Raw genomic sequence first — 57,315 nt, 5'->3', positions numbered from 1 at the left:
CAGGTTCGTGCCCGGGTCGCCGGTGCCCTGGCGGGTGACGGCGTTGCTGTTGGGCGACTCGTTGCCCGCGGCGTCCTTGGCTCTGACCACGTAAGTGACGGTGGCGTTGGTCGGCTGGGTGTCGGTGTAGGTCAGGACGTTGCCCGCCACGCTCGCCCTGAACTGGTCGTTGGCGTAGACGTCGTAGCCGGTCACGCCGACGTTGTCGCTCGAAGCCGTCCAGGTCAGCCTGATCTGCCCAGCGGCCGGCTGGGTGAAGGCGAGGTTGCCGGGAGCGGTCGGGTCCTGGGTGTCGCCGCCGCCGGAGGCGCCGTAGATCTCGAACTCCGAGATCTGCCCGGCGGGCCATCCGGCGTTGGCGGTGATGTGGGCCCGCCAGTAGCGGTAGGTGGCGGCCGGGAAGTCGATCGTCACCCGGTTGCCGGTCGCGGGGTTGAAGGTGTAGCCCGCGGAGGCCACGACGGTGGTGAAGGTGCCGCCGTCGTTGCTGCCCTGGATGCTGAGCGTCTGGGTGCGGGTCTGCCACGCGGCGGGGGCGGGAACCTTCAGCACGATCTGGTCCACGCTCGTGGGGGTGCCGAGGTCGACCCGCGCCCACTGCGGGAAGGTGTTGTTGGCGCTCTCCCAGTAACTGGCCTGGTCGCCGTCGTTGATGGCCGACACCGGGTATCCGGAGACGGCGCTGCTCGCCTGGGTCGCCTTGCCCGGCGACAGGTTGGGCCCGCCCGCGGCCGAGGCCGGCACGCCCCAGCCGAAGGTGAGCAGGGCTGCGGCGAGCACGGTCGCCACCAGCCGTAAGGGCTTTCTCATGCGCTTCTTCTCTCGTCGGAGCACGACAGGGGGGTGGATGGCAGGTGCACAGATGGAGAGTTGCGAGGTGATGCCGCCTAATCAACAAGTTCTTGTTGATTTTTTGCGTACCGCTGGCCGAATGTTACAAGCGGGCTACAGGGGCGTCAACGACGGGAAAATCACCGCGAAACGCCCAGCTCCTACGCAAAACGTTAAGAAGCCCTTGCAGCGACTGTATTGACAGCTTCCGTGAGGGTGGGTAAACACGGCACTACATGGCATCGCGCGCCTTGCCTGACACACCCCCCAGGTCAGGAAGGAAGCTCATGTGGTCCAGGCTGCTCGCCGCGGCGTCGCTGGTGTTATCCGGCGTCGCCGCGGCGGACATTCCCTCCGCTGACTACCAACAGGTCCAGCTGGCCGCCGGCCCGGCCGAGCTGGGCGAGCCCATCGGCATGGCCGTCCTGCCCGACCGGTCGGTGCTGCACACCGCCCGGGACGGCACGCTGCGCCACACCGACGCCGCCGGCAACACCAAGGTCGCCGGCAAGCTCGACGTCTACACCCACGACGAGGAAGGGCTGCAGGGCGTGGCCGCCGATCCGGGCTTCGCCACCAACCGCTTCGTCTACCTGTACTACTCGCCCAAGCTCAGCACCCCGGCAGGAGACGCGCCCGCCACCGGAACCGACTGGACGGCGTGGAAAGGCCACCTCAACCTCTCGCGCTTCACCCTCAAGGCCGACAACACCCTCGACCCGGCCACCGAGAAGGTCGTGCTGCAGGTGGCCAACGACCGCGGCCAGTGCTGCCACGTGGGCGGCGACATCGACTTCGACGCCCAGGGCAACCTCTACCTGACCACCGGCGACGACACCAACCCCTTCGAGTCGGCCGGCTACACCCCCATCGACGAGCGCACCGACCGCAACCCGCAGTTCGACGCCCAGCGTTCCTCGGGCAACACCAACGACCTGCGCGGCAAGCTCCTGCGCATCAAGGTCCAGCCCGACGGCACCTACACGATCCCCAGCGGCAACCTGTTCCCGCAGGGAACGCCGAACACCAGGCCCGAGATCTACGCGATGGGCTTCCGCAACCCCTTCCGCATGTCGGTCGACAGACCCACGGGCATCGTCTACCTCGGCGACTACGGCCCCGACGCGGGCGTGACCGATCCCGGCCGGGGTCCCAGCGGGCAGGTGGAGTTCAACCGCATCACCGCGCCGGGCAACTACGGCTGGCCGTACTGCACCGGGACCAACACCGCCACCGAGACCTACAACGAGTATACCTTCCCCGGCGGGCCCTCCGCCGCCAAGTACAACTGCGCGGCGGGACCGGCCAACAACTCCTTCCGCAACACCGGCCAGGCCACCCTGCCCCCGGCCAAGCCCGCCTGGATCCGCTACGCCGGCGACGCGGGCTCGCCTCCGGAGTTCGGCAGCGGCTCGGAATCGCCCATGGGCGGCGAGGTCTACCGCTACAACGCCGCGCTCAACTCGCCGGTCAAGTTCCCGCAGTCGCTCGACGGCCGCTACTTCGCCACCGAGTTCGGCCGCAAGTGGATCAAGGCGGTCGAGGTCAGGTCCGACGGCGGCTACGGCGTCATCGACACCTTCCCGTGGACCGGCACCCAGATCATCGACTCGGGCTTCGGCCCCGACGGCGCGCTCTACGTGCTCGACTACGGCACCGGCGGCGGCAACCAGGCGCTGTGGCGCATCGAGTACATCGGCGGCGGCAACCGCAGCCCGGTCGCGAAGGTCGCGGCCACCCCGACGTCGGGAGCGGCGCCCCTGTCCGTCGCGTTCTCCTCCGCGGGCAGCGCCGACCCCGAGGGCGGGCCGCTGACCTACTCCTGGGCCTTCGGCGACGGCTCCACCTCCACCCAGGCCAATCCCAGCCACACCTACACCGCCAGCGGCACCTTCACCCCGACCCTGACCGTGCGCGACTCCGAGGGCCTGACCGGCACCGCCAGCCTGGTGGTGACCGTCGGAAACACCGCTCCCACGGTGACGCTCGCCGCTCCCCCCAACGGCCAGCTGTTCGCGTACGGCGACGCCGTGCCCTTCCAGGTCACCGTCAGCGACCCCGAGGACGGCGCCATCGACTGCACCAAGGTCAAGGTCACCTACCTCGTCGGGCACGACAGCCACACCCACGCCATCACCTCCAAGACCGGCTGCTCGGGCTCGATCACCGTCCCGGCCGACGGCGAGCACGACGCCGCGGCCAACCTGTACGGGGTCTTCGACGCCGAGTACACCGACAAGGGCGGGCTGACCACGCACAGCGTGCGCACCCTGCAACCGGTGCACCGCCAGGCCGAGCACCACGGCGCCATGCAGGGCATCCAGCTCGCCGACCACGGCGGCGCGGAAGGCGGCAAGACGGTCGGCTTCACCGACAACGGCGACTGGATCTCCTTCGAGCCGTACGTGCTGGCCGGAGCGTCGTCCATCACCGCGCGCGTCTCCTCCGGCGGCACCGGCGGCACCATCGAGGTGCGCGCGGGCTCGGCCACCGGCACCCTGCTCGGCACGGTGACCGTCCCGGTGACCGGCGGCTGGGACACCTTCGCCGACGTCACCGCGCCGCTGTCGGGCGCGCCCGCCGGCACCACCAGGCTCTTCCTCGTCTTCAAGGGCCCGACCGGCCAGGGCAACCTGTTCGACGTCGACGCCTTCACCTTCGGCCGATCGGCCGCCCCGACCACGGCCGAGGGCGAGTCGTACACCTCCACCGGCGGCGTCCAGGTCGCCGGCCACGCGCCCGCCAGCGGCGGCAAGACCGCCGGCTACATCGAGAACGGCGACTGGGCCGGATACTCGCAGGTCAGTACGGCGGGCGCGAAGGGGTTCAGCGCCCGCGTGTCATCGGCCGGCTCCGGCGGGACGATCCAGATCCGCTCCGGCTCGCAGACCGGGACCCTGCTCGGCTCCGTCGCCGTCCCCGTGACGGGCGGCTGGGAGAGCTTCCAGACCGTCACCACGACCCTGACCTCCGGTTCCGGGCCCCTGTTCCTGACCTTCACCGGCGGTGGGGGCTTCCTTTTCGACGTCGACACCTTCACGATCACGCGGTAGGCGGGCCATGCTGAACAAGATCCTTCCCCTGGCACTCTTAGCAGGATTCATGACCATCGCTCCAGATCCCGCCTACCAGGTCCTGGTCTTCTCGAAGACGGCCGGGTTCCGTCACGACTCCATCCCCGCGGGCATCCAGGCCATCCGCGACCTCGGCGCGGCCAACAACTTCACCGTCACCGCGACCGAGGACGCCTCGGTCTTCTCCAACCTCTCCCCCTACAAGGCCGTCGTCTTCCTCAGCACCACCGGCGACGTGCTCAACGACAGCCAGCAGGCCGCCTTCCAGTCCTACGTCGACGGCGGGGGCGGCTACGTGGGCGTGCACGCCGCCGCCGACACCGAGTACGGCTGGCCGTACTACGAGAAACTGGCCGGCGCCTACTTCAAGAGCCATCCCCACATCCAGCAGGCCACCGTCAGGAGCGAGGACCGCGCCCACGCGGCCACCGCCCACCTGGGCCAGGCCTGGAGCCGCACCGACGAGTGGTACAACTACCGCACCAACCCGCGGCCCGGCGTGAAGGTGCTGCAGACGCTCGACGAGTCGAGCTACAGCGGCGGCGACATGGGCGACCACCCGATCACCTGGTGCCATCCGCAGGGCAACGGGCGCTCGTTCTACACCGGGCTCGGCCACACCATCGAGTCCTACGCCGACCAGAACTTCCGCCGCCTGCTGCTGGGCGGCATCCGCTACGCGGCGGGCTTCGCCAAGGCCGACTGCCGTCCCGAGACCGGCTACACCACGCTCTACAACGGCTCGACCACCGGCTGGTCGCAGGCGGGCCCCGGCTCGTTCGCCAACGCCGACGCCACCCTCACCTCGCAGGGCGGCATGGGCCTGCTGTGGTATCAGGCCCGCGAGTTCGCCTCCTACTCGCTCAAGCTCGACTGGAAGGTCACCGGCGACGGCAACTCCGGCGTCTTCGTCGGCTTCCCGCCCTCCGGCGACCCCAACTCGGCGGTCGGCAACGGCTACGAGGTCCAGATCGACGCCTCCGACACCCCCGACCGCACCACCGGCTCCATCTACGGCTTCAAGGCCGCCGACCAGGCCGCCCGCGACGCCGCGCTCAACCCGCCCGGCGAGTGGAACACCTACGAGCTGCTCGTGGAGGGCGAGCGGCTGCAGGTCTTCCTGAACGGCAGGAAGATCAACGACTTCACCAACACCGACCCCGCCCGCTCCCTGCGCCAGGGACACGTCGGCATCCAGAACCACAGCGCCTCCGACCAGGTCGCCTTCCGCAACATCCGCATCAAGGAACTGTCGACGGGCGGCACCACGACCGTCGAGGGCGAGGCCTACACCTCGACCGGAGGCGTCCAGGTCGCCAACCACGCGCCCGCCAGCGGCGGCAGGACCGCCGGCTACATCGACAACGGGGACTGGGCCGGATACTCCCAGGTCAACGTGTCGGGAGCGACCCGCTTCAGCGCCCGCATCTCCTCGGGCGGCGCGGGCGGCACCATCCAGATCCGCTCGGGCTCGCAGACCGGGCCCGTGCTCGGCTCCGTCGCGGTGCCGCAGACGGGCGGCTGGGAGAACTTCCAGACCGTCACCACCTCGCTGACCTCCGGTTCCGGGCCGCTCTTCCTCACCTTCACCGGCGGTGGCGGCTCACTGTTCGACGTCGACACCCTGACGCTCGACACCGCCCCCGTCACCGCTCCGGTCTCGGCCAAGACGCACATCTTCTACTACCCCTGGTACGACACGAACCCGTGGCGGCACTGGCAGCAGGGCGGCCAGAACCCTCCCGACAGCGTCGGCGCCGACTTCTACCCGGCGCTCGGCGCCTACGACTCCGGTGACTTCGCCGGCGCCGTGACCCAGCACATGAAGTGGATCAGGCAGTCCGGCGCGGGAGTGCTGGTCTACAGCTGGTGGGGGCGCGGCGGCTACGAGGACGGCCTGGCGCGCGGCGTCATGGACGCCGCCGCCGCGCAGGGACTCAAGGTCGCCTGGCACCTGGAGCCGTACGCCGGCCGTACGGCTGCCTCGACCGTCGACGACATCCGCTACATCAACCAGACGTACGGCACGCATCCGGCCTTCAGCAACGCCTTCTACGTCTTCGAGAGCCTGCGCATCACCGACTGGTCGGCGCTGTCGCAGGTCAACCAGAGCAACGTGATCCTGGCCCAGACCACCGACACCTCCAAGATCGCTCACTTCGGCGGCATGTACACCTACGACGCCATCGCCGGCGCCACCGCGCCCGGCTGGCAGCAGGCCGCCGACTACGCCCGCGCCAACGGCCTGGTCTGGGCGCCCTCGGTCGGCCCCGGCTACATCGACGACCGCGCGGTGCCCGGCAACACCACCCCGACGCTCGGCCGCGACAACGGCGCCACCTACGACAGGGAGTGGACCAACGCGCTGAACACCCGGCCCACCTGGGTCTCCATCACCTCGTTCAACGAGTGGCACGAGGGCAGCATCATCGAACCCGCCGTGCCGCGCTCGGGCTACCAGAGCTTCGAGGGCGCCTACGGCAGGACCGGCGCCGCCGCCCAGACCGCCTACCTCGACCGGACCAGGCACTGGGTGACCCAGTTCGAGGCCCAGTCGTGAGACTCCTGATGTCCGCCGTGCTGCTGGCCGCCACCCTCGTGGCGGCCGGCGGCACCGGCCCCGCCGCGCGGGCGGCAGCCGTACCCGACAACCAGACCCTCTGGTACGAGCAGCCCGCCACCGACTGGGAGACCCAGTCCCTGCCCATCGGCAACGGCGCCCTGGGCGCGACCGTGTTCGGCGGCGTCGCCACCGAACAGCTGCAGGTCAACGAGAAGACCCTGTGGACCGGCGGGCCAGGCTCGCCCGGCTACGACTTCGGCAACTGGAGGAGCCCCAGGCCCGGCGCCATCGGCGACGTCAAGGCGCAGATCGACCGCGACACCCGCATGACCCCGGAAGCCGTCGCGGCCAGGCTCGGCCAGGGCAAGACGGGTTTCGGCAGCTACCAGACCTTCGGCGACGTGTGGCTCGACACCGGGCACGGGGGCGCCACCGGCTACCGGCGCGAGCTGTCGCTGAGCGAGGCGATCGCCCGCGTGCGCTACACCTCGGGCGGCGTCGATTACACCCGCGAGTACTTCGCGAGCTTCCCCGGCAACGTGATCGTCGGCAGGCTGACCGCCTCGCAGCCCGGCCGCGTCTCCTTCACGCTGCGCACCACCTCGCCGCGCAACGACCGGCAGGTCAGCGTGTCGAACGGCAGGCTGCGCATCCGGGGCGCGCTCGCCGACAACGGCATGCGCTTCGAGGGGCAGATCCAGGTGCTGACGAGCGGCGGCAGCCGTTCCGACGGCGGCGACCGCGTCACCGTCAGCGGCGCCGACAGCGCGATGTTCGTCATGTCGATGGGCACCGACTACGCCGACACCTACCCCTCCTACCGGGGCGCCGATCCGCAGGCCAGGGTCACCGCCGCGGTCGACCAGGCTGCGGCGCGCGGCTTCGACGCGCTGCGGCAGGCACACCTGGCCGACTACCGCGCGCTGAACGACCGGGTCAGGCTCGACCTCGGGCAGGGCACCCCGCAGGTGCCGACCGACCGGCTGCGCTCGGCCTACACCGGCGGGTCGAGCAGCGACGACCGGGCACTGGAGGCGCTGTTCTTCGCCTACGGGCGGTACCTGCTCGTCAGCTCCTCCCGCTCCGGCTCGCTGCCGGCCAACCTGCAGGGCGTGTGGAACAACTCCACCAGCCCGCCCTGGTCGGCCGACTACCACGTCAACATCAACCTCCAGATGAACTACTGGCCGGCCGAGCAGACCGCCCTGCCCGAGACGGTGGCGCCGCTGACACGCTACGTGCAGCAGCTGGCGGCGCCCGGCCGCAGGACCGCGCAGGAGATGTTCGGCTCGCGCGGCTGGGTGGTGCACAACGAGACGAACCCGTTCGGCTTCACCGGCGTGCACAACTGGGCGACCTCCTTCTGGTTCCCCGAGGCCGCCGCCTGGTTGTGCCGCCACCTGTACGAGCGTTACCGGTTCAGCGGCGACCGCGCGTTGCTGCAGTCGGTCTATCCGGCGATGCGGGAGGCCGCCCTGTTCTGGGTCGACAACCTGCACACCGACCCGCGTGACGGCAGGAAGGTCGTCTCGCCCAGCTACTCACCCGAGCACGGCGACTTCTCCGCCGGGGCGGCCATGTCCCAGCAGATCGTCGCCGACCTGTTCGGCAACGTGCTGGCCGCCGCCGCCGTCCTCGGCACCGACGAACCCGAGGTACGGCAGGCGCTGGCGGCACTCGATCGCGGCCTGCGAGTCGGGTCGTGGGGTCAGCTGCAGGAGTGGAAGGCCGACTGGGACTCGCGCACCGACGACCACCGGCACGTCTCCCACCTGTACGCCCTGCATCCCGGCGACGCCATCCAGCCGGGCACGGCCTTCGCCCAGGCGGCCAAGGTCTCCCTGACGGCGCGAGGCGACGGGGGCACCGGCTGGTCGAAGGCCTGGAAGATCAACTTCTGGGCGCGGCTGCTCGACGGCGACCACGCGCACAAGATGCTCTCCGAGCAGCTGCGCACCTCGACGCTGGCCAACCTGTGGGACACCCATCCGCCGTTCCAGATCGACGGCAACTTCGGAGCGACCTCGGGTGTGGCCGAGATGCTGCTGCAGTCGCAGCACGGCGTCATCCATCCGGCGCCCGCCGTACCCGCCGCCTGGCCCGCGGGATCCGTGACCGGGCTGCGTGCGCGGGGGAACGTCGCCGTCGACGTCGCCTGGCGCGGCCGGGCGGCGGAACGGGTCACGCTGCGGCCCGGCGGGCCGGGCACACTGCGGGTGCGCACCCCGCTCAGCGTGCTGAAAGACGACACCGGCGCCGCCGTGCCGTACACGCGTGACGGCGACACCCTCACCTTCACCGCCCAGGCGGGCAGGACCTACACCCTCACCGGCTCGCCGGGACCGTGCGCCACCGCGCCCGCCGACCGGCCCGTCGTCGCGTGGGACCCGGTCTCGGGCACCACGGTGACCGACTCCTCCGGCAACGGGCGCACCGCCACGATCGTCGGCTCCGGCGGCTACTCGGCCGGGGCGCTGCTGCTCAACGGCTCCACCTACCTCACCACCGCGCCCACCACGCTGGGGCTGCTGCCCGAGGCGACGTTCGCCGCGCAGGTCCGCATCGCCGGATCCGGCTACCGGCGGCTGTTCGACTCCCAGCCCTCCGGCAACCCCGGCGACGACGGGATCATCGTCGACGTCACGCCCTCCGGCCATCTGCGCTTCATCGGGGCCGGACGCAACATCACCACCGACGCGGCGCTGCCCACCGGGCGGCTCATCGAACTCGTGGTCACGCTCGGCCGCACCGGCGTGATCACCGTCTACGTCGACGGCGCCCGCGCGGGCGGCGGGCAGACCGGCGCGGGCGGGATCATGGGCTGCGCCACCCGGCCGCTGCGCTTCGCCGCCGACCAGGACGGCCGGCAGCGGCTCTCCGGCGCGGTCGACCGCATGGCCGTCCTGGCACGAGCCCTGCCCGCGGCGGACGTGCCCCGGTGGAAGGAGATCGCTTTCCCGTGACTAGATGGGCGCCAGGCGGAGGAACAGCAGCCCGATGATGGCGACGGACAGGAGCGGGGCGAGGATCTTCTGCTCGAACCTCTTGCCGGTCTTGATCCCGATCTTCCACGGCAGCACGAACCTGGCGCCCATCGGCCACAACACCGGGCAGCCCCGCTCCGTCATGCAGTCGCCCACCACGTGGATCAGGCACCCGAGCCCGATCGCCAGGCCCAGCCACGCGTAACCCACGCCCAACGACATGAAGACGACGTAGATGCCCGCCGTGAGGCCGATGTTGACCATCATCGAGCCCCACTTGTTGCCGGGGACGCCGATGCCGATCGCCCGCAACGCCAGGCCGACCATCAGGATGACCAGGATGTCGCGGCCGATCGGATAGGCGTCGGCCAGCCAGTGCGCACCGAACCCCATCAGGACGGCGAAGACCAGCGAATGCGTCATGCCCCGATGGCCGCCGGTCAGCCACGCCACGACCTTGCTCAGCGCCCACGTGATGGGGCCGAAGGTCTGGGCGATGGTGGCGCTGGGGTGGTCGAGATCGGGCAGCATCGCTGCGCCCGCGCAGACGAGCGCACCGGCGATGAGCTCGGTGGGCGTCAGGGCGGTGGCCATGATGCCGGTCTCGAAGTACTTCGACTCCTCGGCGAGCAGCGGAAGCGCCGCCAGCGCCGGTGCCAGGCCTAACCAGGCGATGGCGCCGGTCATGGCGTGCGAGTGGCCCATCATGATCACAGGGTACCCAGTCGTGGCGGGCTTCCGCGTGCCTCCGGCCCGCGTGTCCCGGCGTGTTGCCCGTGTGTCCCGGCGTGTTGCCCGCATGTCCCTGCGTGTTGCCCGTGGCCCCCGGCCTGTTGCCGGTGGCCCCGCGGGTCCTCGCGTGGGCCCGCCGGGCACTTCCCTTGCGCAAACCCGGGCACTCGCCTCGCGCAAAACAAAGACGAGGTCGTTACCGCAGCGACAGCACCCCCCAGCCCTGCCGACGCGGAACGACCTCGTCTGAACTATCCAACGGCCTCCACGGGAGATGTGTTCCCGAATTCCGCGACTTTTTCGTGATCTGGCTCACTCTGGGAATGCCCGATTGCCAACGACATGTTCTCGATATATCGTAGAAGCATCACGAACGATCGAAGGAGTATCACCATGAGTTACACACATGCAGCCGGCGGGCAGTGGCCCGACGCACGCGAACTGAAGAAGGCCCTGCGCGAAGGCGCCCGCCACCTCGCCGAAGCCTGGGAGCGCGTCGAACACCACGGAGGCGGCCGCCCCCATCGCCCCGGAGGCCCGGAAGGCGGGCCACACGAGCACCGCCACCGCGGCCGCCGAGGCCCTGGACCGTTCCCCTTCGACTTCGGCCGCGGCCCCTGGGGGGGACCCGGCGGACCGTTCGGTCCCCGCCACGGCGGCTGGGGCGGGCGAGGCCGCAAGGCCAAGCGCGGCGACGTCCGCGCCGCCATCCTGGCCCTGCTGGCCGAGGAACCCCGCAACGGGTACCAGATCATCCAGGAGATCGCCGAGCGCAGCGAAGGCGGCTGGAAGCCCAGCCCCGGCGCCGTCTACCCGGCGCTCCAGCAACTCACGGACGAAGGCCTGATCATCTCCGAGGAGGCCGACGGCCGCAAGACCTTCCGCCTCACCGAGTCCGGCCGCGCCTACATCGACTCGCACACCGACGAGGTGCGCGCCCCCTGGGAGGAGATGCGCCCCGACGTCGACGACACCACCGCCGACCTCTGGGACGTCGCCCGCCAGTCGGCCTTCGCGATGATGCAGATCGCGCAGACCGGCTCCCCGTCGCAGGTCCGCGAGGCTCGCAAGATCCTCAACGAGACGCGGCGCAAGCTCTACCAGATCCTGGCCGACGGCGACACCGACGCCGACTCCGACGAGGAGTGACCCTGACATGAGCGGTGAGCTGCGCATCGGCGACGCCGAGCGCGACCGGGCGATGGCCGTCCTGCGCGAACACTTCGCGCAGGGCCGCCTGAGCCGCGAGGAGCTCGACGAGCGTCTCGACCTGGCCCTCGCGGCCAGGACCGCTCGCGACCTGACGGCCGTCACCGCCGACCTCCCGGTCGACGAGTACGGCCACGCCGCCGGCCCTGACTCCCTCGAGCCGGGGTACGGCACGGCGCACACCCCACGCCGCACCCGCCGAGGCCACCACCACCCGTGGGGCCACGGCGGCTGGGGCCACCACCCCTCCAGCCCGGGCCCCGGCCCTCGGTTTGGTCCCGGCCTGGGTCCCGGCAGGGGGCTTGGCATGGGCCCCGGCATGAGTCCCGGCATGGGCCCCGACGCCCGGTTCGACCCGGACACGGACCCCGGCTCAACGTTCGGCCCGGACACGGACCCCGGCTCGCCCCCCGGCCCCCTGTTCGACCCGGACACGGACGCCCGCTCGCGCCCCGGCCCCCCGTTCGACCCGGACATGGGCCCGAGCTCAAGCCCCAGCCCCCAAATCGGCCGTGGCATCGGCTCCGGGCCTGGACCGTGGCTCGCAGGATGGCAGGCCGAGGCCGAGCGGCGAGGACTGCGCTGGCCCGATCACGACCCCGCCGCCTGGCACGCCGCCATGCGCGCCCATCGCCGCGAGATGCACCGCATCCGCCACGACATGCGCCGGCACATGCGGCACTCCCCTCACCCGTGGGCCCACCGCCACGGCCCCGGGCCGTTCGTGCCGATCCTCCTCCTGGCCGCGGTCATCGGCCTCATCGTGGGCGGATTCGGCTTCTTCAAGGTCGTCCTCGCCCTGTGGATCGGTGCCACGGCCTTCCACGTGATCCGCAGGATCGCCCACGGACGCCGCTTCACAGGTCCCGGTCGAGCCGGACTCTGAGCTGCCCCAGCGCCTTGTCCGCCGCCTGCCGTACCGAGGCCTCCCGATCGTCGAGCGCGCCCCTGACCACGGGGGCGTGCTCGCCCTCCCCCGTCACGCCGAGCGCCCGCAGCGCCGCCGCCCGCACCCGGGGCACCTCGTCACCGACGAGCCCGGCCAGCACATCGGCCGCCTCCCCCAGCTCCCGCAGCCGTGCGACCTTCGCGCACATCTCGCGCACCCGCCACGACGTGTCCTCCAGCCCCCGCACCACGGCGGGCGCTGCGGCAGGGGTCCACGCGTAGAGCAGCCCCCTGGCTCCCCAGACCCGTGGCCAGTGCTCCTTCCACCCCACGCCGAGCCCGTCAACGGCAGGGGCGCCGCCGATCCACACCAGCGGCGGCTCACCGGGGTCGTCGTAGCCCACGGCCAGCACGAGCAGGTCAGCACACCAGGCGGCCACCCTGGCCTCGCCGTACACCCGGCACGCCTGCTCGACCAGGACTCTCGGATGAGCGCCCGCGTCCTCGGGCCATTCGCCACGCACCGCCACGATCCGCGCCCCTTTCGGCCCGCCGACGGCCCCCGCCGACGGCCCGCTGACGGCCCTCCGCGCGCCACCGGTCGCGGCATGGCCGACCTGGCCACTATCCGCGGGATCGCCGACCACACCACCATCCGCGGTATGACCGACCACACCGCTCTCCATGGCATGGCCGACCTCGCCACCATCCGCGGGATCGCCGACCACCCCACCACCATCCGGGGCATGGCCGACCTCACCACCGTCATGTCCCCCGCGCTCCACGTCGCGCCCGTCTCCCGACAAGGCACCTAACGCCGCCGCGGGACCACCCGCGACTCGCACGCTCTCCGCAGCCTCACTCACCGCCTACTCGCCTCCCCCGGTCTCCTCGCCCGACCGCGGTGGCAGGTCCAGCGCGGACCGTAGCTGGGCGAGCTGGGCGGCGATGCCGTCGAGCGACCAGTGCGCGTTGAGGCCGCTCGGGTTCGGCAGCGCCCATACCCGCGCCCCTGCGACCAGGTCGTCCTGCGGGCCGATGACCGCCTTGGGACGTGCGAAGCCAGTGCGATACGCGGAGATGCCGAGCACCGCCAGCGCCTTGGGCCGGGTGCGCTCGACCAGCTCCGCGAGCCGTACCGCACCGTCTCTCAACTCCTGCGGGGTGAGCTCGGCCGCCGTGGCGCTGGGGCGAGCGACGATGTTGGTGATGCCCAGGCCGTACAGCGGCAGGAGGTGTTGCTCGTCGGGCGTCAGCCGGCGCGGCGTGAAGCCCGACAGGTGGAGGGCGGGCCAGAACCGGTTGCCGGGGCGGGCGAAGTGCCGGCCCTTGGCCTCCGACATGAGGCCAGGGTTGATGCCGCAGAACAGAACGTCGAGATCAGGGCCCAGGACGTCGTCGATCACACCCCGGAGACTACGCCCGGGCGGCGACAGTTTCGCCGCGGCGCTCAGCCCATGTCCTCCAGCCGCCGCCCCTTGGTCTCCTTGACGAACCGGGCGACGAACAGGAACGACAGCGCGGCGAAGAACGCGTAGCCGAGGTAGGTGAGCGGCAGGTTCCACTCGGAAAGGCGCGGGAACGACACGGTGATCGCCCAGTTGGCGACCCACTGGGCGGAGGCCGCGACCGAGAGGGCGGCGGCGCGGATCCTGTTGGGGAACATCTCGCCCAGCAGCACCCAGACCACGACACCCCAGGACAGGGCGAAGAAGAGCACGAACGTGTTGGCCGCGATGAGCGCGATGGTGCCCTGCGGATCGGGCAGGGTCACGTCGGCGCCCGAGCCGCTCGCGGAGCTGAACGCCCACGCGGCGGTCGCCAGCGAGATCGCCATGCCCGCCGAGCCGACGAGCAGGAGCGGCTTGCGTCCCACCCGGTCCACCAGGGCGATGGCGATGAACGTGCCCAGGATGTTGATGACGGCGCTGATGACGCTGATGAGCAGCGACTGGCTCTGGTCGATGCCGACCGACTGCCACAGCGACGACGAGTAGTAGAAGATCACGTTGATGCCGACGAACTGCTGGAAGACCGAGAGCGCGATGCCGATCCACACGATCGGCAGCAGGCCCATCGCCGAGCCGCGCAGGTCGCGCAGGGTCGGCGTGTGCTCGCTGCGCAGCACGGTCTTGATCTCGGCGACGCGGGCGTCGAGGTCGACGTCGTCGCCCTCGACCTCGGACAGCACCTTCCTGGCCTGCTCGATCTTGCCGACGGAGATCAGGAAACGCGGCGATTCGGGGATGACCGAGGCGAACAGCAGGTAGGCGACGGCCGGCACGACGCACGCGCCCAGCATCCACTGCCAGGCCTCCAGACCCCACAGCTCGTTGTTCACGTCACCGCCCGCGAGCTGGCCGATGCCGTAGTTGACCAGCTGCGACACGGCGATGCCCAGCACGATCGCCAGCTGCTGGAACGACCCCAGCCTGCCCCGGTAGGCGGGCGGCGCCACCTCGGCGATGTAGGCAGGGCCGAGCACCGACGCCATGCCGATCGCGACGCCCGCCAGCGCGCGCCAGAAGGCCAGGTCCCAGATCGCGAACGGCAGCATCTGCCCGATCGAGCTGACCGCGAAGATCAGCGCGGCGGCCTGCATGCTCCTGGTGCGCCCCCACCTGTCGGCCAGCCTGCCGGCGAACCAGGCGCCCACCGCCGAACCCAGCAGCGCGATCGCCACCACGAAGCCGGTCTCCACCGTGCCGACCTCGAAGTACTTCTGGATACCGGTGACCGCGCCATTGATCACCGAGCTGTCGTATCCGAACAGGAAGCCGCCGATCGCCGCCGCCGCCGTGATGAACACGACGTGGCCGAGGTGCTCCTGATGGTTCGCCTGCGTTGCCATGGTCCCCCCTCGCCGGGGGCGTACCCTCATGTCACTCTATGTACAGGCTTGATCACCTAAACTTTGTCTCCAGCAGGCGCTCGTACGCGGGTTGCCAAAAGCCGCAGCTCTCCTGCCCAGGGCCGTGTGCATGACGGGGAGCTTGGGGTGCCACGCGGTCAGGGTCAAGGGGGCAGTGGCCGGGGCGGTGGCCGGGGCGGTGGCCGGGGCGGCGGGCGCGACGTGCGCCGTCATCCGCCGCGCACGCCAGGCGCACCGCCCCGCGCACCCCGCCCCGCGCACCCCGCCCCGCGCACCCTGCGCAGCGCAGTCCACGCCGTGCAGCACGGTCCACACCGTGCAGCACGGTCCACACCGTGCAGCACGGTCCACACCGTGCAGCACGGTCCACACCGTGCAGCACGGTCCACACCGTGCGCTGAACGGGCGGCGGTGATCGTCAGAGGCGGGGGTCGACCGGCTCCGACTCGAGGGCGAGGACGCCGAACACCGGCTCGTGGACGCGCCAGAGCGCCTCCCCGTCGGCCAGCCGCGACAGCGCCTCCAGGCCGAGCGCGTGCTCGCGCAGGGCGAGTGAGCGCTTCTTGCCGAGGAAGCGACGCCGCAGCAGGTCGAGCGATTCGGTGTAGTCGGGTCCGTAGATGATGCGCAGGTATTCACGCCCGCGCACCTTGACGCCCGGCTGGATCCGGCCCGGGGTGTGCTCGGCGGGCTTGACCACCATGCCCTCCCCGCCCGCGGCCGTCATCGTCTCCCACCACGCGGTGGCCTCGTCGCGCGACTCCTGGGAGTCGAGCGAGACGAACAGGTGCCGGGTCTGAGCGATGAGCGGGTGGTCGAGCGTGCCCAGGGTGGACAGGTGCCAGGCGTGCGGCTCCAGCGCCGTGGCGCGTCCCTCGCAGGCCAGGATCTGGAACGGCGCGAGCCGTACACCCTCGAGCCCGTCGACCGGCCAGCAGTAGCGTGCATAGGCGGCGCGGAACAGGGCAGCGTTGGAGTCTCGGCGTCGGGTGCGGTCTACCAGCTCGCCCACATCCAGGCCGCGCCCGGCCGCCGCGGTGAGGGCCGACAGCGCCGCCGGCAGGGCGGTGCGCGAGGCGGCGCCCACGGAGGCGTACTGGGTGCGGATCAGCTCCATCGCCTTGGCCGACCACGGCAGCAGCTCGCAGTCGAGCATCACCCAGTCGGAGTCGAGCGTCTTCCACAGCGGCTCGCACGCCTCGCGCAGGCGGTCGACGAGGGGGGCGAGGTCGCCGAAGAACGGCCTGCCCGTGCGGGTGTACACCGAGCCGGTCGAGCCGTCGGTGATCCCGAAACGGGCGGCGGCCGCTTCCGGGGTCCTGGCCAGTACGGCGATGGCGCGCGAGCCCATGTGCTTCTCCTCGCACACGACCTGCGTCACCCCTGCCGCGGCGAACTCCTCGAACGCCTCGTGCGGGTGCTCGAGGTAGCCGTCGAGCCTGGACGTCTCGGGCGGGGCCATGGTGGGCGGGAGGTAGAGCAGCCAGCGAGGGTCGACGGCGAAGCGGCTCATGACCTCCAGGGCCGAGGCGGCGTTCTCCTCGGGGATCTTGACCCTGCTGAGGAAGCGGGTCTCGATGTGCCGGGTGCCCTGGACGTCGCCGATGTCGAGCGTGCCCGGGTCTCGGTAGCCGGGAGCGTTCAGAGGCTTGACCGATTCGTACCAGACCTGCTCGGCGGGGACGGAGACCAGCTGCTTCTCCGGGTAGCGCAGGGCGGTGAGGCTGCCGCCGAACACGGCGCCCGTGTCGAGGCAGATGGTGTTGTTGATCCACGTCGGCTCGATCGTGGGGGTGTGGCCGTAGACGACCATCGCCCTGCCGCGGTACTCCTCCGCCCAGGGGTAGCGGACCGGCAGGCCGTACTCGTCGGTCTCGCCGGTCGTGTCGCCGTAGAGGGCGAAGCTGCGCACGCGGCCGGAGGCGCGGCCGTGGTAGGCCTCCTTGAGGCCCGCGTGCGCGACGACCAGGTTGCCGCCGTCGAGCTGGTAGTGGCTGAGCAGGCCGTCCATGAAGGTGCGGGCGCGCGCGACGAAGGACTCGTCGGCGGCGGCGAGCTGGTCGAGGGACTCCTGCAGGCCGTGGGCGACCCGGACCTTGCGGCCGTTGAGTGCTCGCACGAGTTTCTGCTCGTGGTTGCCTGCGACGCAGATGGCGCGGCCGGCTTCGACCATGGACATGACGAGGCGCAGGACGCCGGGGGTGTCGGGGCCGCGGTCGACGAGGTCTCCGACGAAGACGGCGGTGCGGCCGTCGGGGTGACGGGCGTCGACCCAGTGGACCTCGGGGCGAGGGTCTGCGGAAGGCGCGGCGGGGCCGGCACCCGCCGAGCCGGCGCCGGCCGAGGTGAGGGCGACCGCGGTGGCGTCGGCCGGGGGCGTAGCCCTCGCCGAAGTCGCGGGGTGGGTCCCCGTGAGGGCAGCCGCGGGGGCGTCGGCAGAGGTGGGGGCGACCGCGGTGGCGTCGGCCGAGGGCATGGCAGCCGACGCCGGAGTCGCCGGAGGGGTCCCAGTGAGGGCGTCCGCCGCAGCGGGGTGCCAGGTGCCGTTGATCTCGGTGCCCGGCTCCCAGCGGCCGTCGATCTCCCTGCCCGGCTGCCAGCCGAGGGCCGACAGCAGCGTCTGCAGCTCGGAGCGGCAGCCGTGGATGTCGCCGACGATGTCGAACGGCCCGGTCAGGTGCTTCTTGTTCGACCACGCCAGGTCATGACCGATCGTGGCCGACTCGATCTCGTCCAGGCCGTGCAGGACGTGGACCTTGCGGAAGCCGTCGCGGTTGATCTTGCTGAGGGAGCGTCGCAGGTCCTTGCGCTGGCGGATGACCACACCGGCGCCGAAGTCGCGGTCGGGGCGGGATTCGTTGCGGGCGATCGCCACCTCCTCCGGGACGTCGAGGACGATGGCGTCGACCAGCACGTCGTGCCGTTTGGCCAGGTCGATGAGGCTCTTGCGGGCGGCGTACTGCACGTTGGTGGCGTCGACGACGGTGAGCAGGCCTCGGCTGAGGCGGATGCCGACGATGTGGTGCAGCAGGTCGAAGGCCGCCGGGGTGGCCGCCTGGTCGTTCTCGTCGTCGGCGACCAGGCCGCGGCAGTAGTCGGAGGAGATGACCTGGGTCGGCTTGAAGTGCTTGGCGGCGAAGGTGGACTTGCCGCTGCCGGACACGCCGACCAGGACGACGAGCGAGAGCTCGGGGACACGTACTTCAGTCATCGGAGCCCTCCTTCGCCGGGCCAAGGGTGAAGATCGCCATCTGGGTGGGTGGACCCAGGTCGGGGTCGGGTTCGCCTACCGGGGCGTAGCGCACGCTGTAGCCGTACTGGGTGGCGGTCTGCTCGGCCCACGCGGCGAACTCCTGTCTGGTCCACTCGAAACGGTGGTCGTTGTGGCGCAGGCCGGTGAGGAACTCGTAGCGCACGTTGTACTCGATGTTGGGGGTGGTGACGATGACGTGCTGGGGTTTGGCGTGGCCGAACACCACGCGCTCCAGCGCCGTCAGACGGGGAGGGTCGACGTGTTCGACGACCTCCATGAGCACGGCCGCGTCGTAGCCGGCGAACCTCTTGTCGGTGTAGGTGAGGGCCGACTGGAAGAGGGTGAGCCTGGCGCTCTTGGCGTCGGGCATGCGGTCGAGCTTCAGTTTGCGGGCGGCGATGGTCAGGGCGAGGGGGGAGACGTCGGTGCCTGCCACCCGTGTGAAGCGAGGGCGGGAGAGCAGGGCGCCGACCAGTTCGCCGCCGCCGCAGCCGAGGTCGATGACGCTGGTGGCGCCGAGGTCGGCCAGGGTGGAGAGGACGGCCTCGCGGCGGAGGGTGTTGAGGGGCGCGGGCTTGCCGGTGGGCGCCTCGGCCGCCGCGAGACGATCCTCCGGCTCGGCGGCCACGGGCACAGAGGACGCAGGCGCAGAGGACACAGGCACGGCCGCGGAGGTCGCAGACGCCGGATCGCCGGCCGAGGGCGCGGCGTCGGCGTCGGCTGATGCCCACGTCTCGCTCGCCAGCACCTCGTCCAGGGCCGTCTCCCCCGCGACCGCCTCCTCGGCGACCGCCGGCTCCAGCGCCTCCTCCACCTCGTCGCCGAGCTCGGCGAGCCGCGCCAGCGCGGTCCTGGCGAGCGACGAGCGCCGCCCCAGGTAGCGCCGCGTGATCAGCGCCCGCTCCGGGTGCCCGGCCAGCCACCCCTCCCCCGCACGCACGAGCTTGTCGACCTCGTCGGGGGCGATCCAGTAGTGCTTGGAGTCGTCAAGCACAGGCAGCAGCACATACAGATGGTTCAGCGCGTCGGCCAGCCGCAGGGAGCCGCGCAGCGTGAGCGTCACGTAGCGGGAGTCGCCCCACGAGGCGAAGGCGTCGTCGAGCGGCACGGCAGCGGCCTCGACCTCCCACCCCAGCGGCTCGAAGAGCCGGTGGGCCAGCTCGGGCCCGCCGCGGCACGGCAGCGCGGGCAGGGCGATCTCCAGGGGAAGCGGCCGGGCGGCCAGCTCCGGGCGGGCGTTGCAGCGCCCGGCCCGTGCGGTGCGGAAGACGTCGCCGAGCGCCACCGCCAGCAGCGAGGAGGCGGCGTAGGGCCGGTCGTTGACGTACTGCGACAGGCTGAAGTCGGGTGAGCCGTGGCTGCGCGTGCGGACCAGCCTGACCGGGTCGATCTCGAGCATCAGCGCCGCGGTGCAGCGTTGCTCGGAGGCCTCCGGGTAGAACACCGTGGCCGTGCCGAACGCGTGGCTGAACTCCTGCACCCGATCGGGATGCTTGTGCAGGAGAAAGCCCAGGTCGGTGGCAGGGGTCAGGGTGGTCGTGATCGTCAGCAACACGGGGAACAGTCTGCCCGACCGGCGCGGATGCGAGCCACCGCGTTTCTCCGGCTGTGGATAACCGGCTCCCCAGAGGGAGCCGTGGCACAGCCGGAGAGGCCCGGCCTCACACCCGCGGAAGCACCTCCGCCGCGATGAGCTCCAGGTGCTCCAGATCTCCCAGGTCGAGCACCTGCAGATACACCCGGGAGGCTCCCAGCTCCCCGAGCCGCCCGATCTTGTCGAGCACCTCCTCGGGGGTTCCCGCCAGCCCGTCGCGCCGCAGGGCCTCGGCCGTGTAGCCGGTGGCCGCCGCCCGCCGTTCGACCTCGGCCTCGTCGCGCCCGACCGCCACGGTCTGCGCCGCCGAGTAGACGAGCGACCGCCCGGCCGCCGCCTGCCGTACCCGCTCGAACGCCTCTCCGGTCACCTCGAGCGGCCTGAACGGCACGTTGTACTCGTCGGCGTGGGCCGCGGCCAGGCGCGGGGTGCGCGTGGAGCCGACGCCGCCGATGATGATCGGCGGTCCTGGCCGCTGCGCCGGCTTGGGCAGCGCGGGCGAGTCGACGAGCCGGTAGTGCACGCCGTCGTAGGAGAAGGGCTTGTCGGCCGCCCACAGCCCCCTGATGATCTCCAGCTGCTCCTCGAACTTCGAGAAACGCTCGCCCAGCGGCGGGAACGGGATGCCGTAGGCGGCGTGCTCGTCGTCGAACCAGCCGGTGCCGAGGCCCAGTTCCACGCGGCCGCCGCTCATCTGGTCGACCCCGGCGACGCTGATGGCCAGCGGCCCGGGCAGCCGGAAGGTGGCGGGGGTGACGAGGGTGCCGAGCCTGATGGTGGAGGTCTCGCGGGCGAGGCCCGCCAGGGTGATCCACGCGTCGGTGGAGCCGGGTCCCGGGTCTCCGGCGCCGATGCGCTGGTAGTGGTCGGAGCGGAAGAAGGCGTCGAATCCCAGCCGCTCCGAGGCCTGGGCGACTGTGAGCAGGTCGTCGTACGACGCGCCCTGCTGGGGCTCGGTGAAGATCCTCAACTTCATGTTTTCACATTATCCGGGCGCATTGCGGCGATCACTTGCTAGGGTTCACCATCCATGCTCTCCGTAATCAATCCACCACGGGGGGTGGCGCATGTCGGAGCATCGTAGAGCGCCGGGCACCCTGCCCCGCTCCGTCTCCATCCTGTCCGCGCTGGCGCTGGCGGCGGCCACGGGAACAGCCGTCTGGCTGCTGCCGACCACGGCGGCTCCGGAGCGCGAGCCCGTGGACTCGGCGCGGGCCGGCCGGCAGCCGGTCGCGGTCACCGCGACACCCACGCCGTCGCGGCGCAGGGATCCGACCACGTTCGTCTCGTATGTGAACACCGCGCGCACGCCCGAGCTGAACCTGCCCGACGACGCGCAGCGCACCGGGGTGCGCTGGTACCTGCTGGGCCACATCGTCGCCGCCCCCGACGGCTGCACGCCGAAGTGGAGCGGGCAGCTCGACCCGGCGGGCAATCCGGTCGCCAACCGCCTGACGCGGCTGCGTTCCGAGGGCGGCGACGCGCTGCTGGCCTTCGGCGGCCCGGGCGGGCGCGACCTGGCCTCGACCTGCCGGAAGCCGCTCCAGCTCGCCCAGGCCTATCGCAACGCCCTCGACGGCGTCGGGGCGGCGCACGCCGACTTCGAGGCCGATGACGGCGACCCGGCCACGACCGCGCGCCGCGCCAGGGCGATCCGGCTCCTGCAGCAGCAGCGCCCCCTGCACGTGACCTTCAGCCTGCCTCTCGACAAGGCGGCAGCCGTCCTGAAGGCCACCCACGACGCGGGCGCGGTGGTCGACACGGTCAACCTCCTGGCGCCGATCGAGCCGCAGACGGCCCCCGCGGGGCGCATGCAGCGGCTGGCCCAGGCCCTGCGTACGGCGCAGCGCCAGATCGCCGTGTCGCAGCGCCTCACGGATCCGGCGTCGGCCTGGCGCCGTATGGCGGTGACCGCGGTGCTGGTCGCCCCCGGCGACATGAGCAGGCTCGACGCGCGCAAACTCACGACGTTCGCCGCGCGTCACGGGCTGGCGTGGTTGTCGTTGCGCGGAGCCGTACCGGCGTCGACCGTGACCGGGATTCTGCGGCGGACCCGCAGTTGACGGGTAGGATAAGTCCGACAACAGGCGGACTTGGGAGGGCATGAGGTGGCAGCACGCCCGCACGTGGCGCGCAGGATCCTCGTGTACTGGATGGACGCGGTGATCGTCTTCATCGCGATCGCCTCCATCATCAGCCTCTTCGGCCTTCTGGCGCTGAAGGAGATCACCCCCGGCCAGGCGCTGATCGCGGGCCTGCTCCAGCTGTTCGTCTACGCGGGCTTCCCCTGGACTCTCAGGGTCGCCTTCGACAACAAGCCCGCGCCCGTCACCTTGCTCGCCCTGATGACCGTGGCGTCCCTGGCCGTGACACTGGGGTTCCCCGCCGGCGGGTACGGCGCGGCGTCCTGGGACATCCTGCCGTGGTTCATGCTCAGCGCCGTCGGGCTGTTCCTGCGGCTGCGCGTGACGCTGGCGGTCGGGGCCGTGTCGGTCGTCCTGTTCACCGTCGTCATGCACCTGCGCACCGGCGAGGCCTGGTGGTGGCTGCTGACGCTCAGCACGATCATGGCCGTCGTGATGGTCGGCGCGATGTGGTTGTGGTTGTGGTTGTGGCGCACCATCCGCGAGGCCTACGAGAGCAAGGAGGCCAAGGCCAGTCTGGCCGTGGCCGAGGAACGTCTGCGCTTTTCGCGGGACCTGCACGACCTGCTCGGGCGCAGCCTCGTCCTGCTGTCGCTGCGCAGCGAGCTGGCCGCCAAGCTCGGCTCGACCGAGGAGATGCTCCAGGTGCACCGGCTGGCCGGCGAGGCGCTCAGCCAGCTGCACGTCACCGCGGCCGGCCTGAGCGCGCTGGACCTGGAGGAGGAGCTGGCCCAGGCCCGCGCCGCGCTGGCGGGAATGGGCGCCGACTGCCTGGTCCAAGCCCGTACGGCGGAGCTGCCCGCGGCCTCGCGCGCCCTGCTCGCCTGGGTGGTGCGCGAGGGCACCACCAACATCCTCAAGCACAGCACCGCCACCCGCTGCCACATCCGGCTCGACGCCGGGCGCCTGGAGATCCGCAACGACGGAGTACGGCACGCGTCCCAGGCGGGCGGCAGCGGGCTGCACGGCCTGGCCGAGCGCATCTCCGTGGCCGGCGGCTCCCTGGACGCGCATCACGTGGGACGCGACGAGTTCGTGCTGACGGCGACGGTGCCCGCATGACCCGCCGCAAGGCCACCCGCCTCGACAAGATCCGCTGGCTGATGGCCTACTCCTACGACTTCATCATGCTCGCCGCTTTCCTGGGCATCGCACAGCTGGTCGTCATGGCGGGCGAGGGCTACCCCCTCGCACTCTCGGTGGCGGGCTCGGTGCTCTGCGTGATCCTTTTCGTGCTGGGCACGCGCCCCTTCCGCATCATGATGGCGGGAGGGCGGCGCCCCACGCTCCTGCTGACGATCGCGGGTGTGATCGCTCTGGCGCTGTCGGCGACGGCCGTGTTCGTGGCCGCCCCGATGTGGCTGGCGATGCTGACGCCCTTCGTCCGCAAACGAACCGCCATCCTCGCCTCCGCCGGCGTCGTGGCGGCGTCGGGCGTGGCGATGGCGCTGCTCGCGCCCGACTTCGCGCTCCAGGCCATGCTGGTCATGCTCATGCTCGTGGTGTTCTTCGTCGGCGCCGTGATCGCCAACCAGGCACTGTGGAAGGTCGCCCTCGAGGCCCACGACGGCGAGGAGGCCAAGGCCAGGCTGGCCGTGTCGGAGGAGCGGCTGCGGCTGGCCAAGGACCTGAACGCCCTGCTCGGCCAGAGCCTGGCCGAGATCTCGGCGACCAGCCTCGTCGCCGCCGAGAACCCCGACAGGGAGGCGGCCAGGCAGGAGATGTTCGCGGTGCGCGACCGGGCCAGGAGCTCGCTCAAGCAGGTGCGCGAGGCGGTGCAGAACTACCGCGCCCTGGACCTGGACGAGACCCTGTCGAGCGTGCGTGCCGTCCTGGAGGCCGCGGACGTGGTGTGCATCGTGCGCGCCTCGACGGCGGATCTGTCGCCGCAGAGCCGTACGCTGCTGGCCACGGCCGTGCGCGAGGGCGCCACGACCATCCTGCAGCAGGGCACCGTGAAGAGGTGCGTCATCACGATCGAAGGTGGAGTCCTGGAGATGTCGAACGACGGCAGCACCTGGCAGGGCCTCGAAGCGCTCGCCGCCCGGGTGAACGCGGCCGGCGGCACCGTCAGCGCCGAGCCCGGGCTGTTCAGAGCGACGGTGCCGGCATGATCCGGGTCCTGCTCGCCGACGACGAGCACCTCATCCGCGGCGCCATCGCCGCCCTGCTCGACCTCGAGGACGGCATCAAGGTGGTCGCCCAGGTGGGCCGGGGCGACGAGGTCGTCGCGGCGGTCGCCCAGCACACGCCCGACGTGGCGGTGCTCGACATCGAGATGCCCGGCATGGACGGCCTGACCGCCGCCGAACGCATCAGCGGCCAGGCCAAGATCGTGATCCTGACCAGCCTGGGCCGCCCCGGCTACCTGCGCCGCGCCATGGCCGCCGGCGTCAGCGGCTTCCTCGGCAAGGACGCCTCGGCCGAGGAGCTGGCCATGGCCATCCGCAAGGTGCACGGCGGCGGGCGCTACCTCGACGCCGACCTGGCCGCCGCCGCCATGACGGCGGGCGACAGCCCTCTGACCGACCGCGAGACCGACGCGCTGCGCATGGCCGGCGACGGCGCGGCGATCGCCAAGATCGCCACGGAACTGCACCTGACCGAGGGCACGGTGCGCAACTACCTGTCGAGCGCGATGACCAAGCTCAACGCTCAGAACCGGCTCGAGGCCATCCGTACGGCACAGCGGATGGGCTGGCTCTGAGGCGGACTGACCGACGACATACCCCGGCGTCTATCACCATGATCGCCGCGAACTCCACGTGATGCCCGCCGGTCCGTGTCCGTCTCCAGCCGACCGGCGGCGCCGACCGTCGCCGGCGCCGCCCACACGCTAGTTCCAAATGACGTCGCGCGTCATCGTCGCCTCCCCTCACAGGCGTTGGCGGGTGCGGCACTCACTCCCGTCCGGTGCCGCACTGGTCAGGTCAGCTCCAGTCGTAGATGGGCCCGCTGTGCCACTGCCAGTCACGCGGCTTCCACGTCCACTCGCGCATCCCGTCCTCCTCTCCACAGAGACGGCTCCAGCCTGTCGAGGGCCGCTGGACAGACGCTGGACTCGAAGGAGAGAAGGCATGAGCCTGGCAGGGGCCACACCGCACGTGCTTGACCGAGGGTCGTTGCGCGAGCCTCACGGTCGTTCACGCCGAAGAAGTCCTGGAACTCCGGCCAGAGTCTCGCCCTAGCCCGCGACCAGCAGTGCCACGCACTCCACGTGATGCGTCATCGATATGGACCCCATCGCCGTCGACCTCGCCAAGTCCGCGTGCTGGCTGGAGATCGACGGCGCCCTGCCGATCACGTTCATGGACCGCAACATCATCGTCGGCAGCGTCCTGGCCGGCGACCTGCCGCCCCGGCATGCCGAGGTGTTCCCCAATTCGCCTCTGGAGGTGCCCGCGTGACGTCCGAGCAGCCGCAGCGAAGACAGGCCCTGCCCCGGAAGGAGTGACCGAGACCGCCCCTTTAGCTCGAAGGACGGCAAGCAGCACCATGACGTGGTTCAAGGTTGACGACTCGTTTCACTCCCACCCGAAGGTCCTGGCGAGCCGACCGGCGGCCTGGGCCTGTGGGTGGTCGCAGGCTCCTGGTCGAGCGCGAACCTCACTGGTGGGTTCGTGTCAGCCCAGGTGCTCCCGCGGCTACTCCCGGGCGCGGCCAAGCTGGCGCGCGAGCTGGTGGACGTAGGGCTGTGGACGCGCACGAAAAGCGGCTACCTCTTCCACGACTGGGCTGACTTCCAGCCAACGAAGGAAGAAGCCGCCGCCGCGCGCCAGAAGAAATCGGTCGGCGCGAACCTTGGCAACCATCGCCGATGGCACGCCGACCGAGGCATCCGAGACCCCGAATGCCCCTTCTGCCTGGACGAACGCGGCAAGCCTGGATCAGATAAGCGATCGGACTCCGATCAGTTCACTGCCAAGGAAGCGAATCGGAGTCCGATTCCCCCGTCCCGTCCCCAAAGGGGGCAGGGACGGATACAGGTAGTCGTCTATCGTCCCGCCGTAACGGGCGCGCGCGCCAGGACGAAGACGACGACTCGATCGATCGCGCCATCATTCAGCTGCTCCACGACCTCGCCGACGCGCTGAACACCGAGCGCCACCACGCCCACGAGCGGCTCGCCAGCGCCGCGAACGCCTACGAGCAGCTGCGCCGCTACGAGCCCGCCGGCGACGACACCGAGAGCGCCCGGCAGGCGTGGGGACTGGCAATGCGCGAGCGGAGCCAGCTCGTCCTCGACCACGCCGCTGCCGTCGACCGGCTGCGCGCCGCCCGCCGCGACGCCGGCCTGCCCGACGACTCCCCGCCCGCCGCGGCCCGTGGGGGTGGCCGATGAACCCCGGCATGTGCTCTGAGTGCCGCGCCGCCGCCCGCCGAGGGCCCGGCCCCGGCGCGGAGATCCACCGGGCCACCGCCGAGCTCGTCGTGCTCGCCGCCGCCGTACGGCCCGACTGGGCCGAGGCCGACGTGCGAGCCGCCCTGGCCCACGCCGCCAGCGTCGGCATGACCTGGGAGCAGGCGCTCGTCGGCATGGGCCGGCTCATGGTCGACGGCCACGCCCACCCCCGAGAGCTGGTACCCGACGCGCGTGACCCGCTCCACCCGGCCCGCCCGGCTGCCGCCGACGTCGCCCATCGCGGCGCCCAGCTCGCCCGCCACCTGCTGCCCGGACCCGACCGGGAACCGTCGTGATCCCCACCAATCGGGAGCTCAGCCGATGCGGCGCCTGCGGCAAGCCGATCCTGTGGACCCTCACCGAGGCCGCCGCCCGGATGGCCGTCGACCCCAAGCCGGACGAGCGTGGCAACCAGGCGTGCCACCGCGTCGGCCCAAGGACCTGGCGGTCACGCTCGCTCGACGGCGCAGACGCGCTCCCGGCCGCGCCGTACGAGCACCAATACGTCCCCCACGTCGCCACCTGCACGCCGCCCAAGGCGAAGCCCCCGGCCGAGCTGCCGCCCAACGTCGTGCGCCTGGACCCACGCCGACGCCGCCGAACGAGACTGCCATGACCCAGCCGCCCCTCTGGCCCGAACCCGAGCCGCCCCGGCCGCGCAAGCGCTGGGCACCGCGGTGCGACGACTGCGGTCGCCGCATCTGGGCCACGCAAGCCCTGCGCCGGCGGTTCGGCCGGCTGCTCGGCGACACATGCCACAGACGGCGGGTCCGCGCTGCTCGCCGCCTGGTCCTCTCTGTCCGCATCCCCGTCAGGCCGCCGGGTGGCATCCCCGGCCAGCTCACGATTCGGCTCCCTGAAGGAACCAATCCATGATCAAGTACTGCGGCGACACCCGCCAAGGCACCATCGAGCCAGGCAACGCAGAGATGACCAGCCGATGAAGTCCCCCGAGATCTTGATGGCCATCGTCGGATTGGTGATCGGCCATGCATTCACCTACTTCGCCCTGAACACCGGTAACGGCCGAGTCCTGATCGTCGAGGTGGTCTACCTGACAGTGATCATCGTTACGCTCCCGCTCGTCAGCAGACGGAAGAGCCGCCGATGATCCACTGGCACCACCGCTGGCTGACCATCGAGCAGTACGGCCGAGTGCGCGTCCAGCGGTGCGCCACCTGCCCCAAGACTCGCATCAAAGATTGCGTAGGCGATGGCGTCGACAGCTGCGGAAGCCTGGAGCGCCTGGCCTCAGTGCCCCAGGCGACCAACTGCTACGAGCGAAGATTGCAACTCAGCCCATCACTCGGAGTAGCCATGCGCCTTCAGGCGGCCAATGAGTTCGTCCATTGTCTTGGCCTCGTACCAGCCAGCCCCTCCTGTGGCGAGAGGCTCTCGGCCTCCGACCAAGGCGGTTTGGTTGGCCGCACGCTGCTTCGCCAGCGTCGGGTCCTCGAGGACAAGTCCCTGCGGTGGCACCGTCATGAGGCGGGCTCCACGTGGAAGTCTGTCGCCAGTGATTCGGGTGGCGCCAGCCAGGGCGTCCTGCGGCATTTCGCGAGGATATGCCAGGATCCGTGTCCCTGTTGGCATCGCCTTCTCGAAATCAGCGACGCTCTTTTCTGGGATCCACTCATCGGCAGGTTCGCTATCGTTCTGCGTAACCGCGCCCTGGTCCAATGCAATGTACGCGACACCAGGAGCGAGTGAACGCGTGCCCTTTACGCCCTTGAGGGGCTCTGTGATTCGAATGCGGAGGATCACACGGTAGCCGAGGGGGCCGTTTGTGTAGGTTTCTGTTGCGGGTCCTTGCTGCCATCCATCGATTACACCAGCGAGAACAATCGGCCTATCGGCAGCAAGGGCCTCGGGAGTCTTGTAGGCCGAAAAATCGGCTTCCGACAGCCGCAGCAGCGAAACGTCCAAACGTCCGGCTCTCTCGATAAATGCAGATCGATCAACCGTAGCCGGGCTGTTTTTCTGGCCATTACTGCACGCAGTTAACGATGCGGCGGCTATAAGCATCGCGGCGACGAGATGCTTTTTCATGGGATTCTCCTCTCGTCCGCTGTTACCACCAGGAATTGATGTGATCGATGTGATGTTGGTTGTAGGTCCAAATCCAACTGGCGGGCGGGTTGTACTTAGCGACGATCAGGGTGACGTCGCCGCTGGCCTGGCAATCGTGCGGTTGACCGGGCGCTCCGGGCACCTCAGGGAAGGGGTCGATGAGCGGGTTGTAGTGTGCGAGGCCAGCCGTATGCCCGAGCTCGTGGCAGACCGTCTTGATGAACTGGTTGTGGGGATTTGCCGTGGCATTGATGCTGCTGCTATTGATCTTCCCGAAGAACTGATCGCAGACTGTGCTGTCGGAAGCAGTCTTGATCTTACATGGCGCCTCACCATAAGCACCGTCGATCCAGATGCTAAACCAGGCGACATCGGCAGCCGGTAATCCGTCACCGTTGGAGTTCTGGGTGTCGCAGGGCGTATGGAAGGTCACTCCAGGAATATCGGTGGAGTCGGCAAGATAATTCATCGCTTCAGAAATGCATGACTGAAGCTGAGAAGTTACGCTGGTGGTATAGCAGTAGCCGTGATTACTCTTGTCGAGCTTAGCTGCATAGGGGTATGTGTCCGCAGTAGCGGAAGTTGCGGTGTTGGTGGCGACGACCACGGCTGCAAGGCTGGCAATAGTTGCTAATTTTCGAACTCAAGGCACATATTTACCCTTCCCGACATCAACGGGTTGCCGAGAAGAATCTTCACCGATATGTCCCCTGGAGCTCCAGGAGTGGCTCTGGCAGATCGACACGCCCTCTCCGACACCTCCATATCCCTGAGGCTTTTCCAACTTGATGGCGCTGGTCAGGGCAGGCGCGTGGGACTGCTTGAGAGATGAGGAAGGCTCACGGTAAGACAGCAGTCGACCAAGATCTGTTGTCCTCACCAGGAGCCCTGGGTGTTGTCTTACCCTGCCGCGAATCCGCTATCCACTCGCACGCTGTCTCGCCTGGCCGATCCGCTGCGGGGCCGGCGGGCCGAGCAGCGCTCCCGCTGGCGCCGCCTGCACGCCGCTGACCAGGCGCTACTCGTCCTAGCGCATCTGCGCAACGGCGACACCCACGCCCGTCTGGCAAGCGGTTTCGGCATCGGCACCACCACCGCCTGACGCTACGTCCATGAAGCCCTCGACCTGCTCACCCTCCTCGCCGACGACCTGAGCGCCGCCATCGGAAAGGCCACCCGCCTGGCCTACGCCATCCTGGACGGCACCCTCATCCCGATCAACCGCTTGGCCGACGACAAGCCCTACTACTCCGACAAACACCACCGCCACGGCGTCAACGTCCAAGTCCTGGCCGACCCGGCAGGCCGCCTGGTCCGGGCCTCACCCACGCTGCCCGACTCTACCCACGATCTGACCGCCGCTCGCGCAACAGGCCTGGCCGACGCCCTCACCAGAGCCGGCATCAAGACCTTCGCCGACCGCGGCCACCAGGGTGCCGACGGCACCATCCGCACCCCGTTCAAGCGGCATCGCCACCGCCCACGCCTGTCCCGCAATCAGAAGTCGGTCAACCGCGCCCACGCCCGCATCCGCGCCATCGGCGAGCGAGCGGTAGCCACCCCTCAAGGCCTGGAAGATCCTGACTCGCCTGCACTGTTGCCCACGCCGAGCCACCGCGATCGTGCAGGCCATCCCTGTCCTTCAAGCCGCCGAGGACGGCCGCTGATCAAGACGGAAAAGGCTCACTGTCAGTGCAGTGAAACGTATGGCTCCCACAGAACAGCGAGCGCCGCCACGGCCGCGAGGGCCGTGAGCTGCGTGATCACTATGCCGTTGCGTCGACGCCGCCACGCAATCACCGCACTGACGATCAGGATTAGGGCCATGACTGCGTAGGAGCCGTAGGCGACAGTGGAGCGGAAGGTCATCTCCGCCTGCCACTGCCCAGGAGTGGCGTCTCCACCCGAGCAGAGCACAGTGGCACCGTCGCACAGCACGCCGCGGTTGCGTGCCCAGCCGATGGCGAACCCCGCGGCCAGGAGTAAACCCAAGTTCATGATCAGCACTGCGACGGTGGCAACAGCCCGCCCGCGTACGTCTGCACTTTTCACGGGCAAAGCCTAAGCCTCGCCGACCCGACGTGCTCGCCCTGGATGGCGTCGAAGCGGCTGTAATACCTGGTGATGTCGCGGCACCGACTCGCGGTAGGCGGTCACGCCGAGGCCTGGGTGCGACCGGGAGCCTTCTGCCGTCTCAACCACGTGCTTCGAGCCCATCCTGAGCTGCAGCGTCAGGTTGGAAAGGGCTCCCTGATCGCAACCTCTCGGGCATCACCGGATTCGGCGAAGACTAACCTGAGAGTGCGGTCAAACTGCCTCCAAAGCCTTGACATGAGGAGCTCTTGACGATGGGCAGCTCGCCAGTGCAGCAGGAGGAGTCCGCGCGCCAGGCCGCTGCGGTGATGCGCCTACGCCGGCAGGGGCAGACGTTCGAGGCGATCGGCGAGCAGCTCGGCATCAGACGGCAGCGGGCCCACCAGATCTACTGGAAGACGCTGAAGGACATCCCCGGCCAGGAGGTAACCGCCTATCGGGCGGCGCAGGCCGAGCGGCTGGACGAGATGCTGAGGGCCGCGTACGAGGTGCTGGGGTGAGCACGTCACCGTCTCGCAGGGCAAGGTCGTGCGGATGGGCTGGCCGTACATCAACGACGAGGGCCAGGGCGAGGTGGTGCGAGACGACGGCCCCACGCTGACGGCGATCAAGACGATCCTCGCCATCGAAGAGCGGCGGGCGAAGCTGCTCGGCCTGGACACCCCGATCAAGCAAATCGTGGGAGGCGAGGTCGAGGTGACCTACAACTTCGAAGGTGTCAGCTTGGGTGACCTTCAATAGTTCATCCCACCGAAGCGCGCCGATCGGCAGCCTGAGGGGTGACCTAAGCGCAGTGCGGCAGTGAGCGGGTCGTAGCCAGCTCGGATTTGACTGTCCACCCAATGCTCTCCATCAGTTCAGTAGCGTCCTTGTCGAGAGGAGAGGCCTCAAGTGCTGCGCTGGAGATGTCCGGGACGGCCCACAGGCGGCCATCGAGCGGGTTGAGGACCGCCGTGTGAGAAATGATCTCGACCTCTTGCCTGCTCGGTCGGTCAGCTGGGTCGGGATAGATGGCTTCGTATGGCGGTATCCGAAGGGTCACCTCAGCGCACGGCGGGATTACGAATCCGGACGCGTCGCTTTTCGGCGGCGGAGTGCTGGAGCCAGACGTGGGGGTGACCTCGGTCTCTGCATAGAGCCTCACCAGGACCGGGATCAAGTTGTAGTTGACGACGGTGATGTCACCACCGAACACCATCGCCTGCCCAGGCTCGCCGTTGATGATCACGCGCCGAATAAAAGTCTGACGGGCGAGGAGCTCTGATGCTGACTGCTGCCGCCGGGCGTCGGTGTGTTGTTGCTCGCTGATCCTCAGGGCGTTGAGCGAGATAATCAGTGCGGGGATAGACATGAACCCGGCAACGACGCTGGTAAGCGCTGCCCACCACTGCACGTTCCAGCGGACGTCGCGCATTCGGCGCCTGGGCTGTGGTCGTGGGCGTGCAGCGAGTCGAGTGACTGCGCGGGGGTACGCCTCACGTGAGCGTAGCCGGGGTGATCGCGAGTTGCGTGGGCTCATGGCTGGTTATCGCCAGACAGTCGGCTCTGTAACGTCCCGCCTCAGGTCGCCAGCGCTAATAATTCGAACGGGTGTGCGATATGACGCTATGATGAGCGGCCATGAAGGACCAGTCCAAAATCCGCGTCTTGCCTGATCAGGGCCTCGGGCGGGATGCCGCGATCGGGCAGGTCGTCGAGTACGAAGTCGACGCCCAGGGCGCGGAACTCCGCGCCCTGGTGACGTGGACGGAGATCGCCTCGTATCGCCACTCCCGGACCGCTCAGAGGACCCAGTGGCTGCCCGTCGACCAGACCGAGCAGATCGACGGGCAGGTCTACGACGGCGTCACACGCACCGTCGTGGTGGACCAGCCGCCACCCGGTGCACCAGCCGATGCGCCCCGAGACTGGCCCGCCGGCGTCCCAGCTCCGTCCGCCTCCGGCTGAAAGCGGACCGCGATCCTCTGGCTGTTCGAGCAGCTGCCGCCCGGCTACCGCTCCCACCGGATCCTGCGCGACCATCCCGTGGCGCTTCTCCAGATGGCGCACTCCCATCTGCGGCTCGTCTACACGGAGGTCGTGCGCGGCTACCAGATGTCGGCGGTCCAGCTGAAGGGCGAGCTCCCGCCGCACGCCGTCCGCGAGGTGGACGAGACGTACAGCCGGCGGGAGCGAGAGCGGATCATCCGCTGCGGCCTGGCCGTCGACGCGATCGAGCGCGTTTGGCAGTAGAACCTGGCTCACGCGACTGCGTGACCAACGTCCTGCTGCGACTGGCGGTGCCACCGACGATGGTCAAACAGATCCCTCGCGCTCGGCGGTGTTCGCCACCTAGCATTGCGGTGCGCCCCGAGCAAACCGCAAGGAGAATAAGCGTGAGCAGCTCGGTAACGTCCGGAATGGTGGACCACTATGTGGGCCTGATGCGAGATGGTAACCGCGTCGATCCCTACTTCGGCGACGCGATGGCATGGATGGTGGTCCGGGGCCGGCACCATCGCCTCACGATCGCCGATGTGGCAGAGCGCCTCGGCGCCGATCCCGGCAAGATCACCCCTTGCTTACCGGTGAACATGGAGCCGGATCCGGGGCATGTAGCGCTCGGCCAGCGCGAGGAGAATGTGATCGTCTGGGCTCGAAACGGCTGGTTCCCGCCTGAAACGCTGGCTCGCGTGTCGCTCGATGCTCAAGCCTGGGGGTTCTACTGGCTGGTCAACAATGCCAACTGTCTCTTCTACGCTGCCGACGGGGACATCGTCACCGAGTTGAACACTCTGCATCCCACTCCCGCGGAATGTTGGGGCCGAGACCCGCGTGCGCTCGACGACCATCTCGGTGCGCTCTGGTCTCTCCATAAACACAGGCAGGACTATGCCGACGACGATGAGGAGGATGACGAGGAAGATCCCGGCGTTCCTGCACGCCACGGCATCCCCTTTCACTCCTACTCCCACGACCCGGACTGGGAGACTGGCCTGGCAACCGTGGAAGCGCTCACCGGCGTACGACTCGACATCGACTGGCTCACCAGCGAGCAAGCTTCGGCCTACGCCCCCGGCAGCCTCGGCTAAAGGTACAGATTCGGATGCGAGACCACAGCGCCTGACCCGACGCATCGAGGAGTCGACTGGCATGCGCGTCGTGACTGCAGAGGGACTGGCGGCTGGCTCGCTCAGGCGGCATATCGCGTGGGGGCGGCAGTCATGACGGCGATCGCAGCGCGGTGGTAACAGGCGTACCGGCTGCACCTGCCCGGCCGGGCAGGTGCGTGCCCGAGGTTGAGGAACGGCGGCCTGGGTGCCAGAGCAGCTGGCGAGGGCGACGGCGGCGAGCATGGGCAGGACGGGGCAAATCTCCGCACAGGAACTCCGAGTGAGAGCTTATGCGCAAAGAGAGATGCCCTGGGCCTCACGGTCGTTCACGCCAAGGAGTTCCTGGGACTCCAGCCAAGGCGAGCACCGGCCGCTGCCGAACCGCGTAAGCCGAGACGACTACGCTCCGCAGCCCGGCCAGGCTGCGGAGCGTTTCATGATCGTGCGCATCTCGTGCGCAAACCCTCGCGATGACCGGAATGGGACCTGGGGGGTTCCCGGTGTTGCAGGTGTTGCAGACCCCCAGGTCAGAGCCTCGCCCTAGCTCGCGACCAGCAGCGCCACGCACTCGACGTGATGCGTCATCGGAAACGCGTCGAAAGCCCGCAGATCCGCCAGCGCATACCCCCGCTCGTCGAACCAGGCGAGGTCGCGCGCCAGCGTCGCCGGGTCGCACGACACGTACACGACCCGCGACGCCCGCAGCCCCGCGATCCGGTCGACGACCTCGCGCCCCAGCCCTGAGCGCGGCGGGTCGACGACGACGAGGTCGGCCCGCTCGATCTCGAACCGGTCGAGCGCCTCCTCGACGCGGCCCCGCTCGACCTGGGCCTGGGGCAGGTCGCGCAGGTTGCGCCTGGCGTCTCGTACGGCGGTGGCGTCGGTCTCGATGCCGAGCACCGCGCCGTCGGGCCCGACGGCCTCGGCGAGCGCGGCGGTGAAGAGGCCGACCCCGCAGTACAGGTCGAGGGCCCACTCCCCCGGCTCCGGCGCGCCGTACGTCATGACGGCGTCGAGGAGCGTCTCGGCGGCGCCCGGGTGGACCTGCCAGAACCCGCTGCCGGTCACCTGGAACTCGCGGTCGCCGACCCGCTCGTGCAGCAGGCCCGAGCCGTGGCGGGGTTCGGTGCGGCCCTTGCCCTGGTCGACGAGGATGGAGGCGTCGAGTGCGGGCACCGCGACCGTGCGGCGCGGCTTGGGGCGGACGACGACGGCGTGGTCGCCGCCCGAGGAGGCGATGACCTCGACTCCGGCGGCGCCCCTGAAGGTGTGGGCCAGGACGCCGACGGCCTCGACCTCGGGGTGGGCGATCAGGCAGGCGTCGATCGGCTCGACGTCGTGGGAGCGGTGCCTGCGCAGGCCGAGCGTGCCGTCGGGCTGGGCGGCGAACTGCACGCGGGTGCGCCAGCCGAGGCCGTCGGGCGCGCCGGGCACCTCCTCGACGAGGACCTTCCTGGTGATGCCGGCGAGGCGTTGCAGTTGCTCCTCCACGACGGCGGCCTTGAGGTCGCGCTGGGCGGGGAGGGAGGCGTGCTGCCAGTCGCAGCCGCCGCAGCGGCCGGGCCCGGCGAAGGGGCAGGGCGGGACGACGCGGTCGGGTGAGGCGTCGAGGATCTCGACGGCGTCCGCGCGCAGGAAGCGGGTGGTCTCCTCGGTGATCTTCGCGATGACGCGCTCGCCGGGGAGCGCGTGCCGTACGAAGACGACCCGTCCGTCGTGGCGCGCCACGCACCAGCCTCCGTGGGCGACCGGGCCGACGGTCAGTTCGAGATCCATCGTTCCAGCTTAGGGCTTGGGAGCACGCCGTACGGCCCCGGGGGCGAAGGGCTCGCGGCGTCCGCGCAGGCGGTCGGAGGAGTGCAGCTGCCACGGCACGCTGATGACCATGACGCCCGGCTTGAACAGCAGGCGGGCCTTCAGGCGCAGGGCGCTCTGGTTGTGGAGCAGGTGCTCCCACCAGTGGCCGACCACGTATTCGGGGATGTACACGGCCACCACGTCGCGGGGCGAACGTTTGCGCAGGTTCTTGACGTAGTCGAGGATCGGCTGGGTGATCTCGCGGTACGGCGAGTCGAGCGTCTTGAGCGGCACCGGGATCCCCAGCCTGTCCCATTCGGCGCTCAGCTCGTTGGTGCCCTCGGAGTTGACGGTGACGGCCTCCAGCACCGAGGGCCGGGCGGCGCGGGCGTAGGCCAGGGCGCGCATGGTGGGCTTGTGGACCTTCGAGACGAGCACGATGGCGTGGGTGCGCGAGGGCAGCATGGCCGGGTCGTAGTCGTCGTCGAGCTGCAGTTCCTTGGCCACGTTGTCGTAGTGGCGCCTGATGCCCTTCATCATCAGGAAGAGCACCGGCATCGCCAGGCAGACGATCCAGGCGCCGACCATGAACTTGGTGAGCAGCACGACGACCAGCACCACGCCGGTCATGACGGCGCCGAAGGCGTTGATCACCCGCGAGCGCTGCATCTGGAAGCGCACGCGCGGATCGGTCTCGGTCTTCAGGTGGCGTGTCCAGTGCAGGACCATGCCGGTCTGGCTGAGGGTGAACGACACGAACACGCCCACGATGTACAGGTTCAGCAGCTTCGACACGTCGGCCTGGAAGCCCCACAACAGCAGGCAGGCCGCGGCGGCCAGGATGCCGATGCCGTTGGAGAAGGCCAGCCGGTCGCCGCGGGTGTGGAGCTGGCGCGGCAGGAACCGGTCCTGCGCCAGGATCGAGCCGAGCACCGGGAAGCCGTTGAAGGCGGTGTTGGCGGCCAGGAACAGGATGAGCGCCGTCACAACGGAGATGATCACGAACAGCAGGGAGCCGCCGCCGAAGACGGCGTCGGCCACCTGGGAGATGATCGGCTGCTGGTAGTAGCCGGGCCCGGCCAGCTGCCCGTCGATCAGGACGTCCTGCGCCGGATGCTCGGAGACCTTCACCCCCGACACCAGGCCGAGCGAGATGATGCCGCCGAACATGGTGACCGAGACCAGGCCCATCATGAGCAGCGTGGTGGCGGCGTTCCTCGATTTGGGCTTGCGGAAGGCGGGCACGCCGTTGCTGATCGCCTCGACACCGGTCAGCGCCGCACAGCCGGAGGAGAAGGCGCGCAGGATGAGGAAGGCGGCGGCGAACGAGGTCAGGTTCGTCTGCTCGGCGATGATCTCGTAGTCGGCGGTCGGCGCGCGCAGCTCCTCGCCGAGCGCGAGGTACTTGAAGGCGCCCCAGCCGACCATGCCGAGCACCGCGATCATGAAGGCGTAGGTGGGGACGGCGAAGGCGACGCCGGACTCGCGGATGCCGCGCAGGTTGACCACGGTGAGCAGGACGACGATCACGATGGCGACGGTCGGCTTGTGCTGGGCGACGTACGGGATGGTCGCGCCCACGTAGTCGACGCCGTTGGCGACCGACACCGCGACGGTCAGCACGTAGTCGACCATCAGCGCGCTGGCCACGGTGAGCCCGGCGTTGCGCCCGAGGTTGACGGTGGCCACCTCGTAGTCGCCGCCGCCGCTGGGGTAGGCGTGCACGTTCTGCCGGTAGGAGGCCACCACGGTCAGCATGACCACGACGACGGCCATCGCGACCCACGGGCTGTAGTGGTAGAACGAGACGCCCGCCAGCGACAGGATGACCAGGATCTCCTGCGGCGCGTACGCCACGGAGGAGAGGGCGTCACTGGCGAAGACGGGCAACGCGATACGTTTGGGGAGCAGCTGCTCGTGAAGCTGCCCACTCCGGAGGGCGCGCCCGACGAGCACGCGCTTCACAAGGTCGGTTACCTTCGCCACGTAACCAGATGCTATTACGCTGAGTGAGAGGCAACCCGGTTGGGGATCATATGCACGTCGTGATTATGGGATGCGGGCGCGTCGGGTCGACCATCGCCCACATCCTCGAGGACAACGGCCACTCGGTCGCGATCATCGATCGGGATCCTCAGGCCTTTCGCCGCCTGCGCGCGGGTTTCCGCGGACGCAGGGTCACCGGCATCGGCTTCGACCGCCAGGTGCTGCAGGAGGCCGGCATCGAGTCGGCCGCCGCCTACGTGGCGGTGAGCAGCGGCGACAACTCCAACATCATCTCCGCGCGTGTCGCGCGCGAGACGTTCGGCGTCGACAATGTCGTGGCGCGCATCTACGACCCCCGCCGCGCCGAGGTCTACCAGCGCCTGGGCATCCCCACGGTGGCCACCGTGCGCTGGACCGCCGACCAGATCCTGCGCCGCATCCTGCCCGAGGGCGCCGAGCCGCTCTGGCGCGACCCGACCGGCCAGGTCCTGCTCGCCGAGGTCGCGATCAACCCGGCCTGGATCGGGACGAAGGTGACCGACGTGGAGGAGGCGGCAGGCGCCCGCGTGGCCTTCCTCAACCGCATGGGCGAGGCGCTGGTCACCAAGAGCGACACCGTGGTCCAGGAGGGCGACGTCCTGCACGTGATCGCCGACGAGAACGACATGGACCGGATCAACAAGGTGCTTGCCGCCGTACCCGAGGAGAGTCACTGATGCGCGTCGCGATCGCCGGTGCGGGGGCCGTCGGCCGCTCCATCGCCGCCGAACTCCTGGAGAACGGCCACGAGGTCCTGCTCATCGACATCGACCCCAAGGCCATCAAGATCGACACGGTGCCGCGCGCCGAATGGCTGCTCGCCGACGCGTGCGAGATCTCCTCGCTCGACGAGGCCGGGCTGTCGTCGTGCCATGTCGTCGTCGCCTCCTCCGGCGACGACAAGGTCAACCTCGTCGTGTCACTGCTGGCCAAGACCGAGTACGGCGTGCCGCGCGTGGTGGCGCGCATCAACCACCCGTCGAACGAGTGGCTGTTCAACGAATCATGGGGGGTCGACGTCGCCGTGTCGACGCCGCGCCTGCTCAGCGCCCTCGTCGAGGAGGCCGTCTCCGTCGGCGACCTGGTGCGGCTGATGACCTTCCGCCAGGGTCAGGCCAACCTCGTCGAGCTCACCCTGCCCGAGGACGCCCCCGTCGTCGGCCAGCGCGCCGGGTCGGTGCCGTGGCCGACCGACTCCGCCCTCGTGGCGATCCTGCGCGAGGGACGCGTGCTCGTGCCGTCGGCCGACGATCCCCTGGAGGCCGGCGACGAGCTGCTGTTCGTCGCCTCACAGGAGGTCGAGGAGGAGCTCGGGCAGCTGCTCGCCCCCCACTAGACCCCGGCCGAGGTACGGCGGGCGGCCCAGATCATCCACAGCACCGTCAGGAACCACGAGATCGCCACCACCTCGGGTTTGAGATGGTTGGCCTGCGCCATGGCCGCCAGTGTGAAGCCCACGGCGGCCGTGCCGAGGGCGGCCGCCGGAGGCTTCGCGATCATCCACGCCCTCGCCGCCACCGCGCCCGACCAGGCGGCCAGCAGGATGTGGGAGGTGGGGGCGGTGGGCTGCGCGCCGAGCCAGTCGGTGACGGACGCCTGCAGCGCCACCAGCGGGAGCAGGCGCAGGGCCCACTCGGCGACGCGGTTGCCCGACAGCAGGTCGCCGCGCACGCACAGGGCCACCAGGGTGAGGCCGGTGGTCATGACGGCGGTGGCCAGGAGGGGGCTGAAGGCGACGCCGTCGACGGACAGCTGCCGTAGGAGGCGGGGCAGGCTGTAGCCGGCCAGGCCGACGAGGGTGAGCGCGGCGCCGACGCCCGCCAGCGGCGCCCGCCACGTGCCGGTGTCGCGCGGGGCGAGCCCGTCGGGCGCGCCGTGCTCGAGATCGGCGCCGAGGTGGTGGGTGAAGGGCCCGGCGTCGTCGTCGTGGTGCGAGGAGCCGGAGTGCCGGCGCCGGTCCTCGTGAACCCCGGACCCGCGCTCGTGAACCCCCGACCCGCGCTCGTGAACCCCCGACCCGCGCTCGTGAACCCCCGACCCGCGCTCGTGAACCCCGGACCCGTGGCCGTGGACGTCGGGTGTCTGGTCGGAGGGGGCCTGGTCGGCGGGGGCCCGGCGCATGTCCGCCCCACGAGCCTCCCACCCGGTGCCGGTGCGGTGCGGCGCCGAGGTACGGCCAGCGGTGGAGTGGTCGACGGCGGGCGACCGGAACCACCCCGACGACGAGGTCCCCAGCCCGCCCCGAGCCTCCGCCTCGTCCGCGAGCCGTACGAGGTCGGCCAGCGCCCGCGACCCCGTCACCTCCGGATGCCCCCCGGCCCGCACCAGCGCCGCACGGGCGGTGCTGAAGTCCATGCGCTCCCCCGGATCCTTGGCCATCAGCCCGGCGATGACCCCCCGCAGCCGGTCGGCACGTTCCATGGGCCGCGGCTCCGACATCAGGATCGACGCCAGCACCGCCACCGGCGTGGGCCCGCGGTAGGGAGGGTCGCCCTCGACGGCGGTGTACAGGGTCGCCCCCAGCGCCCACAGGTCGGACGCGGCCGTGGCGGGGCGTCCTTCGAGCCGTTCGGGCGCCATGAAGGCGGGAGAGCCCAGCAGCATCCCGGTCCCGGTAATGGTGGGCGAGTCGGCGACGTGGGCGACGCCGAAGTCGGTCAGCACGACGCCGCCGTCGTCGAGCAGCAGCACGTTGCCGGGTTTCACGTCGCGGTGGGTGATGCCGACGGCGTGGGCGGCGTGGAGGGCGTCGAGGAGCTTGACCCCGATCTCGACGGCGACGTCCTCGGTGAGCGGCCCCCACCGGTCGACGACCTCGTGCAGGGATTCCGCGGGCAGCAGCTCCATGACGATCCAGGGCGAGCCCTCGTGCATCACCACGTCGTGGATGGTGATCACGCCGGGGTGGCGCAGCCTGGCCGCGGAGCGGGCTTCGCGCAGGACGCGGGTGAAGGCCTGTTCGCGTTCTTTGGCGGCCACCCAGTCGGGCAGCAGGACCTGTTTGAGGGCGACGGCCCGGTCGAGCACCTCGTCGTGGGCGCTCCAGACCACGCCCATGCCACCCCGCCCGAGCTCCTCGGACAGCCGGTAGCGTCCGCCGACGGAGGGAGGGGTGGATTCGGGCACGTGGCGAGCGTACCCGCTAGGCGGCGGGGCTGCTCACGGGAGTGCGACCGCGGGCGAGCACCCAGCCCATCGCGGCGAAGGAGGCGATCTGGAGCGGCCAGCCCATGGCGTATTTGAGCCCGAGCTGGGCGACGACCCATTCCTGGGAGAGCAGGCCCATCTTGATCGCCGCGTAGAGCGGCACCTGTACGGCGAGGCGGACCAGGTTGGGCGCCATGAGCAGCCAGGTGAGCTTGGTGCACAGCTTGACGATGCCGGGGTCCTTGCGCCAGCTGAGGGGGTCTTCCGCCATGGTGCCGACGAGGAAGCCCATGACGGGCCAGCGCGTGATGATCGAGATGAACATCACGACCGCGTAGGCGGCGTTGATGATGAGTCCGGGCAGCGCGATGTCGGCGGCGTTGCCGCTCTTGGCCACGAAGACGGCCGCGATGGCGATGCCGAAGGCGCTGTTGAGGACGAACTGCACGGTGGAGCGCTGCAGCACCCGGACGATCAGGAGCGCCACCACGACCGCGCCGCTGATGTAGAGGGAGAGTTTGAGTTCCTCGGTGATCAGCCAGGCGAGCGTGAAGGTGAGGGTCGGGATGGCGGCCTCGATGACGCCTCGCTTGCCGCCCAGGGCCTTGCCCAGCTGGCGGCGGACGGCGGCCTCGACGGTCTCGACCGCCTCCGGCTCGGCCGCGGGGCTGACGCGCTCTTCGTCTCCGGGCGCGTTCGCCTCGGCGCGAGTTTCGCTCATGTAGCTCCTCCGGGGCGCAGTTCGTAGCGCGGGTTGAACATCACCTTGCGGCCGTCCTGCACGCTCACCAGGCCCTCCGCTTTCACGATCCGTCCCGGCTCGATGCCCGCGATCTTGCGGCGCCCGAGCCAGACGAGGTCGATGACGTCGGAACCATCGTAGAGCTCAGCTTCCAGAGCGGGGGCTCCGCCACGAGGACGCAGCGTCACCGTTCGTAGCGTACCGGCGACGCAGAAGCGCCGGCGGTTGCTGCACGAAACGATGGGGGTCGCCCCGGTGTTCTCTGCGTCCTCACGCAGCTCCTGCGCCTCCAGCTCGGACTGGCTTGAGGCCAGGCGGTTGAAGAAGGCGCGGAGACCGCGTTTCGGAGGCTCTGCCGTACTCGTCATGATGACTCAGCTTAAGCGAAGTTTTGTCAACGGATTTCGCTGATTTCCGGACCTCGGGTGAACGGATCGAGGCCAGGCTCCTCTTCCTCGGCCTGCTGGGCGGCGCGTTCGTTGGGACGGCGCAGCGGGATGGTCTCCTCCTTGGCCATCGGCTCCTGGCCGCGGACCACGACGACGTCGCGCAGATACGCCTCGAACGGCTCGGCCAGGCTCGCGTCGGTCGCGGCGGGACCGCTGACGACGGCCATCAGCAGCCAGCGCGGCCCCTCGACGCCGATGTGCCTGGTGTCCCTGGTCTGCCCATCCGACTGGACGCGACCGGCGATCTCGGGGCCGAACGGGCCGTCACTGTGCTCGGCCGAGGTCAGCTGACCGGCGACCTTGGTCCTGACCTCCTCCCACAGCCCGCCCGACTTGGGCGCGGCCAGCGCCTGCAGCTGCAGCGAGCTGTCGCCCTGGATGGCGATGACGCCGACCAGCTGGTCGCCCATGACGGCCAGGCGCAGCTCGAAGTCGCTGGACGGCGGTACTCGCAGCCCTCCCAGGTCGATGCGCTCGGTGGCCGGATGCGGCTCGTCGGAGTCCCATGGACCCGATGCGCGCATCTCGGCGGCCTCGGCCGAGGCCTCTTGCGTCTGCTCCCGCCTGCGGCGTCGGAACACTGTCGTTCACTCCCTCACTAGCGTCCTGTGGACCCGTGCCCACCGGTACCGCGTGCCGAACCGGGAAGCGCCTCCACCTCGGCGAAGACCACCCGCTCGACCTTCTGGACGACGAGCTGGGCGATGCGGTCGCCCCGGCCGAGCCGTACCGGCTCCTTGGCGTCGGTGTTCAGCAGGATGACCATGATCTCGCCCCGGTAGCCCGCGTCGATCGTGCCGGGGGCGTTCACGACGGTGATCCCGTGCTTGGCCGCCAGGCCCGAGCGCGGGTGCACGAAGGCCGCGTAGCCGTCGGGCAGGGCGATCGACAGGCCCGTGCGCACGATGGCGCGCTCGCCCGGCTGCAGTTCGACGTCCTCTGCCGTGTGCAGGTCGGCGCCGGCGTCGCCCGGGTGGGAGTACGACGGCAGGGGCAGCTCGGGGTCGAGCCGCTGGATCAACACCTCAATGCTCACGGATTCACCTCGAAGTCGTGGTGCTCGGCGGCGATGGCGGCCACGTCGCCGTGTTTGGCGAAGTGGTCCATCCGCACTTCGATGAACAACGCCGCCGCGCTGACGGCGACCGGGCCGTCGGGGCCGCCGATGCGCCCCTCAGCCTCAAGGTACGCCTTTCTGCCGGAGATTCCGGTGCACCAGGCGCGCAAGTGGAGTGTCGTCCCGACGGGGACCGGCGTCCTGAAGTCGGTCTCGAGGCGGCCGGTGACGTAGGGACGCTGGAAGAGCCAGATCGACATGCCGATGACCTCGTCCATCGCCGCCGCCAGCACGCCGCCGTGGGCCAGTCCTGGCGCGCCCTGGTGGGCCTCGCCGACCACGAACTCGGCCTCCACGCTGGAGCCGTCGGTGGTGCGGGCGTTGAGGTGCAGCCCGGTCGGGTGGTCGGTGCCGCAGCCGAAGCACCTGCTGTAGTGGGAGCCGAGCGCGGTCGGCTCCGTCAGGAGCGGCTTGGGGGCCTCGGCGTCCGGCGGCGGGGTGGTGAGGGAAGAGCGGGTCACGACGGACGAGGTTACTCCTCCGGCGCGGCCTCCTTCTCGGGGGTTGCCGCTACCTCCGGAGGTGGTGGCAGAGCGGGTGGTTCGTGCCTCAGCTCGGGAAGTGCCCGATAGATCACCGCGGCGATGGGGACGGCCACGGCGGCGCCGGCGATGCCCGCCAGGATGCCGCCGACGGCCAGCACGAGGATGATGGCCAGCGGATGGAAGTTGAGCGCCCTGCCGACGATCAGGGGCTGGAGCACGTGGTTCTCCAGCTGCTGCTCGACGATCAGGATGATCAGGAAGACCAGCGCCTTCCACGGCTCGGTGGAGCCCAGCGTGACCAGCGTGGCCACGGTGCCGGCGAAGAAGATGCCGACGATGGGGATGAAGCTGGACAGGAAGATCAGCACCGCCAGCGGCGCCCACAGCGGCACGCCGAGGCCCGCCAGGACGACGCCCATGACGAAGCCGTGCACGGCCGAGACGACGACCGTGCCCTGCACGTAGTGGGAGATCGTCACCCAGGCGACCTTGCCCGCCCGGTCGACGCGCGGCGCCATGCCGCCGAAGGCCTTGAGGAACCACGACCAGATGCGGTCGCCGTCCTTGAGCAGGAAGAAGGTGACGAACAGCAGCAGCACGATCGAGGCCAGCACCTCGATGGCGACCTGGCCGGCCGCCAGGGCCGTGCCGGCGATCGCCTGGCCCTGGTTGTTGAGCTCGGTGACGAGTGTCTGGAACCACTCGGTGATCTGCGTCTCCTGCAGGTGCAGCGGCCCCGTCTTGAGCCAGCCGCGCACGTTCTCGACCGTCTTGCTGACCTGCTCGGCCAGACGCGGGAACTCGTCGCTGGCGCGAGCCCCGACCAGCCAGCCGGTGCCGCCGATCACCGCGAGCGCGACCAGCATGGTCAGCCAGGTGGCGTAGATGGGCCGCAGGCCCATGCCGCGCAGCCAGCTGGTGAGGGGGTAGAGCAGGGCGGTCAGCAGCAGGGCGATGGCCACCGGCAGGGCCACGAAGCTGAGCCTGGCGACGACCTGCGAGAAGAAGTAGACGACGACGCCGACCACGATCACGCAGGCGCACCACGCCGCCGCTCTGGCGAGCGTGGGTGGGACGAGCTTCATCGGTCGGTCGGCACGCACGTGTTCAAGACTGTCACGTGATCGACCGTGACGCGCGCGGTTATCCCGTGGGCGGAAGATCAGGCCTGGGCAAGCTCACTTCCGCGTGTCACCGTCGTGATGTGCGGACGATTATTCTGGTCTCTACCCTGCTGTTCGGCTTACCCACCGCCTCCCACGGCGGTTCCGTCGGCCTGGAGGTGCTCTCCAGCGCCCCCGACCAGGTCACCGGCGGCGACGCGCTCATCTCGGTCGAGCGCGGGCCGCGACTGAAGGTCACCCGCAACGGCGACGACATCACCGCCCTCTTCGCGGACTCCGGCACCGCCCTGGTCGACGGGCTCAAGGTCGGAGAGAACACGATCACCGCCACGAACGGGCGAGCCCGCAGGTCGCTGCGGCTGGTCAACCACCCGGTCGGCGGGCCCGTCTTCTCGGGGCCGCAGCAGTACCCGTTCGTCTGCAAGACCGAGCGCAGCGGCCTCGGCCCGCCCGTCGTGGACAACCAGGACGGCCAGGGCTACCGCGTCGAGGGAGGCTGGAGCCGCGACTGCTTCGCGCCCCGCGTGACCGACCGGCTCTACCGCTCGACCGGCGGCCAGTTCAAGCCGATGCCCGCCACCAGGCCGGACGACATGTCGCAGACCACCCTGCTCGACGGCGCCACGGTCGACTTCGTCGTCACCCGCGAGCGCGGCGTCATCAACCGCTTCATCTACTCGCTCGCCGTCCTGGAGGGCCACTGGAACAAGCGGGCGATCTACCGCTTCGACGGCGGCGTGGCGATCGGCCACGACCAGGGCACGCTCGGCGGCAGCGCGCTCGACCCGTACGGCCTGGGCAAGGGCTACGCGATCCTGCACTCCTCGGGCACCCGCACCTCCACGCACTACAACCTGATCCTCGGCGGCGAGACGGCGCTGATGGTCAAGGAACGTTTCATCGAGCTGTACGGCAGGCCGCTGTACACCGTCGGCGTGGGCGGCAGCGGCGGCGGCATCCAGCAGTACATCTACGGCCAGAACCACGGCAGCCGGATCATCGACGCGGCCATCCCGCAGTACTCCTATCCCGACATGGTCACCCAGACCATCCACGTCGGCGACTGCGAGCTCCTCGAACGCTACATGGACCAGCACCCCGACAAGTGGGCGCAGTGGGACAGGCGCACCGCGCTCATCGGGATGAACGCCTCCGACACCGTGGCCAACCCCTACACGGGCAGGCCGGGCTCGACCGAGTGCGTCAAGGGCTGGCGCGGCCTGACCCCGCTGTCGATGAACCCGAAGTGGACCGACGACAACGATCCCGAGTGGGCGCGCATGGACCCGCCGGGCGTCAAGGACGCCGTGCACTGGACCCACTGGGAGGACGTCAAGAACGTCTACGGCGTCGGCCCCGACGGTTATGCCCGCTCCACCTGGGACAACGTCGGCGTGCAGTACGGGCTCAAGGCGCTCACCGACGGCGTGATCACTCCTGCGGAGTTCCTGGACCTCAACGCCACGGCCGGCTCCTGGAAGGAGGCGCGTGACATGGTCCAGGAGGGCTGTCCCTTCGTGCCGGGCGCCTGCCCGGCCGACTTCGACCCGTGGAGCGCCCGCAACGCCCACCAGGGCGACCCGGCGCCGCGCCGTACCGGGGATGCCGCGGCCATCCGTGCCGTACAGCGCAGCGGGCTGGTGTTCGGCGGCGACATCGACATCCCGATCATCGACTGGCGCCACTACCTGGAGGAGGAGCTGGACATGCACAACAGCCACCAGTCCTTCGCCTCCCGTCAGCGCATGCTGAACCATGACCGCGACGCCCGCAACCAGGTGATCTGGTTCACCGACGCGCGGCCAGGCGGGGCCCGCTTCGACCAGACGCCGGAGGCCCTGCAGGTGATCGACGAGTGGATGGCCGGCATCAGGGCCAACCCGCGCCGCGGCGTGGCGGGCAACAGGCCGGCGTCGGCCGTGGACCGCTGCTTCACCACCGACGGCGCGCAGATCGCCGCCGGACTCGGCGTGTGGGACGGCATCCTGGACAGGCGCGCGCCCGGCGCCTGCACGCGGGCCTTCCCGCTCTACTCCACGTCCCGCATCGTGGCGGGCGGCCCGATCGAGGGCGGCGTCTACGCGTGCAGACGCCAGCCGGTCGAGCGGGCCGTCGCCAGGGGGCTGTACGGCTCATGGCGGCCGTCGGCGCAGGAGCGGGCGCGGCTGAAGCAGATCTTCCCTACTGGGGTGTGTGATTACTGACGGGCAGCTCACGCATGGTGCGCATGGGCGAGGTGTAGATCCACAGGAAGGAGAGCGTCGCTCCGGCGGCGCAGATCCACAGGGTGTTGCGCACCCCGATCACCTCGCCCAGCACACCGCCGATGATGCCGCCGATCGGCATCGTGCCCCAGACCAGGAAGCGCATGGTGGCGTTCATCCTGCCCAGCAGGGGCTCGGGGGTGATCGCCTGGCGGAAGCTGAGCTGGGTGACGTTGTAGAGGACCACGCCGAGGCCGAACATGAACTCCTGGACGACCACCAGGCCCAGCCGCCAGTCGGCCTCGACGATCGGCAGCAGGAAGCCGAAGGGTGCGCTCAGGGCGGTCGACATCCAGATCGCCGGGCCCTGGCCGACCTTGGCGGCGAACTTGGAGGCCACCGCGGCGCCGACGAGCCCGCCCAGGCCGCCGACGGCGGTCAGCAGGCCGATCACGCCCGCGCTCAGCTCCAGGTCTCTGGCCAGAAGGAGGATGATCATCGGGTTGGCCATGGACCAGAACAGGTTGAAGGTGCCGGTGGAGCCCGCGATCCTGCGCAGCAGCCGGTGCCCGAGCACGAACCGCAGGCCCTCCATGATCTCCCGGCCCAGGTGGCGGTCCTCGGAGCGGGGCTGGCGTTGCTCGCGCTTGCGGATCGTGCCCAGGCACAGCGCCGACCACGCGAAGCCGACGACCGTGGTGAGCAGGGCGAAGGGCGCGGTGAGCCACTGGATCAGCCAGCCGCTCACCGGGGGGCCGCCGAGCTGGGAGACCGTGCGCACGACCTCCAGCGCCGAGTTGCCCCTGACCAGCTTGTCCCTGTCGAGCAGATAGGGCAGGTAGCTCTGGTAGGCCACGTCGAAGAAGACCGTGAAGAGACCCATGATCACGGCCACGGCGTAGAGGTGGCCCATCGTCAGCACGTCGAACCACCACGCGAGGGGCACGCTGGCCAGGGTCAGCGCACGTCCCCAGTCGGCCACGATCATCACGTTGCGCTTGCGCTGCCGGTCGACGATGGCCCCGGCGGGCAGGCCGATCAGCAGGAAGGCCGCCGTCTGCAGCGCGGCCAGCAGCCCGACCTCGAACTCCGAGGCGTTCAGTGACTGGACGGCGGCGAGGGGAATGGCGAGCACCAGCACCTGGGTGCCCAGCTGGCTGGCGGTGTCCGCCAGGAAAAGTCCCCGGAAATCGCGATCCTTGAGGATGCTCACGACACGAACGATCCCCGACTGGTTGGGAAATGTCAATCAGTCGGGGAATCGGGGTACGCTCAGAGGCGATGGGCACCAATCGCCGACCGGCCACCCCGGAGGAAGCGCGCGCGCTGGCCTCCGCCGTCCGCCTGCGCATCCTGCGGATGTGCCTCGACAACGCGCTGACCAACAAGGAGATCGCCGCCCGCCTGGAGGCCAATCCCGCCACCGTGCTCCACCATGTGCGAACCCTGGTCAACACCGGCTTTCTGGTGGCCGAGCCGTCTCGTCCCGGCCCGCGCGGCTCGGTGGAGATCCCCTACCGTGCCACCGGCAAGTCCTGGGAGATGGACGTCAGGGAGGCCGGCGTCCCGGGCGGCAGCGACGCCATGATCGACGCCTTCCTCCAGGAGATCAGGCTGGTGCCCGTCGAGGAGGCGATCTTGACCAGGCTGGGCCTGCGTCTCACGGAGGAGGAGCTGAAGGAGCTGATCGAGCGCATGGCGGCCCTGTTCGACGAGTACAAACAGCGCCCGGTCTCGCCCGAGGGCGTGCCCTACTCGGCGTTCTTCGCCCTCCACCGCGACGTCTCGCGCGAGCCCTGAACCACGACGTGCTGCCCGGCCTCGTGACACACCACGCGGTCGCAGCCCGCGGCCCGCAGCCAGTCGGCCAGTTGTGACGCCGTCGGCAGGCCGCCGCCCTGGGTGTGCCAGAGGTTGAGGTCGAATCCCGCGGCGAAGGCCCCGGCGCCCGCGCGGCTCTCCACGACGACCACCCGCTCCCCCGCGGCCGCCGCCCTGGCGACGATGTCCGCGGCCTGGCCCGCGGGGAAGCCGTGCAGCACGTTGCAGAGCAGCACCACGTCGTGGCCGGCGCCGAGGGGGTCGTGGCGCAGGTCTCCGACGCGCCACTCGATGCGCCGGTGCTCGTGGCGCACCGGCTGCGGCAGGTCGACGACGGTCGCGGTCAGCCCCGGGTGGGCCCGGCAGAAGGCGGCGCTGTACTCCCCGTGCCCTCCTCCGAGGTCGAGCAGGCGCAGCGGCCCCGCAGGCAGCTCGACCAGGGCCACCACCTGATCGGCCAGCCCGCTCGCCATGCCCTTCTGCAGCGCCTGGAACCTCGCCGACACCTCGGGACGGTCACCGAGCCAGGAGTAGAAGTCACCGCGCGGTTCATCCTTCCGTACGGCATGCGCCAGATCCGCCCAGAGCTCGCCCAGGATGGCCTGCCAGACGAGCGTCACGTCGAGCTGCGCGGTGCACCGGTAGCAGCCGTCGTCCGCCCGTTCCAGGTTGCCCGTGGCCTCCAGGAGTGCCAGCAGCCGCGTCAACCCCTCGCCGGGGACCCCCAGGTCGAGCGCGAGCCGCTCGGCGCTCCTGGGTTCGGCGGCCAGGGCGTCGAACAGGCCCAGCCTCGCCCCGGCGGCCACCGCCTGGAGGGCCATCGCGCCCACCAGGTCAGATTCGAGCGGCATCGCGAACTCCTTGTCGCAGTCTGAGGGCGGTGAAGAGGGCCAGCGCGGCGAGCAGCACGGCGTCGAGCAGCAGCACGAACGCGATGCCCCGGCCGGGACCGGTGCCGACGAGCGCGCCGAAGCTCCCGGCTAGCGCCCCGTCCGGCATGAGCAGCGGCCCGGTGACGAACTCCGCGAACGGCGCGGCCAGCAGGTAGGCCACCGGGGTGGTGGCGGTGCCCAGCGAGTTGGCCGTGCCGAGCACCCGCCCCAGGAGATCGCGGTCGACCGCGCTCTGCAGCACCGCCTGGGCGCACCCGTTGACGACGGGGAGCGTGAACAGGAACACCGCGGCGGCCGCGCCGACCAGCAGCGGTGAGGGCTGGAGCGTGTGCAGGAAGAGCGCGGCGCCGCCGATGCCCATGAACAGCGCCATGCCGCCGATCCGGTCGCGCGGGCCGCCCCAGGCGCCCATGGCCAGGCTGCCGCAGAACATGCCGGCGCCGCCCGCCAGCATCAGCACGCCCAGCACGTCGGCGTCGGCGAACGACAGGATCAGCGGCTGCACCAGGACGCCCGCCGTGGCGAAGGCGAAGTTGAAGCCCGACTGGACCAGCACCAGGCCCAGCAGTTGCGGCCGCGAACGCAGGTGGCGCCAGCCCTCGGAGAAGTGCCCGCGATCAGGGCTGGGCGCCTTGACCACCGAGTCGGGCAGCCGGACGACCAGCAGCGTCAGCACGGCGAAGGCGAAGGTGGCCAGGTCGATGAGGAGCACCCCGGCCAGGCCGACGCCGACCATCAGCGCCCCCGCCAGGACGGGCGCGGCGATCTGGGCCGCCCAGGCGACCTGCATGAGCCCGTTGGCCCTGGCCAGGTGGCGTTCGGGGACGAGCAGCGGCGTCATGGCCTGGTAGGTCGTCAGGTGCACCGCGGCGCAGGCGGCCGTGACCGCCGTGGCCACGCAGACGTGCCAGACCGCCAGCAGGTCCGCGCTCGCCAGCAGGGCCACGGCCAGCGTCGGGACGGCGGCCAGGCCGTCGGTGACCACGAGCACCACACGCCGGTCGAAGCGGTCGACCAGGACCCCGGCGACCGGTCCGACGAGAATGCCGGGCACCAGCCCGCACAGCAGGACCAGCGCGAACTGGGTGGGCGAGGAGGTGCTCTGGTACACCCACACGCCCAGCACGAACCCCGTCAGCGCGGAGCCGACGCCCGACAGCAACGAGGCCACCCAGACCACCGCGAAGCGGGTCACATCGCGGTTCATGCGCCGTACCTCGCGGGGATGCGGTCGCCGAACCGCTCGCGGTAGGCACGCTCGTGGACGGGGTCGTCACGCAGGAAGGGGAAGTCGCTGGCGACCATCTGCCTGATCGCCAGCAGCGGCACCGGGCTCGCCAGAGGCAGGAAGTCCTCGTTCCACAAGCCGGACTTGCCGGGCGGACCGGGATGGAACTCCCCGATCATCAGGCCGTCGGCGACGTAGTCGTCCTTGAGCAGGCGTTGCGCCTCGTCGATGACCTTCGTGTCGAGCAGGTCGGGGAAGAGCACCAGGACCGTGCGGAACTGCGGCGCCACGCCGTCGGGCGCCGCGAGCACGGCGAACCAGTCGCGGTAGCCCGCCAGGAACTGCGCCGCCTGCGCGGCCGTGGGCGTCCCGGGGCAGACGGCCATCAGGAAGGCGCCGCGGTCGAGCGAGGTCTGCACGTACGGGCAGACGGGCCCGTTGCGGCCCAGCTCGGGATGCGGGCGGCACAGGTATTCGCGGGCCCAGGCCACGATGCGGCGCAGCGCCTGGCCGTACTCGTGCCCCTGATCGAGGTCGCCGAGCTCCAGGAGCACGCGTGAGGGGTCAGCGGGATCGGTGAGCATGTCCGGTGTTCCTTCCGGCGAGCTTGGTCAGGGCGGCCAGGCCCAGCCCGGCCGTGACCGCAGCGGCGCCCCAGCGCAGGAAGGCCTCCTGCTTGCGGGCTCTGGCCAGCGCGTCGGCGTAGGGCGTGGTGGTGTGGGAGATCATCGTGTAGAGCGGCCGCCAGCGGCCGGGGAGCAGCCTGGCCAGCAGCAGGTCGGCCCGCTTGCGCGCGGCGTGCATCGGCGAGGCGACCCGCTGGCGCAGCTCGACGAAGTTCTCCCGCGACAGCTCGTCGAGCACGTCGGTGTGCGGCCTGCGGGCGGTCTCGAAGGCCGCGAACGAGTCGAGGGAGGCGTCGAGCAGCAGGCAGTCCTCGAGCGCCGAGTTCATGCCCTGGCCGTAGAAGGGGTAGACGGCGTGGCAGGCGTCACCGATGAGGACGACCTTGTTCTCGTGATGCCAGGGCGTGGTCCTGACGGAGACCAGGTGGCCGACGGGGTTGGCGGCGAACTCCTTGGCCAGGTCGGGCAGGAGCGGCAGCGCGTCGGGGAAACGGCCGGCGAAGAACGCCTCGGGATCGGTGATCGCCTCCAGCTCGTCGTAGGGCAGGAAGAGCGTGGCGGTGAGGGAGTTGTCGCGGTTGGGGTGGGCGACGATCAGCCCGTCGCCGCCCGGCCACACGTGCAGCGCCTCCAGGCGGAACCCCGGCGTCGCGATCATGGTCAGTTCCTTGTAGCCCCAGGGCAGGAACTCCTGGTGGTGGTCGGCGCGCAGGCCGCGGTGCAGGTGGGTGCGGATGGTGGAGAAGGCTCCGTCCGCGCCGACGACCGCGTCGCCGTGGATCCACTCGCCCTCCACCTGGACGGCGGGCGCCTGCCGGTCGAGGTCGGTGACGCGTCGTCCGAAGTGGAAGCGCGCGCCCAGGCCGTGCGCGTGGTCGATGAGCAGGGTGACCAGGTCGCGGCGGAGCACCGAGTGGAGGATCTCCTCGTCGTGCGTGCCGTACGGGTGGAAGGAGGTACGGCCCGCGGCGTGCACGACGCGGCCGCGCATCGGCACGGTCAGCGGGCGGACCCGGTCCATCAGCCCGGCGCGCTCCAGGGCGAGCACGCCTCGGGCCGACAGGCCGAGGTTGATCGATCGGCCCTCCTCGTCGTCGCCGCGGCGCGGATCGGGGCGGCGCTCGAAGACGTCGACCCGGTGCCCGCGCGCGGCCAGGTAGCAGGCGAGCAGGCTGCCCGCGGGTCCGGCGCCGGCGATCAGGTAACGCATCCGTCAGCTCCTTGCCAGGACGCCGGTGGCGACCAGGTGATCGAGGTGGGCATCGAGCAGGTCACGGGCGTCCGGGCAGGCTCCCGCGAGCTGTTCGGTGCGTGTGCAGTCGAAGGTCGGGCCCTTGGCTCCGCCGTACTCCGCGAAGAAGCGCGGGTAGGCGGCGATGGGCAGCGCCTGGCCGTCCGCCAGGAGCCGGCGCACCTCGGCGCGCCAGTCGGCGCCCGGCACCAGGCGCACGGGGAATCCTCTGGCGTTCAGGCTCGCGGCGATCCTGCCCGAGCCGAGCGTGCGCGGGTTGTAGTAGTGGAAGTCGCCGGTCGCGCCGGTGCGGGCGAGCCAGGCGATGGCGGCGGCCACGTGGTCGACGGGCGCCAGGTCGAGCTGCTCGCCGTCGGGCACGGCGCCCAGCTCGGCGCAGGTGGCGAAGAAGCGGCCGAGGAAGTCGCCCGCCGGCAGCGCGCCGGTGCGGGTGTCGCCGGCGATCCTGGCCGGCCGGTGGATGGCCACGGGCAGCCCGGCCTCGCGGGCCGAGGCGGCCAGCCGGTCGGCCACCCACTTGCTCTGGTCGTAGCCGGGATGCAGCAGGTCCGGATCGGGCAGCGGGTCGCCCTCGCGCACCACGCGCTCGCCCGGCGTCAGATGCACGCCGAGCGTGGAGACGTAATGCACGGGGATGGCGCGCGGCCCGCGGCAGGCCAGGCGCAGGACCTCCAGCGTCCCGCCGACGTTGGCGTCGCGCAGCCTGGCGTACGGCCGGGCGAAGTCGACCAGGCCTCCGCTGTGCACGATGAGGTCGAGCCGCCCTGAAAGGTCGCCGCTCAGTCCGAGCCCCGGCAGCGCGAGGTCGCCCGGCACGGCGACGATCCTGCTGCCGTCGCCCTCCAGGCCGTAGCGCGCGAGGTTGGCGAGCAGCCGTTTGTGCGGCTCCTCGCCCCTGACCAGGCAGTGCACGGTCACCTCGGGGTCCGACAGCAGCTCGGCCAGCAGGTAGGCGCCCAGGAAGCCGGTCGCGCCGGTCAGCAGGATCCGCCGGTTGCCGGTGACCCGGCCGGCGGGGACCGTCAGGCCGGGCGGGATCCGGGCGTCGGCGTGCAGGTCCTGCTCGCGCGGGGTGTGGGCGCCGTCGATCCTGGAGGCCAGTTCCGCCAGGTCGGCGGCGGCGAAGAAGTCGGCGAGCTCCAGCTTGGCCCCGGTGCGGGCGGTGATGCGGTTGACCGTCTTGGGCGAGAGCAGGGAGTGGCCGCCGAGGTCGAAGAAGTTGTCGCGGCGGCCGACCCTGACGCCGAGGGTCTCCTCCCACGAGGCGGCCACGGCGCGCTCGGTCGGGGTCGCGGGGCTCTCGTACGGCACGGCGTCCGCGGCGGGCTCGGGCAGGGCCGCGTAGTCGATCTTGCCGTGCGGCGTCATCGGGAGCGCGGCCAGGTGCACCACGTCCTGGGGGATCATCGCGGACGGCAGCCGCTCGGCCAGGAAGGAACGTAACTCGGCGCGGGTGACCGTGGAGCCGGTCAGGTAGGCGACGAGGCGGTCGCGCCGGGCGGCCACCACCGCCTCCCTGACGCCGGGGCAGGCCAGGCAGGCGGCCTCCACCTCGCCGGGTTCGATGCGGACGCCGTTGATCTTGAGCTGCCTGTCGACCCGGCCGAGGAACTCCAGCAGGCCGTCGTCGCGCCACCTCACCAGGTCACCCGTGGCGTACATCAGGCCGCCGGCGGCGAACGGGTCGGGGCGGAACCGTTCCCCGGTCAGCTCGGCCTGGCCCAGGTACCCCCTGGCCAGGCACGGACCGCCCAGGTACAGCTCGCCCGGCACCCCGATGGGGGCGAGGCGGCCCCGGCGGTCGAGCACGTAGGCGGCCACGTGCGGCAGCGGGACGCCGATGGGCAGGTGGGCGGCGCGTTCGCCCAGCTCGGAGCCGTCGACGGTGCGGTAGGCGGTGGCGCACACGGTGGCCTCGGTGGGGCCGTAGTGGTTGTAGAACGCCGTGCGGCCGCCGGTCAGCCTCGCCCAGGTGCGCAGCCGGTCCATCGGGACACTCTCGCCGCCGGCCATCACGGTGGTCAGCGGTCCTGTGTCCACCTGCTGCTCGTCGGCCAGGTCGTCGACCCACTGCCGCCACAGGGCCACGGGGACGTCCACCATGGTGATGCCCTGCTCACGGCACAGGCGCAGGAGGTCGTGGCCGGTGAGGGCGAACGGGTCGTGGTGCAGCACGACGGCCGCGCCGGAGGCCAGGGCGGGGTAGAGGTCGCCCGCCGAGGCGTCGAAGCTCAGCGGCGGGGTCATCAGGACCCGCTGGCCGGGGGCGAACCCGTGCAGGTCGACGAAGGCGGTGGTGAGCCGGGTGAGGGTGTCGTGGCCGACAACGACGCCCTTGGGCGCGCCGGTCGAGCCCGAGGTGTAGATCACGTAGGCGGGCGCCCGGCCGTCGCCGGCCACAGAGTCCGCGCCGGAGGTCACGCCGGAGGTCACGCCGGAGGTCACGCCGGAGGTCCTGCACACCTCGGCCACCGTCGCCGTCGGCACGCCGAGGTCGGCCGGTTCGTCCCCGGTGATCGCCAGCGCGGCCCGGCAGTCGGCCACCAGAGCCGCCAGGCGGGCGGGCGGCTGGCCCGGGTCCAGCGGCACGTAGGTGGCGCCCGCCTTCAGCACGCCGAGGATGGCGACGACGGCCTCGGGACCGGCCCGCAGGCACACCGCGACCCGCTCGCCCGGCAGCAGCCCGCGGGCGGCCAGCCCCGCGGCCAGCGCCTCCGACCGAGCGTCGAGTTCGCCGTAGCTCAGCGTCTGCCCGGCCGTGATCAGCGCGGGTGCGTCGGGATCGGCCGCGGCCCGCTCGGCGAACAGCTCGTGCACCGTCCTGGCCTCGTCCGGCACCTCGCCGGGCCGGCGCACCAGTACGGCCAGTTCCGCGTCGGGCAGCATCTCCAGCTCGCCGATCCGCGCCGTGGGCCGGGCGGCCATCTCCACCAGCAGCCGCTCCAGGTGCCCTGCCATGCGCTCGACGGTGCCGCGTTCCAGGACGTCGGTGCTGTAGGTGAACAGCAGTCGCAGTTCGTCGGGTGCGGCCACGACATCGAGCGCCAGGTCGAACTTGGCCGGCGAGAGTCCCGACAGCACCGGCTCCCCCACCAGCTCGCCCAGCCGGAACGACGGCCCGCCCGGCAGGCTGAGCATCATCATCGTCTGGAACACCGGCGGCACCGCGGGATCCCGGCCCACCCCGAGCTCCCCCACGACCTGCTCGAACGGCACGGCGGCATGGCCGAATCCGCGCAGCAGCCGCCTGCGCACCCTCTTGAGCAGTTCGCCGACGCCCGGATCCCCCGTCAGGTCCGCGCGCACCGCCAGCGTGTTGATGAACAGCCCGAAGACCTGCTCGGACGCCTCGTCGTCGCGTCCGGCGATGGGGGTGCCGACGCAGAAGTCGTCCTGCCCGGTGTGCCGGTGCAGCAGCACCTGGTAGGCGGCCATCAGCGCCATGAACGGCGTGCAGCGTTCCGCCCTCGCCAGCCGGCCGAGGTCGGCCCACACCCGCGCGGGTACGCCGTGCACGACCATCGCGCCGCGGCTGCTGCGGAGGGCGGGGCGCGGCCGGTCGATCGGCAGTTCCAGCACCGGGGCGGCGGCCAGCTCCTCCCGCCAGAAGTCCAGGTCCGCGTGGTGGTCGCGTTCTGGCGCCAGGTACGGCACGGCGGCCCGCGCGGGTGGCGGCGTCCCGGCGGCGTGGGCCCGGTAGAGCTCGTCGAGCTGCGGGAGCATCACGTGCTCGATCGACCAGGCGTCGCCGATGATGTGATGCATCACCAGGATCAGCACGTGCTCGTCCGGGTCCAGGCGCAGGACGCTCGCCCGTAGCAGGGGCCCGCCGGCCAGGTCGAAGGGGGCGTTGGCGCGCTCGGCGACGGCGGCGTCGAGGCCGGCGTGCTCCACGGCGGCCAGTTCGACGGGGATCGGGCGCGCGGCCCCGACCACGGCGACGGGTCCGCCGTCGGTCTCGGGGAAGACCGTGCGGAGCGCTTCGTGCCGCGCGGCGAACCCGGTGAGCGCGCGGGCGAAGGCCGCCACGTCCAGCGGGCCGCGCAGCCGTACCGCGACGACCATGTTGTAGCTGGCGTCGCCTCCCGCTAACCGGTCGAGGAACCACATACGTCTCTGGGCGGGGGAGAGAGGCGGCATGAGTCTCCCTGAAAAATAACTCTTAAGAAAGTTTCCTATTAATTAGCTCGATGCTACAGACCGCGACGCAGGTCGACAAGGACCCCCGATCCCTTATGGCACAGGGGTTTCCGCGCTTGCGCACGGGCGGCGCATGTGGTTCCCTTCCACGTATCTGTAAGGGTTCTTTCCCGTTTCGAGGCCTTCGTGATGACCCTCACCGCTCGCTTCGCCGGGCTTCAGGACCGGCACGGACCGCTCACCATGGGCCAGGCGAACATGGCCCGCTGCGTACGGCGCGACCCGCCAGAACACATGAACTTCCTGGCGATCAAGTGGCTGCCGCGCCGGGCGACGCGTGACGACGTCGTGCGCGCCACGGAACTGCTGCTGGCCAGGCACGAAGGGCTGCGCACCACCTGGGAGGACCAGGGCCAGCACGCCCACGGCTCGGGCGAGCTGGCGATCGCCGTGCACGACACCG

Annotated in this window: 52 protein-coding genes and 1 pseudogene (2 of these 53 only partly in view); 26 read left to right on the top strand and 27 right to left on the bottom strand. The window is 70.5% G+C overall.

Translation table 11 applies throughout. The features are described 5' to 3' along the window. A protein-coding gene (locus HNR30_RS29005) for a CARDB domain-containing protein (RefSeq protein WP_181613235.1) crosses the window boundary here: on the bottom strand, window positions 1–810 show its 5' end (the start). The gene continues 2,802 nt to the left of window position 1, outside the view; 810 of the gene's 3,612 nt are visible here — the first part of the coding sequence; it begins with the start codon at window positions 808–810; its stop codon lies off the left edge, out of view. 308 nt (window positions 811–1,118) lie between these two features. Between HNR30_RS29005 and HNR30_RS29000 the strand changes: the two genes are divergently transcribed. The 3 genes from HNR30_RS29000 to HNR30_RS28990 are packed head-to-tail and all read left to right on the top strand — an operon-like array spanning window position 1,119 to window position 9,431. Continuing rightward, window positions 1,119–3,884: a carbohydrate-binding protein gene (locus HNR30_RS29000; RefSeq protein WP_220134140.1), complete on the top strand. Its 2,766-nt coding sequence runs from the start codon at window positions 1,119–1,121 to the stop codon at window positions 3,882–3,884. Between the two features lie 49 nt (window positions 3,885–3,933). Continuing rightward, on the top strand, window positions 3,934–6,465 hold the full coding sequence (locus tag HNR30_RS28995) for a ThuA domain-containing protein (protein ID WP_220134139.1): 2,532 nt from the start codon (window positions 3,934–3,936) through the stop codon (window positions 6,463–6,465). Further along, complete coding sequence (locus tag HNR30_RS28990; protein ID WP_312894711.1) at window positions 6,462–9,431, top strand: glycosyl hydrolase family 95 catalytic domain-containing protein; 2,970 nt, start codon at window positions 6,462–6,464, stop codon at window positions 9,429–9,431. The genes HNR30_RS28995 and HNR30_RS28990 overlap by 4 nt, the downstream gene beginning before the upstream one ends. Here the strand turns inward: HNR30_RS28990 and HNR30_RS28985 are convergent, their stop codons facing one another. Next, window positions 9,432–10,160 (bottom strand): metal-dependent hydrolase, encoded by a 729-nt coding sequence (locus HNR30_RS28985; protein ID WP_181613232.1) that lies wholly within the window; start codon window positions 10,158–10,160, stop codon window positions 9,432–9,434. A gap of 417 nt (window positions 10,161–10,577) precedes the next feature. Between HNR30_RS28985 and HNR30_RS28980 the strand changes: the two genes are divergently transcribed. Both HNR30_RS28980 and HNR30_RS46960 read left to right on the top strand, forming a co-directional pair. Beyond that, window positions 10,578–11,333, top strand: a complete 756-nt coding sequence (locus tag HNR30_RS28980; protein WP_181613231.1) for a PadR family transcriptional regulator — start codon at window positions 10,578–10,580, stop codon at window positions 11,331–11,333. Between the two features lie 7 nt (window positions 11,334–11,340). After that, window positions 11,341–12,279 (top strand): DUF1707 SHOCT-like domain-containing protein, encoded by a 939-nt coding sequence (locus HNR30_RS46960; RefSeq protein WP_220134138.1) that lies wholly within the window; start codon window positions 11,341–11,343, stop codon window positions 12,277–12,279. On the opposite strand, the gene HNR30_RS50330 is transcribed toward HNR30_RS46960, so the two are convergent. Then, window positions 12,251–12,811, bottom strand: a complete 561-nt coding sequence (locus tag HNR30_RS50330; protein ID WP_181613230.1) for a HEAT repeat domain-containing protein — start codon at window positions 12,809–12,811, stop codon at window positions 12,251–12,253. The two genes, HNR30_RS46960 and HNR30_RS50330, sit on opposite strands and share 29 nt — an antisense overlap. Before the next feature lie 132 nt (window positions 12,812–12,943). Here HNR30_RS50330 and HNR30_RS28965 point away from each other — a divergent pair, with 132 nt between their 5' ends. After that, a complete protein-coding gene (locus HNR30_RS28965) occupies window positions 12,944–13,096 on the top strand; it encodes a hypothetical protein (RefSeq protein WP_181613229.1) in 153 nt (50 codons plus the stop codon). A 54-nt stretch (window positions 13,097–13,150) separates the two neighbouring features. Here the strand turns inward: HNR30_RS28965 and mug are convergent, their stop codons facing one another. The 5 genes from mug to HNR30_RS28935 form a co-directional block, all read right to left on the bottom strand. Beyond that, a complete protein-coding gene (mug, locus tag HNR30_RS28960) occupies window positions 13,151–13,687 on the bottom strand; it encodes a G/U mismatch-specific DNA glycosylase (protein ID WP_181613228.1) in 537 nt (178 codons plus the stop codon). 44 nt (window positions 13,688–13,731) lie between these two features. Then, on the bottom strand, window positions 13,732–15,132 hold the full coding sequence (locus HNR30_RS28955) for a sugar porter family MFS transporter (protein WP_181613227.1): 1,401 nt from the start codon (window positions 15,130–15,132) through the stop codon (window positions 13,732–13,734). Between the two features lie 439 nt (window positions 15,133–15,571). Further along, on the bottom strand, window positions 15,572–18,364 hold the full coding sequence (locus HNR30_RS28950; RefSeq protein ID WP_246379555.1) for a polynucleotide kinase-phosphatase: 2,793 nt from the start codon (window positions 18,362–18,364) through the stop codon (window positions 15,572–15,574). Further along, window positions 18,357–19,961 carry a 3' terminal RNA ribose 2'-O-methyltransferase Hen1 gene (locus HNR30_RS28940; RefSeq protein ID WP_181613226.1) on the bottom strand — a complete coding sequence of 535 codons (1,605 nt, stop codon included), beginning with the start codon at window positions 19,959–19,961 and terminating at the stop codon, window positions 18,357–18,359. The genes HNR30_RS28950 and HNR30_RS28940 overlap by 8 nt, the downstream gene beginning before the upstream one ends. Before the next feature lie 106 nt (window positions 19,962–20,067). Next, window positions 20,068–20,976 (bottom strand): LLM class F420-dependent oxidoreductase, encoded by a 909-nt coding sequence (locus tag HNR30_RS28935; protein WP_181613225.1) that lies wholly within the window; start codon window positions 20,974–20,976, stop codon window positions 20,068–20,070. Window positions 20,977–21,067: 91 nt separating this feature from the next. Between HNR30_RS28935 and HNR30_RS28930 the strand changes: the two genes are divergently transcribed. From HNR30_RS28930 to HNR30_RS28895, 9 genes are all read left to right on the top strand, one after another. After that, complete coding sequence (locus tag HNR30_RS28930; protein ID WP_181613224.1) at window positions 21,068–22,063, top strand: glycoside hydrolase family 18 protein; 996 nt, start codon at window positions 21,068–21,070, stop codon at window positions 22,061–22,063. A gap of 45 nt (window positions 22,064–22,108) precedes the next feature. Beyond that, window positions 22,109–23,206, top strand: coding sequence for a sensor histidine kinase (locus HNR30_RS50325; RefSeq protein WP_181613223.1), 1,098 nt, complete (start codon window positions 22,109–22,111; stop codon window positions 23,204–23,206). Beyond that, complete coding sequence (locus HNR30_RS28920; protein ID WP_181613222.1) at window positions 23,203–24,258, top strand: sensor histidine kinase; 1,056 nt, start codon at window positions 23,203–23,205, stop codon at window positions 24,256–24,258. Before HNR30_RS50325 ends, HNR30_RS28920 begins: the two co-directional genes overlap by 4 nt. Further along, window positions 24,255–24,851: a response regulator transcription factor gene (locus tag HNR30_RS28915; protein ID WP_181613221.1), complete on the top strand. Its 597-nt coding sequence runs from the start codon at window positions 24,255–24,257 to the stop codon at window positions 24,849–24,851. Before HNR30_RS28920 ends, HNR30_RS28915 begins: the two co-directional genes overlap by 4 nt. Window positions 24,852–25,377: 526 nt before the next feature. Next, window positions 25,378–25,551 (top strand): hypothetical protein, encoded by a 174-nt coding sequence (locus tag HNR30_RS28910; protein ID WP_181613220.1) that lies wholly within the window; start codon window positions 25,378–25,380, stop codon window positions 25,549–25,551. An 809-nt stretch (window positions 25,552–26,360) separates the two neighbouring features. Further along, window positions 26,361–26,486, top strand: a complete 126-nt coding sequence (locus HNR30_RS49495; RefSeq protein WP_281389844.1) for a hypothetical protein — start codon at window positions 26,361–26,363, stop codon at window positions 26,484–26,486. Between the two features lie 8 nt (window positions 26,487–26,494). Next, entirely contained in the window at window positions 26,495–26,842 is a 348-nt protein-coding gene (locus HNR30_RS28905; protein ID WP_181613219.1) for a hypothetical protein, read from the top strand. Beyond that, on the top strand, window positions 26,839–27,162 hold the full coding sequence (locus tag HNR30_RS28900) for a hypothetical protein (RefSeq protein WP_181613218.1): 324 nt from the start codon (window positions 26,839–26,841) through the stop codon (window positions 27,160–27,162). The genes HNR30_RS28905 and HNR30_RS28900 overlap by 4 nt, the downstream gene beginning before the upstream one ends. 324 nt (window positions 27,163–27,486) lie before the next feature. Then, window positions 27,487–27,657 (top strand): hypothetical protein, encoded by a 171-nt coding sequence (locus tag HNR30_RS28895; protein WP_181613217.1) that lies wholly within the window; start codon window positions 27,487–27,489, stop codon window positions 27,655–27,657. A gap of 191 nt (window positions 27,658–27,848) precedes the next feature. Here the strand turns inward: HNR30_RS28895 and HNR30_RS28890 are convergent, their stop codons facing one another. Both HNR30_RS28890 and HNR30_RS28885 read right to left on the bottom strand, forming a co-directional pair. Further along, entirely contained in the window at window positions 27,849–28,595 is a 747-nt protein-coding gene (locus HNR30_RS28890) for a hypothetical protein (protein ID WP_181613216.1), read from the bottom strand. A 22-nt stretch (window positions 28,596–28,617) separates the two neighbouring features. Then, complete coding sequence (locus HNR30_RS28885) at window positions 28,618–29,223, bottom strand: hypothetical protein (RefSeq protein ID WP_181613215.1); 606 nt, start codon at window positions 29,221–29,223, stop codon at window positions 28,618–28,620. A gap of 285 nt (window positions 29,224–29,508) precedes the next feature. Here HNR30_RS28885 and HNR30_RS28880 point away from each other — a divergent pair. Further along, a pseudogene (locus HNR30_RS28880) lies at window positions 29,509–30,283 on the top strand (transposase family protein). Between the two features lie 22 nt (window positions 30,284–30,305). Here HNR30_RS28880 and HNR30_RS28875 read toward each other — a convergent pair. Next, entirely contained in the window at window positions 30,306–30,668 is a 363-nt protein-coding gene (locus tag HNR30_RS28875; protein ID WP_181613214.1) for a hypothetical protein, read from the bottom strand. A 296-nt stretch (window positions 30,669–30,964) separates the two neighbouring features. Here HNR30_RS28875 and HNR30_RS28870 point away from each other — a divergent pair, with 296 nt between their 5' ends. Continuing rightward, a complete protein-coding gene (locus HNR30_RS28870; protein WP_181613213.1) occupies window positions 30,965–31,210 on the top strand; it encodes a hypothetical protein in 246 nt (81 codons plus the stop codon). Between the two features lie 34 nt (window positions 31,211–31,244). Further along, window positions 31,245–31,451: a hypothetical protein gene (locus HNR30_RS28865; protein WP_181613212.1), complete on the top strand. Its 207-nt coding sequence runs from the start codon at window positions 31,245–31,247 to the stop codon at window positions 31,449–31,451. Window positions 31,452–31,494: 43 nt separating this feature from the next. Here the strand turns inward: HNR30_RS28865 and HNR30_RS28860 are convergent, their stop codons facing one another. Then, on the bottom strand, window positions 31,495–32,124 hold the full coding sequence (locus HNR30_RS28860) for a hypothetical protein (RefSeq protein ID WP_181613211.1): 630 nt from the start codon (window positions 32,122–32,124) through the stop codon (window positions 31,495–31,497). A 206-nt stretch (window positions 32,125–32,330) separates the two neighbouring features. Between HNR30_RS28860 and HNR30_RS28855 the strand changes: the two genes are divergently transcribed. The 3 genes from HNR30_RS28855 (at window position 32,331) to HNR30_RS28845 (ending at window position 33,781) form a co-directional block, all read left to right on the top strand. Continuing rightward, entirely contained in the window at window positions 32,331–32,657 is a 327-nt protein-coding gene (locus tag HNR30_RS28855) for a hypothetical protein (RefSeq protein WP_181613210.1), read from the top strand. A gap of 78 nt (window positions 32,658–32,735) precedes the next feature. After that, window positions 32,736–32,942, top strand: a complete 207-nt coding sequence (locus HNR30_RS28850; protein WP_181613209.1) for a hypothetical protein — start codon at window positions 32,736–32,738, stop codon at window positions 32,940–32,942. Window positions 32,943–33,085: 143 nt separating this feature from the next. After that, the gene (locus tag HNR30_RS28845) at window positions 33,086–33,781 is read left to right on the top strand and encodes a hypothetical protein (protein WP_181613208.1); all 696 of its coding nucleotides are present in this window, start codon (window positions 33,086–33,088) and stop codon (window positions 33,779–33,781) included. A 561-nt stretch (window positions 33,782–34,342) separates the two neighbouring features. On the opposite strand, the gene HNR30_RS28840 is transcribed toward HNR30_RS28845, so the two are convergent. Both HNR30_RS28840 and HNR30_RS28835 read right to left on the bottom strand, forming a co-directional pair. Further along, window positions 34,343–35,578 carry a class I SAM-dependent RNA methyltransferase gene (locus HNR30_RS28840; protein WP_181613207.1) on the bottom strand — a complete coding sequence of 412 codons (1,236 nt, stop codon included), beginning with the start codon at window positions 35,576–35,578 and terminating at the stop codon, window positions 34,343–34,345. A gap of 9 nt (window positions 35,579–35,587) precedes the next feature. Next, entirely contained in the window at window positions 35,588–37,585 is a 1,998-nt protein-coding gene (locus HNR30_RS28835; protein ID WP_181613206.1) for an APC family permease, read from the bottom strand. Window positions 37,586–37,635: 50 nt separating this feature from the next. Between HNR30_RS28835 and HNR30_RS28830 the strand changes: the two genes are divergently transcribed. Further along, window positions 37,636–38,301, top strand: a complete 666-nt coding sequence (locus HNR30_RS28830) for a potassium channel family protein (protein ID WP_181613205.1) — start codon at window positions 37,636–37,638, stop codon at window positions 38,299–38,301. Beyond that, a complete protein-coding gene (locus HNR30_RS28825; protein ID WP_181613204.1) occupies window positions 38,301–38,960 on the top strand; it encodes a potassium channel family protein in 660 nt (219 codons plus the stop codon). Before HNR30_RS28830 ends, HNR30_RS28825 begins: the two co-directional genes overlap by 1 nt. Here HNR30_RS28825 and HNR30_RS28820 read toward each other — a convergent pair. The 7 genes from HNR30_RS28820 to HNR30_RS28790 are packed head-to-tail and all read right to left on the bottom strand — an operon-like array spanning window position 38,957 to window position 44,667. Further along, complete coding sequence (locus HNR30_RS28820; protein ID WP_181613203.1) at window positions 38,957–40,750, bottom strand: serine/threonine-protein kinase; 1,794 nt, start codon at window positions 40,748–40,750, stop codon at window positions 38,957–38,959. The genes HNR30_RS28825 and HNR30_RS28820 overlap by 4 nt on opposite strands. 16 nt (window positions 40,751–40,766) lie before the next feature. After that, window positions 40,767–41,492, bottom strand: coding sequence for a DUF3159 domain-containing protein (locus HNR30_RS28815; RefSeq protein ID WP_181613202.1), 726 nt, complete (start codon window positions 41,490–41,492; stop codon window positions 40,767–40,769). Continuing rightward, window positions 41,489–41,881 carry an OB-fold nucleic acid binding domain-containing protein gene (locus tag HNR30_RS28810; protein ID WP_181613201.1) on the bottom strand — a complete coding sequence of 131 codons (393 nt, stop codon included), beginning with the start codon at window positions 41,879–41,881 and terminating at the stop codon, window positions 41,489–41,491. Before HNR30_RS28810 ends, HNR30_RS28815 begins: the two co-directional genes overlap by 4 nt. Before the next feature lie 26 nt (window positions 41,882–41,907). Next, window positions 41,908–42,543: a DUF3710 domain-containing protein gene (locus HNR30_RS28805; RefSeq protein ID WP_312894708.1), complete on the bottom strand. Its 636-nt coding sequence runs from the start codon at window positions 42,541–42,543 to the stop codon at window positions 41,908–41,910. A 17-nt stretch (window positions 42,544–42,560) separates the two neighbouring features. Next, complete coding sequence (gene dut / locus HNR30_RS28800; protein ID WP_181613200.1) at window positions 42,561–42,998, bottom strand: dUTP diphosphatase; 438 nt, start codon at window positions 42,996–42,998, stop codon at window positions 42,561–42,563. Then, a complete protein-coding gene (locus tag HNR30_RS28795) occupies window positions 42,995–43,540 on the bottom strand; it encodes a PaaI family thioesterase (RefSeq protein WP_181613199.1) in 546 nt (181 codons plus the stop codon). Before HNR30_RS28795 ends, dut begins: the two co-directional genes overlap by 4 nt. A gap of 11 nt (window positions 43,541–43,551) precedes the next feature. Beyond that, window positions 43,552–44,667, bottom strand: a complete 1,116-nt coding sequence (locus HNR30_RS28790; RefSeq protein ID WP_312894707.1) for an AI-2E family transporter — start codon at window positions 44,665–44,667, stop codon at window positions 43,552–43,554. A gap of 101 nt (window positions 44,668–44,768) precedes the next feature. On the opposite strand from HNR30_RS28790, the gene HNR30_RS28785 reads away from it, so the two are divergent. Then, window positions 44,769–46,892: a DUF6351 family protein gene (locus HNR30_RS28785; RefSeq protein WP_181613198.1), complete on the top strand. Its 2,124-nt coding sequence runs from the start codon at window positions 44,769–44,771 to the stop codon at window positions 46,890–46,892. Here the strand turns inward: HNR30_RS28785 and HNR30_RS28780 are convergent. Continuing rightward, window positions 46,870–48,105, bottom strand: a complete 1,236-nt coding sequence (locus HNR30_RS28780; protein ID WP_312894705.1) for an MFS transporter — start codon at window positions 48,103–48,105, stop codon at window positions 46,870–46,872. The two genes, HNR30_RS28785 and HNR30_RS28780, sit on opposite strands and share 23 nt — an antisense overlap. Window positions 48,106–48,173: 68 nt before the next feature. Between HNR30_RS28780 and HNR30_RS28775 the strand changes: the two genes are divergently transcribed. After that, window positions 48,174–48,692, top strand: a complete 519-nt coding sequence (locus tag HNR30_RS28775) for an ArsR/SmtB family transcription factor (RefSeq protein ID WP_181613197.1) — start codon at window positions 48,174–48,176, stop codon at window positions 48,690–48,692. Here the strand turns inward: HNR30_RS28775 and HNR30_RS28770 are convergent. Genes HNR30_RS28770 through HNR30_RS28750 form a run of 5 tightly spaced genes read right to left on the bottom strand, consistent with a single transcriptional unit; the run spans window position 48,644 to window position 56,852 of the window. Beyond that, window positions 48,644–49,564: a methyltransferase gene (locus HNR30_RS28770; RefSeq protein WP_181613196.1), complete on the bottom strand. Its 921-nt coding sequence runs from the start codon at window positions 49,562–49,564 to the stop codon at window positions 48,644–48,646. The genes HNR30_RS28775 and HNR30_RS28770 overlap by 49 nt on opposite strands. Continuing rightward, on the bottom strand, window positions 49,548–50,813 hold the full coding sequence (locus HNR30_RS28765) for an MFS transporter (protein WP_181613195.1): 1,266 nt from the start codon (window positions 50,811–50,813) through the stop codon (window positions 49,548–49,550). Before HNR30_RS28765 ends, HNR30_RS28770 begins: the two co-directional genes overlap by 17 nt. Further along, on the bottom strand, window positions 50,810–51,418 hold the full coding sequence (locus tag HNR30_RS28760; protein WP_181613194.1) for a DUF6875 domain-containing protein: 609 nt from the start codon (window positions 51,416–51,418) through the stop codon (window positions 50,810–50,812). The genes HNR30_RS28765 and HNR30_RS28760 overlap by 4 nt, the downstream gene beginning before the upstream one ends. Further along, window positions 51,399–52,670, bottom strand: coding sequence for an FAD-dependent oxidoreductase (locus tag HNR30_RS28755; protein ID WP_181613193.1), 1,272 nt, complete (start codon window positions 52,668–52,670; stop codon window positions 51,399–51,401). The genes HNR30_RS28760 and HNR30_RS28755 overlap by 20 nt, the downstream gene beginning before the upstream one ends. Window positions 52,671–52,673: 3 nt before the next feature. After that, complete coding sequence (locus HNR30_RS28750; RefSeq protein ID WP_181613192.1) at window positions 52,674–56,852, bottom strand: non-ribosomal peptide synthetase; 4,179 nt, start codon at window positions 56,850–56,852, stop codon at window positions 52,674–52,676. Between the two features lie 189 nt (window positions 56,853–57,041). Here HNR30_RS28750 and HNR30_RS28745 point away from each other — a divergent pair, with 189 nt between their 5' ends. Next, window positions 57,042–57,315, top strand: partial view of a condensation domain-containing protein gene (locus tag HNR30_RS28745; protein WP_181613191.1) — the 5' end (the start) only. The gene runs 1,298 nt beyond the window's last position; 274 of the gene's 1,572 nt are visible here — the first part of the coding sequence; the start codon lies at window positions 57,042–57,044; the stop codon falls past the right edge of the window.

The organism is Nonomuraea soli (assembly GCF_013761175.1).
GTDB classification, from domain to species: Bacteria; Actinomycetota; Actinomycetes; order Streptosporangiales; family Streptosporangiaceae; genus Nonomuraea; species Nonomuraea soli.
Note: the sequence above shows the minus strand (reverse complement) of the source record. Positions and strands in the feature narration are given on the sequence as shown.

Bases quoted from the DNA above. Each gene is read 5' to 3' on its own strand.
- HNR30_RS28840 (WP_181613207.1), bottom strand. From the start codon at position 35,578: ATGGATCTCGAACTGACCGTCGGCCCGGTCGCCCACGGAGGCTGGTGC.
- HNR30_RS28750 (WP_181613192.1), bottom strand. From the start codon at position 56,852: ATGCCGCCTCTCTCCCCCGCCCAGAGACGTATGTGGTTCCTCGACCGG.
- HNR30_RS28995 (WP_220134139.1), top strand. From the start codon at position 3,934: ATGACCATCGCTCCAGATCCCGCCTACCAGGTCCTGGTCTTCTCGAAG.
- HNR30_RS28755 (WP_181613193.1), bottom strand. From the start codon at position 52,670: ATGCGTTACCTGATCGCCGGCGCCGGACCCGCGGGCAGCCTGCTCGCC.
- HNR30_RS28765 (WP_181613195.1), bottom strand. From the start codon at position 50,813: ATGAACCGCGATGTGACCCGCTTCGCGGTGGTCTGGGTGGCCTCGTTG.
- HNR30_RS28815 (WP_181613202.1), bottom strand. From the start codon at position 41,492: ATGAGCGAAACTCGCGCCGAGGCGAACGCGCCCGGAGACGAAGAGCGC.
- HNR30_RS28930 (WP_181613224.1), top strand. From the start codon at position 21,068: ATGTCGGAGCATCGTAGAGCGCCGGGCACCCTGCCCCGCTCCGTCTCC.
- HNR30_RS29000 (WP_220134140.1), top strand. From the start codon at position 1,119: ATGTGGTCCAGGCTGCTCGCCGCGGCGTCGCTGGTGTTATCCGGCGTC.
- HNR30_RS28855 (WP_181613210.1), top strand. From the start codon at position 32,331: ATGAAGGACCAGTCCAAAATCCGCGTCTTGCCTGATCAGGGCCTCGGG.
- HNR30_RS28830 (WP_181613205.1), top strand. From the start codon at position 37,636: ATGCACGTCGTGATTATGGGATGCGGGCGCGTCGGGTCGACCATCGCC.
- HNR30_RS28860 (WP_181613211.1), bottom strand. From the start codon at position 32,124: ATGCGCGACGTCCGCTGGAACGTGCAGTGGTGGGCAGCGCTTACCAGC.
- HNR30_RS28775 (WP_181613197.1), top strand. From the start codon at position 48,174: ATGGGCACCAATCGCCGACCGGCCACCCCGGAGGAAGCGCGCGCGCTG.
- HNR30_RS28955 (WP_181613227.1), bottom strand. From the start codon at position 15,132: ATGGCAACGCAGGCGAACCATCAGGAGCACCTCGGCCACGTCGTGTTC.
- HNR30_RS28895 (WP_181613217.1), top strand. From the start codon at position 27,487: ATGAAGTCCCCCGAGATCTTGATGGCCATCGTCGGATTGGTGATCGGC.
- HNR30_RS28890 (WP_181613216.1), bottom strand. From the start codon at position 28,595: ATGAAAAAGCATCTCGTCGCCGCGATGCTTATAGCCGCCGCATCGTTA.
- HNR30_RS28985 (WP_181613232.1), bottom strand. From the start codon at position 10,160: ATGATGGGCCACTCGCACGCCATGACCGGCGCCATCGCCTGGTTAGGC.
- HNR30_RS49495 (WP_281389844.1), top strand. From the start codon at position 26,361: ATGCGCGAGCGGAGCCAGCTCGTCCTCGACCACGCCGCTGCCGTCGAC.
- HNR30_RS28760 (WP_181613194.1), bottom strand. From the start codon at position 51,418: ATGCTCACCGATCCCGCTGACCCCTCACGCGTGCTCCTGGAGCTCGGC.
- HNR30_RS28920 (WP_181613222.1), top strand. From the start codon at position 23,203: ATGACCCGCCGCAAGGCCACCCGCCTCGACAAGATCCGCTGGCTGATG.
- HNR30_RS28915 (WP_181613221.1), top strand. From the start codon at position 24,255: ATGATCCGGGTCCTGCTCGCCGACGACGAGCACCTCATCCGCGGCGCC.
- HNR30_RS28905 (WP_181613219.1), top strand. From the start codon at position 26,495: ATGTGCTCTGAGTGCCGCGCCGCCGCCCGCCGAGGGCCCGGCCCCGGC.
- HNR30_RS28825 (WP_181613204.1), top strand. From the start codon at position 38,301: ATGCGCGTCGCGATCGCCGGTGCGGGGGCCGTCGGCCGCTCCATCGCC.
- HNR30_RS28935 (WP_181613225.1), bottom strand. From the start codon at position 20,976: ATGAAGTTGAGGATCTTCACCGAGCCCCAGCAGGGCGCGTCGTACGAC.
- HNR30_RS28810 (WP_181613201.1), bottom strand. From the start codon at position 41,881: ATGACGAGTACGGCAGAGCCTCCGAAACGCGGTCTCCGCGCCTTCTTC.
- HNR30_RS28770 (WP_181613196.1), bottom strand. From the start codon at position 49,564: ATGCCGCTCGAATCTGACCTGGTGGGCGCGATGGCCCTCCAGGCGGTG.
- HNR30_RS28865 (WP_181613212.1), top strand. From the start codon at position 31,245: ATGGGCTGGCCGTACATCAACGACGAGGGCCAGGGCGAGGTGGTGCGA.
- HNR30_RS28965 (WP_181613229.1), top strand. From the start codon at position 12,944: ATGACCGACCACACCGCTCTCCATGGCATGGCCGACCTCGCCACCATC.
- HNR30_RS28950 (WP_246379555.1), bottom strand. From the start codon at position 18,364: ATGACTGAAGTACGTGTCCCCGAGCTCTCGCTCGTCGTCCTGGTCGGC.
- HNR30_RS46960 (WP_220134138.1), top strand. From the start codon at position 11,341: ATGAGCGGTGAGCTGCGCATCGGCGACGCCGAGCGCGACCGGGCGATG.
- HNR30_RS28980 (WP_181613231.1), top strand. From the start codon at position 10,578: ATGAGTTACACACATGCAGCCGGCGGGCAGTGGCCCGACGCACGCGAA.
- HNR30_RS28910 (WP_181613220.1), top strand. From the start codon at position 25,378: ATGGACCCCATCGCCGTCGACCTCGCCAAGTCCGCGTGCTGGCTGGAG.
- HNR30_RS28870 (WP_181613213.1), top strand. From the start codon at position 30,965: ATGGGCAGCTCGCCAGTGCAGCAGGAGGAGTCCGCGCGCCAGGCCGCT.